This is a genomic window from Saccharothrix sp. ALI-22-I (assembly GCF_001984175.1).
GTDB lineage: Bacteria > Actinomycetota > Actinomycetes > Mycobacteriales > Pseudonocardiaceae > Actinosynnema.
The window spans coordinates 1-57,671 of record NZ_MTQP01000042.1; the positions used below are offsets into that span (position 1 = coordinate 1).

A 57,671-nucleotide genomic window follows, 5' to 3' on the forward strand; every position below is an offset into this window, starting at 1 on the left:
CAACGCCGGCGGCGACGTCGAGAACGCGGTGGTCGGCGACGGCAACAAGACCACGCAGAACAGCGGTGACAACTCGGCGGTCGGCGGGTTCGGCTCGGGGGACACCACCAACGTCTCGGGCAACACCCAGGGCGACGGCTCGGCGATCGCGGTCGGCGGCAGCAACGCCAGCGGTAGCAACTTCGAGGACAACGACACCACGTTCGAGGACAACGACACGACCTTCGAGGACAACAGCACCAACACCGACTACTACACCCCCGTCGTGGAGGACCCCCACGACGTCGTGGTGACCGACATGACCGACTACAGCCCCGCCTACGTGGACACCGTCGACCACAGCACCACCTTGGAGGACAACGGCACGACTGTCAGCGGCGGCAGCGACACCCCCATCGGCACCCAGTAGTCGCGAGTAGCGGGGCGGGCCGATCGGTCTGGACCGATCGGCCCGCCCGCCGCATGCCTCCCCGCCCGCACTGTCCACACAGGAGCGATCATGACCAAGGCAGGAACCGCCCCCGCTGCGGCCCGCGCGGTGGACGTCGTCAACGTGGGGCTGCGTGCGTGCGCGGCCTTCGACCGGCCGGACCTCGCAGCCCGGCTCACCGAGACCAAACGCCGGCTCGCCGACCCGGTCATCCACGTCGTCGTCGCCGGCGAGTTCAAGCAGGGCAAGAGCTCCCTGGTCAACGCGCTGGTCGGGGCGCAGGTCTGCCCGGTCGACGATGACGCGGCCACGGCGGTGCCGACCTTCGTCCGGCACGGCGAGCAGCCCAGGGCCGAGCTGTGGCGTGGTGACAACGGGACGGGCGACCAGCGGGAGGCGATCGAGCTGGCCGACGTGCGGCGGCACGTCGTGGAGACCCCGATCGGCGACGGCGAGCCGAGGGTCGGCGGGGTCGAGATCCGCATCCCGCGGGCGCTGCTCGCCACCGGGCTGGTCCTGGTCGACACCCCGGGCATCGGTGGGCTCGGCTCCGCGCACGCCGCGGCGAGCCTGGCCGCGATCTCCCTCGCCGATGCCGTGCTGTTCGTGACCAGCGCCGCCCAGGAGCTGACGCGCAGCGAGATGGAGTTCCTGCGCCGCGCCCGCACGATGTGCCCGACGGTCGCGTGCGTGCTCACCAAGACCGACTTCTACCCGGCCTGGCGCCGCATCCGCGATCTCGACGCGGCGCACCTGGCCGCCGAGGGCGACATCCCGCTGCTGACGGTCTCCTCCGCCCTGCGTGCCCGCGCGGTCAAGAACAGCGACGCCGAGCTGAACGCGGAGTCCGGCTTCCCCGACCTGATCACGCTGGTTCGCGAGCAGGTCGGCGGCTCGGCCGAGCAGCGCCTCGCCACCGAGGCCGCCGCCGAGGTCGTCGCGCTGTGCGACCACCTGGAGACCTCGTTCACCGCCGAGCGGGCCGCGCTGGCCGACCCGGCCGCCGCGCAACGCGTGGTCGACGAGCTGACCGCGGCCAAGTCGCACGTCGAGCGGCTGACGACGGCCGCCGCCAAGTGGAGCCAGACGCTCAGCGACGGGATCGGCGACCTCACCTCCGACATCGACTTCGACCTCAGGACCCGGATCAAGGAGGTCACCGCGGAGGCCGACCAGGCCATCGAGGCCGGTGACCCCGCGGACACCTGGGCCGAGCTCGGCCCCTGGCTGCAGGCCAGGACCGCCGAGGCGCTGCTGTCCAACTACGAACTGCTGCGCGAGCGGGCCACCGAGCTGTCCGAAAAGGTCGGCGAGCACTTCCGGGAGGCCACCGGAGCGCTGCTCACCCAGCCGACCGTGCACGACCCGACGCCGCTCGCCGCCGCCGAGGTCGGCGAGGACCTGGACCTGAAGAAGATGCGTGCGGTCAAGCAGGCCGTGGTGGCACTGAAGAGCGCCTACGGCGGCGCGATGATGTTCACCCTGGTCGGCAGCATGGTGGGGGTCGCCCTGGGCCCGATCGGCCTCGGCATCGGCCTGGTGCTCGGACACCGCGGGCTGCGCGAGGAGAAGAAGCGGCAGGTCCAGAAGCGCCGCACCGAGGCCAGGAACGCGGTGCGCCGGTACGGTGACAAGATCACCTTCGTCGCGGGCAAGGACTCCCGCGACACCCTGCGCCGCGTGCAGCGCGAGCTGCGGGACCACTACACCGCGCTCGCCGAGGAGCTGAACCGCTCCAACGCGCGTGCGCTCACCGCGGCGGGCGAGGCCGCCCAGCGCACCAAGGCCGACCGGGAGAAGCGGCTCAAGAACGTGGACGCCGAGCTGGCCAGGATCTCCCAGCTCCGGCAACGGGCCGAGGCGGTGGCCGGCTCATGAGTCCCGCGAGGCTCATCGACCGGACCAGATCGGTGCTCGACCACGCGATCGAGGTCTACCGGTACACGCCGCACGGCACCCGGCTCGCCGCCACCCGCGACCGGCTGGACCAGCCGCTGCGGGTGGCTGTGGCCGGTCGGGTCAAGGCCGGCAAGTCCACCCTGCTCAACGCGCTGGTGGGGGAGCGACTCGCGCCGACGGACGCCGGCGAGTGCACCCGCATCGTCACCTGGTACCAGGACGGGCACACCTACCGGGTACGGGCCAGGGTCGGCAGGGAGGAGCGACAGCTGCGGTTCGACCGGGAGGACGGCCAGCTCAACATCAACCTCGACGGGCTGCGCGCCGAGGACGTCGACGAGCTCCGGGTCACGTGGCCTGCGCAGGCGCTGCGTTCGGTCACGCTGGTGGACACGCCGGGGATCGGGTCGCTGTCGGAGTCGGCGGCGCGACGGACCTGGGACCTGCTGGTACCGGACGAGGAGGAGACCCCGGCCGACGCGGTGCTGTACCTGATGCGCCACCTGCACGTCGGCGATGTCGAGTTCCTCCGCGCGTTCCACGACTCGGAGGTGTCCCAGCCGAGCCCGGTGAACGCGATCGGTGTGCTGTCGCGGGCCGACGAGATCGCCGTCGGCCGGCTGGACTCGATGGCGTCCGCCCGCCGGGTGGCGACCCGGCTCGGCGAGGACCCCGACGTGCGGCGGCTGGTGCAGTCCGTCGTCCCGGTGGCCGGGCTGCTCGCCGAGACGGCGGTGACGCTGACCGAGGAGGAGGTCGGCCAGTTGCGCCGGATCGCCGACCTGCCGCCCCGCGACGCCGAGGAACTGCTGCTGTCGGCCGACCGGTTCGTGGGGACCCGGCCCGAGCTGGGCTTGACCGAGCCGGAGCGGGCGTCGCTGCTGGCCCGGTTCGGCGTGTTCGGCGTGCGGCTGGCGAGCACCGTGCTGCGCCGCAAGGTCGCCGGCACGGCCACCGACCTCGCGCGCGAACTGGCCGAGCGCAGCGGCCTCAACCAGTTGCAGGACCTGCTGTCGTCGTTGTTCTTCGAACGCCGGGACGTGCTGAAGTGCCGCTCGGCGCTGCTGGCTGTCGCGGACGTGGTCCGCGACTTCGCCGGGCCGGGCAGCGAGGCACTGGCCGGCGAGGTCGAGGCGGTCGTGTCCTCGGCCCACCCGTTCAACGAGCTGCGCGTGCTGTCCGGGCTGCGGGCCGGATGGGTGTCCGGCAAGGCCGAGGTGGTCGCGGAGCTGGAGCGGTTGATCGGCGGCGCGGGCGGCGCGACCCACCAGAGGCTGCGGCTGCCCCCGGACGCCGACCGCGGCGAGCTCACCACCGCCGCGGCGGACGCGCTGTCCCGTTGGCAGCGCCGCGCGGAGAACCCACTCACCAGCTACGAGCTGGCGGTCGCCGCCCAGGTGGCCGTCCGGTCGTGCGAAGGCATGTTGGCCGACCTTACGGAGCACCGCGATGTACGCACTCGGCATTGACCTCGGCACCACCTACACCGCCGCGGCGACGTGGCGCGAGGGCCGGGCGCAGATCATCTCGCTGGGCGCGCGCGCGGCCGCGATCCCGTCAGTCGTGCTGCTGCGCGAGGACGAGACGTTCCTGACCGGTGAGGCGGCCAACCGGCGCGGCCTCACCGAACCGAACCGGGTGGCGCGCGAGTTCAAGCGCCGCATCGGTGACACCACGCCGATCATGCTCGGCGGCACCCCGTACTCGGCGGAAGCGCTGACCTCCCAGCTGCTGCGCGCGGTGGTGTCCGAAGTGGGCACCCGGGAGGGCGCGCCGCCATCGTCGGTGTGCGTGTCGCACCCCGCGAACTGGGGGCCGTACAAGATCGACCTGCTGCGGCAGGCGGTGCGGATGGCCGACCTGCCGTCGGTGTCGTTCGTGACGGAGCCCGAGGCGGCGGCGGTGAACTACGCGCAGGAGCAGCGGCTCGGCGTGGGTGCCGTGGTGGCGGTGTACGACCTCGGCGGCGGGACGTTCGACGCGGCCGTGCTGCGGCGGACCACCGGTGGGTTCACGATCCTCGGCCACCCCGAGGGGATCGAGCGGCTCGGCGGGATCGACTTCGACGCCGCGGTGTTCAACCACGTGCGCACGACGTTGGGGTCCAAATTGGACGATCTGGACGAGGACGACCCCGCGGCGCTCACGGCGGTGGCGCGGCTGCGGGAGGAGTGCGTACAGGCGAAGGAGGCCCTGTCCGCCGACACCGACACGGCCATTCCGGTGCTGCTCCCGTCGGTGACCACGGAGGTCCGGCTGACCCGGGGCGAGTTGGAGGCCATGGTGCGTCCCGCCCTGCACGGGTCCATCGAGGCGCTGCGGCGGGCCGTCCTGTCGGCCGGGTTGACGCCGGAGCAGTTGCACTCGGTGCTGCTGGTGGGTGGGTCGTCGCGGATGCCGATCGTGGGACAACTGGTCAGCGCCGAACTGGGGCGGCCGGTCGCGGTGGACACGCATCCGAAGCACGCGGTCGCGCTCGGTGCGGCGCGGCTGGCCGGTGGGGGATTCGGGGCGCCGGCCGGCCGGGCCGACGGACGTGGTGCCGGGCCGGTTGAGCGCGGTACCGCCGCGGCGGCCGGCCTGGGCGCGGCTGGGCTGGGCGCGGCTGCGCTGGGTGCCGGAGGTGGGGCAGGCGGTGGCGCGGCAGCCGGACCGGGCGGGATGAGTGGCGGAGCCGGCGGTGCGGCCGGACCGGCCGGCCGGCTCGGCGGTGCGGCCGCTGGGCAAGGTGGCGGAGCCGGCGGTGGGGCCGGGCTCGGCGCCGGTTCGGACGCGGTCGGTTTGGCCGCCGGACCGGCCGGGACGGGCAACGGAGCCGGCGGTGCGCCTGCCGAACCGGGTATCCCCGGCGGGAGTGCCGCGGCGAGGGCCGGCGGACCGGGTGGCGGGCAGGCCGGTGGCCCTGACGTCGCCCGGGCCGGCCACGGCGGCCCGGCTGGGTCCAGTGCCGCGACGAGCGCCGGGCGTGAGCTTCCGGGCGACCGGTCCCAGGCCGGGATCACCGCGCCCTTGGAGTCTCGGGGTGGGGTTGCCGGGGCCTCGCGGCCGGGGGAGAAGGTCGGGCCGCCACCACTGCCGCGGTCGGCGGGCCGGCGCCGGCGCGCGCCCGTGCTGGCAGCCGGGGGCGTGGTGCTCCTGTTGTTGGCCGGTGTGGGGATCGGGCTCGCCGCGCTCCGTGGGGACGACAAGAACCCGGGCTCGGCCGGTTCGGCGGCGTCGAGCAGCTCCGCCTCGTCGCTGCCGGTCGACGAGCAGTGCACCGAGGCGATCATGAGCAACCCGCGGTGGGTGTGCCTCACCTCCGCGATCATCGCCGACGGCAAGATCACCATCGACTACCGCGGGGACGGTTCCCCGATGAACATCGACGGCGACTACCACCTGCACGTCTACGGTGGTGACGGCACCAACCCGCCCGCCGACGTGATGGGCATGCAGGCGCCGGAAGCCGAGCGGGGCAACTGGTACGTCGAGGACCACCGCCCCGCGGTGCTCGACGTCACCGATGAGCGCTTCGTCACGGCGATCGGCGACGCCCCCAAGGTGTGCGCGCGCATCGCGGACGCCAAGCACCACCTGGTCCCCGACACGAGCGACACCTTCGTGACCGGCAACTGCGTGCCGATCACCCGCACGGAGTCCACTGTGGTTACCACGGATCCGCCGGCGCAGGACAACCCGCAGCCCAACCCACAGCCCAACCCCCAACCCAACCCGCAGCCAAACCCACAGCCCACCAAGAAGACGACGACCACCACCACTACCAAGCCGAGCCCTGGGCCGTCTCCTGGGCCGACCCCCGGGCCGACTCCCGGGCCGACCTCCGCGCCGGAGGAGGAAAGAGGGGAGATCGCTCCGGCTGGGGACACCACGCCCTGAACCCAGAACGGCCCGGCCGCACATGACGTGCGGCCGGGCCGTCCTGTGCGTGGTGCCTGATCGCTGCCCGATGTCGGAACCACCCGCGCGGACCGTCGACCGGCCCCGCGCCGGGTCAGTCCACGGAATCCTCGTTCGGCTCGTCGTTCGGCTCGTCGTCCGGCTCGTCGTCCGCGACGACGTCCTGGTCGGCCACGGCGGCCACGGCGGAGTCGGCGGGGTCGGGCAGGACCTGTTCGTCGGCGTCCGGCCAGCCGGTGGGCGCCGCGTCCACCGCCGGCTCCTCGTCCAGCGCCGCGGTGAGGTCGATCGCGTCGGCGGCGCCCGCGCCGAAGTCCAGGCTCGGCCCGGCGTCCAGACCGGCGTCGTCCCCGGTCCTCGGCGCAGGGGCGCCGTCCAGCGTGTCGGGGTCTTCGGGGAGCCCCGCCAATGCCGAGGTGAGCAGGTCGAACCAGCCTGCGCCGTCCCCCTGACCCGAGGTGTGCGCGGTCACGAACGGTGCCAACTGCTCGGCCACCTCCGGTGGTGCCGTGTCCGCGAAGCTGACCACTGCCTCCGCCACCAGCTCCGCCGGCAGATCGGGGTGGCCGTGCTCGGCGAGGTAAGCCTTTGGCCCGCCGGAACGCGCGCCGGCGTCGCCGACCAGGTCGGCGAGCAGTTCGCGAAGGGAACGCACGGAAGCCATGTCCGTCACTGTAGGGAACCCGCCTCCGGTCGGCCTCGGGGAAACCCCCCACCGAACCCCGCAACAGGGTGCGGCTGACGGCGACGTCGATGAACTGGATGCCCGGGCAGATCCTTGTCCACCAGGAACATGGTCGGAGCGCCGTGTGGCTGGACGATCGCCAACAGGACGAAGTAGTCGGCGATGTCCCCCAGGGTCATGAACCACTTCTCCCCGTTGATCCGGTAGTCGGTCTTCGTGGGTTCGGTCTGTTCAGGTGGTTCCGCCCGCGATCAGCTGGAAGTGCACCTCGGTGCGGGTTCCTCGACGTCCGATTTGTCCAGGTGGCGGAGGATTGCTTGGACGTTTTCCGCGGTGACCGGGGAGGTGTCGTACTCCATCGTCGTGAGCGGTGGGGTGGTGAGGCGGGACAAGGGGGTGCGGTCCATGCCGATCAGTGCCAGGTCGTGCGGCACCCGCCATTGCCGCAGCGATGCCGCGTGAAGCAGGGCGGTCGCCACGTCGTCGTTGTAACAGCCGACGGCGAAACCCGGTTCGCCGAGCTGGTCCGGGCGGCCGTCGCGTCCTCGGCGTTGATCCCGAGCGCGAGGATCCGGGGTTCGTCGACCCGTGGGCGCGGCATAGTGCTGGCCGGGCACGGCGATCAGTACCGCCATGAGGACCATCACCAGCCTCGTCGAAGCTTGAGAGGACCGTCTCCGATGACGGCCCAGCGGGGCGCTCAGTGCTCCTGTGCCTTGCGAACCAGCAGGTGGGCCTGTTGGAACCGCTCGCCCTCGTGAGGCTCGCGCAGCAAGCGGGCGACCTCGACGAACCCGGCCTGGCGCAACAGTTCCGCGAGACTGCCGGGCGACCAGCGATAGGCGAGCGTGACCTTGTGGTCGAATTCCTGCGGCAGCGGATCGTCACCAGCGAAGAATCCGAGCAGCAGGTGGCCGCCCGGCGCCAGCACTCTCCGGAACTCGGTGAACACGACCGGCAGTTGCCGCGGTTGTGTGTGGATGATGGAGTAGGAAGCCAGAATGCCGCCGAGAACTCCGTCGGCGAGGTCCAGAGCGGTCATCGACCCCTCCTCGAACCGCAGGTCCGGATGCGCTCGACGGGCCAGGGCGACCATCGCGGAGGACAGGTCGATGCCGAAGGTGGTCAGCCCGAGCCCGTGCAAATGTGCCGTCACGTGGCCGGGGCCGCATCCGATGTCGGCAACCGGCCCGGCGTCGTGGGCCTGCACGATTTCGGCGAACGCGGCCAGCAGCGCACGTTCCACCGGTAAGGGCTCAAGCACATTGCTGAAAAGCTCGGCGTAGAGGGACGCAACGGCGTCGTAGGCAGCTCTGGTGCCGTGCAAGGCGGACGGTTCGATCACGGCGGAAACCATACCGTTGTCGGTGCTCCATGACCTGGCGCTGCACTGGTTGGGCTGGTCCATCAGTCGCTGCTTCTCTGAACTCAATTCCAGGCCACGTCGGCGAAGAGGTTCTCGCTCGCCGCCTTCATCACCGCTCGTCCGACCGCGGTGCTTCCGGTGAAGACGAGGTGGTCGAAGGGCAAGGAGGAGAACGCGGAACCGTCGCCGCTGACGATCGTGACCTGCTCTTGCGGGAAGATCTCGCTCAGCTTGCGGAGCTGCGCGCCGTTGGCCCGCATGAAGAAGAAGGAGTAGCGCACCCCGAGCTTTTCGCCTTCCTGCGGACCTTGCTGCTCAACATCGCCATGACCGGCCGCAGGATCGGCTTGCCCATCTGCTGGGCGAACGCGGCGTCGGGCGGGCCGACTACGCTGATGGCCAGGCCGCCGGGGCTTGAGGACGGTCAGCGACTTCTCGAGGTTGGTGCCGCCGAGGGAGTCGAGTACGAAGTCGTAGCCGGAGAGCACGTCGGCGAAGTCGGTCGTGGTGAAGTCGATGACCTCGTCGGCGCCGAGTCCGCATCTTTGGTGTGCGCCGTCGTTGCGACGTAGGCACCCAGGTGCTTGGCGAGCTGGACCACCGTCGAGCCCAGGCCGCCGGCAGCGGCGTGGACGAGCACTTTCTGGCCGGGCTTGGCCTTCGCCATGTCGACGAGCGTCTGCCACGCGGCGGGGGCGACCAGAGGAAGCACGTACAGGAAAGCGCTTGCCTCGGGCTAGAGGCCGACCTTGATCGTGTCAATCCGTGGCGACTCATTCACAAGCAGCCTCGGAGGTCGGTGGGCAGGTTCCCCTTGACGGGTAGTTCGTCAGCGGACGTCGGCCGGCCGATCGCGGTGGACGCGAGTGATGTGACCGGTGTGGGTTCCCTGGTCCTGGTCGACACGATGGTGCCTCCGGCCGGTGCTGAACCGCGAAAGCACAACGGTATTATGGATAATGTAACGGTGTTATGTAACCTTGTCGAGGTGAGCCCACGCCGTTCGGATCCGAGAGCACGCACCGCACTCATCGACATCGCCGCTCGACTGTTGGCCGCTGAAGGGCCACAAGCGCTGTCGACGAGGCGGATCGCCGCCGACGCCGGGAGTTCGACGATGGCGGTCTACACCCACACTTCGGCGGGATGTCCGGACTCGTGCGGGAGATGGTGCACGAGGGCTTCTTCCGGCTCCAGCGCTACCTGACCGCGGTCCGGGAGACCACCGACCCGGTGTCGGACATGGCGCTGCTCGGTCGGGCGTACCGGATCAACGCGCTGGAGAACTCCCACCTGTACGGGGTGATGTTCGGCGGCGCGTCGCTCGCGGGGTTCTCCATCACGGAGGACGGCCGCCAACACGGTCGGTACACGCTGTCGAACGTCGTCGCCTGCGCGGCCAGGTGCGTCGACGCCGGCCGGTTCGGCACCGCCGACGCCGAACTGGTCGCCCACCAGATGTGGATCGCCACGCACGGTCTGGTCACGCTCGAACTCGGCGACTACTTCACCGCGGCCCATGACGGCCCGCGCCTGTTCGAGTCGCAGCTCGTCGCGCTGATGGTCGGCGCGGGCGACGCGCCGGACGCGGCGGCGAGATCCGTGCGGTCGTCGGGACAGCGCGTCGAGAGGGAGCTCGGCGGCCTGGCCGGCGGCGAAGCCCCCGGTGCCCCGACGGAGACCAGTCCGGGAGCGTCGGCGGGGAGAACGGTTCCCATCTGAACGCGGGCAGCTCGCTCACGCCCACGCCATCCGAGGGGCGAACCCGTGAACCGCGAGGTTCCGCCCAGCCGGGCCGCGACCTCCGCCCGGATGTGCGCCAGTTGCGCGACCAGGTCTCGAACCGACCAACTCAGGACACGCGGGCGCCATCCTGGCCGCCACGTCGCTCTCGTGGTCCGCCGGCAGTTCGCCGATGGTGAGCCGGACGTGGCGGTACAGGTCGTGACCGGGGCTCATGGCATCGGCCCCCGGTCGGCTACAGCGGTACGTTGCCGTGCTTGCGCGAGGGCGACGCCCGCCGCTTCGTTGCCATCATCCGCAGCCCGCGGGCGACGGCGGCCCTGGTCTGGACGGGGTCGATCACGTCGTCGACCAGTCCGCGTTCCGCGGCGTAGCGAGGGTGCATGAGTTGTTCGGTGTACTCGGCGATGAGTTCGGCCCGCAGTGCGGCCGGGGCCGCCGCGGCGGCCAGTTCCCTGCGGAACAGGACGTTCACCGCGCCCTCCGCACCCATGACCGCGATCTCGTTGGTGGGCCAGGCCAGGGAGAGGTCGGTCCCGATGGAACGCGAGTCCATCACGATGTAGGCGCCGCCGTAGGCCTTGCGGATGATCACCTGGATGCGCGGCACAGTCGCCTCGCAGTACGCGTAGAGCAGTTTCGCCCCGTGTCGAATCGCGCCGCCGTGCTCCTGCTCGCTGCCCGGCAGGAACCCGGGAACGTCGACCAGGGTCACGAGCGGAATGCTGAACGCGTCGCAGAACCGCACGAAGCGGGCGGCCTTCTGCGCCGCCGCGGAGTCCAGCACGCCCGCGAAAGCCATCGGCTGGTTGCCGACCACGCCGACCACCTGGCCGTCGATCCTGGCAAGCGCGCAGATGATGTTGCGCGCCCAGTTCTCGTGCACTTCGAGGAATTCCTCGTCGTCGACGAGCTCGCCGACGACCGCGCGCATGTCGTAGGGCTTGTTCGGCTCGGTGGGTACGATCTCGGCCAGCTTGGGCCGCACGTCGGTCGTCGCGCCAACGGGCTCGCTCCCCGGCGGTCCGTCCAGGTTGTTGCTCGGCAGCAAGGAGACGAGGAAGCGCACGTCCTCCAAGCAGGACTCCTCGTCGTCGCGGACGAACGTCGCCACCCCCGAACGGCTGCCGTGGACCTCGGCGCCACCGAGCTCGTCGTGCGTCACCCTCTCGCCGTTGACCGCTTCGACCACGTCCGGACCGGTCAGGTACATCTTGGCCGTGTCGCGCACCATGAACGTGAAATCGGTGAGCGCGGGGGAGTACGCCGCCCCGCCCGCGCACGGGCCGATCACGACGCTGATCTGCGGCACGACCCCCGACGCCTCGACGTTGCGCCGGAAGATCCCCCCGTAGCCGTCGAGCGCCATGACGCCCTCCTGGATCCGAGCGCCGCCGCTGTCGTTGAGCCCGATGATCGGGCACCCCGTCGCGATCGCCATGTCCATCACCTTGTGGATCTTCGACGCGTGCGCCGTGCCGAGGGAGCCGCCGAAGACCGAGAAGTCCTGCGAGTAGACGAAGACCCGACGGCCGTGGATCGTGCCGGAGCCCGCCACGACGCCGTCGGAGTACGGCCGGTTCTCCGAGATCTTCATGCCCCTGGCCTGGTGCTGCCGGTACAGGTCGATCTCGACGAAGGAGTCCTCGTCCAGCAGCATGTCCAGCCGCTCGCGCGCGGTGTTCTTGCCGAGCGCGTGCTGCCGTTCGACCCCGGCGGGGTCTCCGGCGAGCACGCGCTCCCGCAACTCGCCCAGCCGTTCCCGAACCGACGCCATCGTCTGCGGGACGGACCTCTTCGGCGCCGCAGGGGGGTGAGGGCGTCGCGGCACCGGCTCGGGCACGAAGTCGAGCGACTCCCCGTCGTTCGAGGTGTTCGGCCGCCAGGTCCTGACATCCGACAGGTCAGTCATCCGAGTCTCCCAGGAGGTGCGCGTCGCCGAGGGAACCCGCTTGCCGCCTCGTCAGCCGCCCTGCGCGGTGTAGCCGGCGCATGGTGTCGGACATGGTCTCGGCCATCGGGCGAGGGAGGGGACCGAGCCGGCCCGTGTGCTCCGCAACGCGGGTGTCGCAGACGCAGGTGCAGGTCGCGCCGTACTCGGCCGGGATGTGCCACGGCCACACCCGCTGGGCCGGCAAGGCGAGCGCGCCGACCGGCGGCATCGCCGTGGCGGACAGCAGGACTGCGGGCAGCCGACGTCCGGTCACCGCCCGGAGCGTCCGGAGGTACCCGAAGGGCGCCACGTGGTGACCCGCCGCGGACCGGTGTCGTCTCCCGGCGTCGAGGTCCACACCCGGTGGTCGCAGGACTACGTCCACGGCCGACGTGTTCCTGGCGAGGCCGCGGACCCGGTGTCCCGCGGCCGAGAAAGCCGCGATGGAGCGGGAACCGACGAATCCGGTTCCACCGGTCACGCTCACCAGCATCCGACCACATCCCCGATCGCGTCGACCTCCTCCGCGGACGTCGGTTCCGGTCCAGCCTGAACCGACCCCTTCCCGGTGTCTTCTCCGAGAACGCCGTGTCCGCGACCAGCGGTTCCACGCCGTGGAACGGTCGTGATCGAAGCGCACGCCCGGAGAAGTACCGCGTGATCCCCTCGCGCATCCTGTGAAGGACGCGTGGTCGATCTCCTGCCGCAGGTGGGCCGGATCGTTGGCGTACAAGAGGTCCGGAACCGTCAGGCAAGCGAAGGGATCGCCATGCGCAAGGGGAGTACCACGAGTGCCTTGGGCACGTCCGGCGGGTCGGCGACGCCTCTGGCCACGTCCGCGTTCGTCAACGGCCACTTTCCCCGGCGCCGCGGACTGATCGTCGCGCTGAGCGCCCTCGCCGGCTTCCTGCTCACGGTGGTGTGGTCCGCCGAGTTCGTCGACCAGACGATCGGCGACAACGTCGCCAACACCCTGCTCGGGCACGACGCGAAGGAGACTCCGATCGTCGGCGCCTGGGCAGGCATCGTCTTCGCGTTCGTCTCGGGCGTCGCCGGGACGTTCACCGCCTGCAACATCGCCGCTTTCGGTTCCGTGGCGCCGATGTTGGGGGAGTCGGCGACTGGCGCCGACCGGGTCAAGCGCGTGCTGAAGCCGTTGTTGTGGCTCTCGGTCGGCATGCTCGCGGTGTCGGTGGTCTACGGCGCACTGGTGGGTCTGGTCGGGACCGGGATGCCGCAGTTCTCCACCGCGCCGAACGCGCCCGGGCAACTGTCTGCGCGAAGCGTGCAGTCGATGGTCGTGTTCGGGGTGATCGGACTGGCCATGTGCTACATCGGCCTGGCCGCCCTGGGACTCGTCCGCGATCCGTTCGCCCGTGTCGCCCGCCGGTTCCCCAACGCTCCGATGGTGGTCATGGGCGTGCTGATCGGGGCGTTCCTCATCGGACGCCCGTTCGCCCTGTTCCGGCAGATGTTCCGGGACGCAGCGGAGAGCGGGAACCCGTTGTACGGGGCCGTGGCGTTCAGCCTGCAGTCGATCGGCAACATCGTGATCCTCGCGGTGCTGTTCGCGGTCATGGCGCTGTTCCTCGGCGGTCGGCTGCAGCGCTGGTTGACCGAGAAGCCCTCGCGCACGGCCGCGCTGACCGCCGTCGCGCTGATCACCGTGGGCGTCTTCACCTTCCTGTACTGGGACGTGCGGCTGCTCGCCCGCCGTGACCTGATCCCGTGGTACCCCATCGCGCCTTGGGTGTGATCAGAAGCGAACCGGTCTTGCGTGCAGGTGATCTCAGCCAGGCGCCCTAACGAACCACCCAATCGAGTTATGAGACATCGCTTAGCTTCAATACCGGTGACTTAGGGTCGTTTGTGGTGCTTGTTGGCGGAGACGGCGCGGCAGGGCGGTGCGATCCGGACTGCTTCGCCGGGGTCGCGGGTGGGTTGCGGCCATGGTCGGTGCCCGGTGCGTTTGAGGAGACACCCGGCCTGGAGCACCTGCTCGCGCACGCGGTTCGTCGCGCGGACCGGAAGTCGTTGGTCGAGACTGGGGTCATGAGCGAACAGCCTGAGAACCCGCCGGAACCCCCGCCGCCGGAGCACGGGCACGTGCGCACTCAGGGCGAGACCGACGTCGACGACGCCGTCGGGGCGTCCGACGACCCGGACTGACGACGTCGTGTGACCTGTAGTGCGGCTGAGAACCCCGGCGATGCCCTGAACGGGTTGGTTCGCCTATCGCGTTCGGGTGAACGTGTGGTCGGGGTGCTGGGCGTGGCCAGAAATCTCCACCGAACAGCGCTTGTGGCGGCCACGGTGCTCGCCCGTGTTTCCCACACATTGGCCGCGGACCTGCCCGGTCACCGTTGTCGGTGATCTTCGCGGTGGCCGACGGTGGTGCGCGGAGTCAGGCGGCCCTTCTCCGGTTCCCGGGTGATGGCACCGGCCGAGGCTGCTGAGGTCAGGGCACCGATGGCGTCGGCTGGGCGGTAGATCGTCTCGAACAGCGCGTGTTGCTGCAGGTCGGCGACGGTACAGCTGCCCCGCCGTGCCAGCTCCGCCAGCAGCGCCCGGCGCAACGGCCCGAGGTGCGGGGTGAGCGAGATGTCGACCAGCGTGCGTTCGGCATCTCGCGGATCGCGGTAGCGGATCCCCGCGAACTCGTCGGCCGCCCACAGTTCGTCCTTGAAGGTCGCGAGGTGCCTGGTGTCCCCGGTGGCGAACACCAGCAGCTGTGCCCGGCCGTCGTCGGCGACCAATTCGACGGTGACCACGTACGCGAGCCCCACCGCGCCCAGTCGGCTGCGGTGATCCGTCGCCTGTTCCGCCGCAGGCACCGTGAGCAGCACCTCGTGCGCCTTGCCCCGGGCCAGTGAGGCGACCAGCCGCCACACGTCCGGCTCGGTGAGCGCGCTGTCCTCCACGACGTCCAGGTGTGCCAGCATCGGCCCGGCCACCGCGAGGTTCTCGGGATCTGCGACCGATCGCACCGACAGGCCGGCCGGCGGCTCACCCAACTCGCGCAACACCGCCGGATCGACGGCCGCGCCGACGATCACCACGTCCAGGTGATGTCTGTCCAGCCGGTCGGCGAACTCACCGAAGACCCGAAAGGCGTCCACCACGAAGTCGGGGTCGCCGGACTCGACGTACGTGGCACCGCGATGCGACCGCAGCGCGGCCGGAGTCCACACATCGAGATACCGCACCAGCACCTCGCGCTTCACCGCGAGGTGCGGATCACGGCGCCCGGCGTGCTCGGACATGCCTCCGGTTGTACCGCGACCACCCACCGCACGCCAGACGGAGCCGGTGGATCCCGGCATCACCGGGATTCGCAAGAACTCCTCGCCGGGCTGCACGTCGACGGTGTCCGACCACCACGGGCGGCGGCCTGCTCCGTCGAAACGAGTGGCTTGCCGACCGGTCATATCTCTGATAGATATATCTCTCAGAGAGGAGTGGGGATGGCGAGAGCGAGTCAGACCGAGGTCGCGGTGCTGGGTGGGTTGAGCGTCCAGCCGATGACGGGCTACGCGCTGCGCGAAGCGATCCGGGACGTGTTGGGGCATTTCTGGAGCGAGAGCTACGGTCAGATCTATCCCACCCTGGCCAACCTCGAACGGCAGGGGTTTGTGCACCGGCAGGGCGCGGCCCGGGCCGGTGCGTCCACGTTCGCGATCACGCCATCGGGGACCCTGCGCCTGGAAGAGTTGCTGGCGCAGCCGATTCAGGCCACACCACCGCGCAACGGACTGCTGCTGCGACTGTACTTCGGCCGGCATCTCGGTCCCGCCGCGTGCCGGACGCTGGTCCAGGCGGCGTTGGCCGAAGCGCAGGACGCGCTGAAGCGGTACGCGGAGATCCGCGCGGAGATCGAGGGCCAGGACGGCGAGGACCGTGACTACTGGCTGCTCACCGTCTCCGCGGGAGAACATTCCGCCCGTGCCACACAGGCATGGGCTCACGACGCACTGTCCACTCTTGCCGAACTCGACGACCCGGCGAGAACACGACCAGGGAGAACCTCATGACGATGGCTTTCACTCACCGGCTGAGACGGGCCGCTGCCGTTGCCGGCACAGGTTTCGTGGCGGTGTCTGCGTTTCAGGCACTGCTGGCTGCCGGAATCCCGTTGGGCCAAGCGGCATGGGGCGGCGCGGCGGCCGAGCTACCCGCCGCGCTGCGGATAGCCAGCGGGGTCGCCACCGTGTTCTGGCTGGTGGCCGCGGCGGTGGTGCTGCGGCGAGGCGGCTACCGCGTGCGGTGGGTGCCGGAGCGAGTCGCCAAGGTCGGCACGTGGGTGTTGGTCGGGCTGCTCACGGTAGGGATGCTGATGAACCTGGCTTCGCCAAGCCCGTGGGAACGTTACGGCTGGGCACCGGTGATCGCGGTACTGGCCGCGCTGTGCCTGGCCGTGGCACGCGGGCACCGCCGAGCCGCGCACTGACGTCCTCGTTCGCGGCGCTCTCGGGAGTGCTCGACTCAACCCGCTCCGAGCCCCCTCGTCACACCGTGATCATGCCCGATTTGCGGCAAATGCGGATGTTCGGTGTGTCGACTGGCAGGATCGCGTCGAAGTGCCCCGCGGGTGCATGTTGAGCAGGCGGGCGATGGCGGTGATGGTGACCGGGGACGTGCCCAGCGCCCGGGTGAGGAGCAGCCGCACCGCGTCGGCGATCGTCCGGCCGGGATACGTCTCGACAAGCTCCTCTTTGCTGGGAAAGTGCGCGTAGAGGGTCCGTTTCGACACCTCGGCGGTGGTCGACAGCTGGTCTCGCGCCACTGATGCGCGACAGCGCGACTCCGGTCATCGTCAACCTGGCCGTCATCGGCGCCGGTGCCAAGGCGATGAACTGGGACGACATGCAGTTCACGCCAAGCACCAGGGCGGCGAGGTGTGGGCGCAGACCCGTCGCGCCAACGAGCTGCTCGGCGTCGGGTTCGCCGCCCAGCACGGCCTCGGCCAGATCAAGTACGTGCTGTTCAACCCGGTCTACGTGCGGACCAGCTTTGCGGGCGAGTTCCCCGCGTCGGTGCGGTTCTTCATCACGCTGTTCGGCAAGCTGTTCGCCAAGCCGGCGGAAAGGGCATCCTGCCCATCGTCGACATCATCGAGCGCCCCCCGGCCGAGGAATTCTCGGTCTACAAGGCCGCCAAGAAGTTGGACCACAGCCCCGACCGGCGGCGACCGCGAGGACGCGGAGCGGATCTTCCGGGAAACCAAGCGGCTGCTCAACGGGTGACAAAGCGGTAGGCCGGTCGGAATCCGCTGCGCGGGTGCCCGACCGGCCTTCCTGGGGTGACTACGGGCGTTACCGGTGAATGTGGGGCCGATAGGGGGCTTGGTGCGGATGCGCGGCCCACCAAGCGTCGAATTCCGTCGACCCCCGCTTTCCGAGAGGCGAACCGGTCCGTGCTCGGCCGATGCCACCGGCGTGGCCCGATGATCTCAGTGGCTTGTTCCCCTTCGGTGTCAACGCTTTCGCGTCTGCTGTCCGGGTCACACGGTGACGATCTGCCACTGCTGGTTGGTCCCGGTGTTGACGGGCCACTGGATGACGCGGGCGCCGTCGGCGGTCGAACCGCCATCCACGTCCACACAGAGGCCGTTGCGGACGTTGACGATGCGGTGGTGGCCGCCACCCGCGTCGACGAGCCGCCACCACTGGTGGTCGCTGTTGGTGTCCTGCCACTGGTCGAGTTGGGTGCCCTGCCCCGACCCGCCCGGGCTGTTGAGCAGGCGTCCGCTGTGCCGGGCGACGAGGCGGAACGAGCCGTCGGGGTTCGGCAGGAACTGCCACTGCTGGTTGGGGCTGCCCGACGAGCTCCACTGGATGACCTTGCCGCCGTCGGCGGCGCTCGCGCCGTTGACGTCCAGGGCCTTGCCGCTGGCCCTGTTGACCAGCCGGCACCAGCCGGTCGGCAGGGACGCGGTCGGCAGGGACACGGTGATGTCCGTGCGTTGCCCGGCGGTCAGCGTGACCTTCCGGGCGTGGCTGCCCAGGGGCGACGCGGCCACCGGCGCCGAAGTGGTCACCGACGCCATCCCCGGCCGGCTGATCAGGGTGACCTCCTGGTTGACGTCCGAGGTGATCGACAACATGGCCGTGCGCGCGGGCAGGTCCCAGCTGAGGCTGTGGACGCGGATCCGGCCGCGGGCGCGCACACCGGTGATCGTGCCCTTGGCCAGCTGAGCGGGCAGTGCCGGGAGGATCTCCAGCACCCCGGGGCGCGAGTAGACCAGCGCTTCGGCCAGCACGCCGGGGATCGCGTTGGCGGCGTCGGCGTTGTAGATGTCCAGGTTGGGGTTGTGCGAGGTCATCAGCGACTTGAAGACCATGTTGTTGCCGATGATCTTCCGCAGGTTGGCGTAGACCTTGCCGCCGTCTTTGAGCCGCGCGCCGGCCAGGGCCCGGTGCAGGCTGCCGTGGGCGGAGATGTTCTGGTCGCCTCGCAGTTCCAACGCGCGCAACGCCGGGCGGATGAGCTCGGGCTTCTCCTCGGGGTTGATCTCGTGCAGCGGCCACGCGCCGTAGAGCTGCTGGACGTGCCGGTGGTCGTACCGGTCGGTCAGGCTCGGCCAGGACCACTCGGCGAGCGCGTTGTCGCTGTTGATGCGGTAGGCGGGGATCTTGTTCAGCAGCGCCGTCCAGCGTGCGACGCCCTGGCCCGCACCTTGTTCGACACCGAGGGCGTTGGCCGCGAAGATCGCGGCCTGGAGGGCGTGCTTGCCGGCCATGACGTCGCCGGTCGCGTTGACCGACAGGAAGACACCGGTGTTGCCGGGGCTGTTCTCCATCGAGAACGACGGCACGAAGACGACCTTGCCGTTCGAGTCCGTCCGGGTCAGGAAATCCTCGTAGAACGACGCGAGTTCCATCAGCGCGGGACCGAGCTTGTCCCGCAGGAACGCGTGGTCACCGGTGACCTCGTAGTACTCGATCAACGGGTAGAGCAGCCAGTCGGCGCCGCCGGTCCAGGTGTGGCCCGGGAAGCCGGCGTCGAAGTGGAGCATGTGCCCGTACTCGCCGTCGGTGCGGGACGGGGCGAGGAAGCCGCGGGCTCCGTAGAGGTTGCGCGCGTTGGTGCGCCAGTGGCCGAGTTGGCCGAGGACCAGGGTGAAGTACCCCTGCATGGCCTCGGTGGTGTCGAGGATGTTGCCGCCGGCGACCTGGAGGTTGACGTTGGCGTCGGTGGTGAAGTCGTCGGCCCACGCGCCGGACCACGTGCCGGTCCAGATGCCGGTCAGCCGCGGCGGCAGGATGCCGCTGGAGCTGATGAAGAAGTACCGGCCGGAGTCGTAGAGGCGCTCCAGCAAGGCGATGTCGATGACGTTCTTGTCGGCGTTCTGGCGGGCGATCAGCTCGCTGGTGGACAGCCGCCGGTCGGCGTCCGACACCTTGAGGTCCAGCTGCGAGCGGTCGTACAGCTCGGTGTGGATCGCGGTGTGCCGGGAGCGCAGCGCCGAGTAGTCGGCGCCGAGCGCCGCCAGCTGGGCGTGCAGCGGCCGGGAGTCCCACGCGGTCGACGATTCGTACCGGTCGAGCTTGGTGAGCAGCAGCAGCCTGGTCGCTCCGGCCACGACGATGGTCGACCCGCTCGCGCTGACGGTGCCGCCGGTCGGGACGACCCGGGTGACGCCCTCGTAGCCGAAGGCGCCCTGCCCCGCCGGGTACGTGCCGCGCAGGTTCAGGTAGCCCGAGCCGCCGCTGACCGTGGCCAGGGTGGTGTAGCCCAGGCTGCTGGGCAGCCCGTCCAGCGCGGTGTTGACGCTGAGCGTGACGTCGATGGTCCGACCGGAAGCCGGCAGCAGCTCGTGGACGATCACCCGGTCGGCGCGGGAGACGAACGCACGGCGGGTCCAGGTGCCGTAGTTGTCGGTCCAGGTGGAGGTGACCTCGCCGGTGCGGAAATCGGTGATGCGGGCGTAGTTGTTGACCGTCGTCGTGCCGGGAGTGGAGATCCGGAGTTCGTAGGCCGGGTGGTAGGTCTGCGTCCAGCGCAGCGACCACCCGGCCGAGAAGTCCCGGTTCGCCCCGGCGTAGTCACCGGCGAGGGCCTTGTCGCGCACCGCTCCCAGCCGTCCGGAGATCACCGGCGGGGTGACGGAGCGGGTGCCGTTCGGCAGCACCAGCCGGTGGTAGTTGAAGATCACCTTCTCCAGTGCGGGCGCGCCGTACAGCAGTGCGCCGTACTCGCCGTTCCCGGTGAGGAAGCCGTCGGTCCAGGACGTCGCCTGACCGGTGTCGTAGATGCCGCGCTCGGGCAGGGTGACCTGAGGGGGCACGGCGGCGTCGGCCCGTCCGGCCGACAGGGCGCCGGGGAGGACAGCGGCTCCGGTCGTCAACGCGGTCAGGGCGAGGAAGCGCCTTCGGCCCACGGGAACGTCCATCACGCAAACTCCTTTGTCCGGTGAGAGGCGGGGAGGGAGGCGGGGGAGGGGGAGGCCTTTCGAGCCGGGACATGTGAGCGGTCGCGGCACCGCGAAATCCACTGTGGACGATGCAGTCGCCGGATACCCGGAACGGCTCCTCGGTCGAGGTGGGCATGGCCGACCGCTCCGGCCGCACAGCCCGCGCCCCTCCCCGTCCGCGTCGTACGCGGGACCGACCCGTCAGGCCCGGTCGCCCGCCTTCGCCAGCACCTGCATGAACGCGCGGGACCACAGGGGCAGGTCGGGCCAGCCCCGGCAGGACACCATCGCGCCGTCCACGACGTCAGGCTCGTCCACGAACGTGGCGCCGGCCAGTTCCATGTCGAACTTCAGGGCGGGTACGCGGCCGTGGTGCGACCGCGCAGCAGCCCCAGCGCGGCCGGCACCTGCGGACCGTGGCAGATCGTGCCGACCGGGAGCCCGCTGTCGAAGAAGTGCCCGACGACGCGGGCCACGTCCGGGTCGGTTCGGATGTACTCCGGCGCCCGGCCGTCCGGGATCACCAGCGCGTCGTAGTCCGCGGGGTCCACCTCGCCGAACGCCAGGTCCACCGGCAGCAGGTGGCCGGGTTTCTCGGTGTAGGCGTCCCAGCCGGGCTCGAAGTCGTGGACCACGAGCTTCACCGCACGCGTCGTGGGGGCCGTCACGATCGCCTCGTGGCCGCCCTCGCGCAGGCGGAAGACCGGGTACATCGAGTCGAGTTCCTCGGCGGCGTCGGCGGTCAGGATCAGCACTCGCGCCATGGTCACTCCATTCTTCCGCTCGATGCCCCCACTGGGCACCGCGGCGGACCGGATGGTTGATCGCGTGGAGCCGGGCGGCTGTCACCGATTGCTCCACATTGGACAGTCGTTGGTACTTGTGGCTCCAAGGGTTCCGACCCCGGCTCGACGAATCCGGTGCCCGGTGTTGATCCCCGACTCAGCGTGGCACGGGATCGTTCCCGATCACAAGACCTCCACGCCGGGAGCTGGCGGCTAAACTTGTCGCCGACATTTTTAGCTCCTCCCAGCCGTTGCACACGGAAGTGCCGTCCGGTTGTGGTGGACACCTATTCCTGTGCCTTGCCCCCGGTGACGCGGGACAGTGCGAGGGCGATGAGGATGATCGTGCCGTTGAGGGCGCCGATCCACTGCGCGGGGACGCCGCCGAGGGTGAGCACGTTCTGGATCATGAACAGCAGCAGGATGCCGGTGAAGGCGCCGAACATGGTGCCCTTGCCGCCGTTGAGGCTGATGCCGCCGATGACGGCCGCGGCGAACACGGTGAAGATGTAGCCGTTGCCCTGGGCCGAGGCGACCGAGGCCAACCGGCCGGACAGCAGCAGGCCGCTGAGGGCGGCCAGCAGGCTCGCGGTCACGATGACGATCCAGAGCACCCGGTCGGTGCGGATGCCGGCCGCCTTCGACGCGTCGACGTTGCCGCCGATCGCGTAGAGGGAACGACCGAAGCTGGTGAAGCCGAGCACCACGATGCCGGCGGCGAACAGGACCAGGCACAGCCACACCGACACGGGCACGCCGAACCACTGCGTGGTGCCGAGGTAGAGCATCGACTCCGGGAGCCGGAAGAACGTCTGGCCACCGGAGATGCCGGTGAGGATGCCGCGCAGCACGATCAGCATGCCGAGCGTCACGATGAAGCCGTTGAGCCCGAACCGGATGATGAACAGCGCGTTGACGACGCCGATCAGCACACCGACCGCCAGCGTGACGGGCACCGACCAGCCGCCCGGCAGCAGGCCCAGTCCGTGGCCGGCGCCGACGGGCACCGTGAGCCACGCGGCGACTCCGGGTGCGAGGCCGACGGTGGACTCCAGGGAGAGGTCCATCTTCTTGACGATCAGCACCAGTGTCTGGGCCAGGACCAGGACGGCGATCTCCGACATGGTCTGCAGGATGTTGATCAGGTTGTCGGCTTGCATGAACACCGGGCTGACCAGTTGGCCGACGACGGCTATCACGATGATCGCGGGGATGAGCGCCAGGTCGCGCAGCCGGGCGAAGGCGATCCGCCGTCCACCGGCGGGCCTGGTGGACGGGCGCTTCCCGGCGGGATCCCCCGTCGAGCCGTCCGCGGTGACCGCGGTCGTGGTCTCAGGCATCGAGGTCCACTCCTTCCATCGCGGCTACGAGCTGGTGGTCGTGCCAGCCTCGGGGGATCTCGGTGACGACACGGCCCTGGAACACCACCAGGACCCGGTCGCACAGGCGCAGGTCGTCGAGTTCGTCGGAGGCGATGAGCACGCCGGTGCCGGACTCGGCGATCTCCTCGACCTTGCCGAGGAGGAATTCCTTCGACCGCACGTCGACGCCCGCGGTCGGGTTGATCAGCACCAGCAGCTTCGGGTCGTTGGCCAGGGCGCGTGCCATGACGACCTTCTGCTGGTTGCCGCCGGAGAGGCCGGAGACCGGCAGCTCCGGTCCCGGTGTCTTGATCGCCAGTTTCCCGATCATGGACCGGGCGAAGTCGTCCCGGCGGCGGCCGTCGATGAACCCCGTGGGGCCGAGCCGTTCCGGGATGGTCAAGGTCCCGTTGTCCGCGATGGACATGTCCGGCACGAGGCCCTGGTGGTGCCGGTCCTGCGGCACGAAGCCCGCGCCCGCCTTCAGCGCGGCGGGCACACTGCCCGGCCGGGGCCGGGAACCCGCGATCTCCACGGTGCCATCGGCAGCCGTCCGCAACCCGACGACGGTTTCCGCGATCTCGATGCGGCCGCTGCTCGCCGCTCCGGCGAGACCGACGATCTCGCCGGAGCGGACGCGGAACGACACGTCGTCGTACGCGCCGGGCAGGGACGCGCCGTCCACCCTGAGCACGTCCGCGGCGTCCGCCGACGGGCCGCGGCGCTCACCGCCGGCCTCCGCCGCGGCCTCGCCGGTCATGGCCGCGACCAGCTCCGCCCGAGGCAGCTCGTCGACTGCGGCGGTCAGGATGTGCCGGGCGTCGCGGAACACCGTCACCGTGTCGCAGATCTCGTAGATCTCCTGGATGTGGTGGCTGATGAACAAGAAGGTGACGCCCTGCCGCTGGAGGTCGTTGATCCGGGCGAACAGCCGGTTGATGGCGGCCGCGTCCAGTTGGGCGGTGGGCTCGTCCAGGATGATGAACCGCGCTCCGAACGACAGCGCCCTGGCGATTTCCACGAACTGCCGCCGTTCGACGTCCAGCTCCTTAGCGGGGGTGCGCACGTCCACGTCGACCGACCAGGTGTCCAGCAGTTCCCGTGCCCTGTCGTGCACGGTCTTCCAGCTGATCAGCCCGCCGCGGCCGTGGTCGTGCCGGTTGAGGAAGAGGTTCTCGGCGACGGTCAGCTCGGGGATGATCGTGGACTTCTGGTAGACGCACGCCACCCGCTGCCGCCAGGCGTCGCGGTCGGCGAGCCGCGGGGCGGGCTCGCCGCCGAACGTCACCGCGCCCTCGTCCGGTGCCTGGAGTCCGGTGAGGATGGACACCAGGGTCGACTTGCCCGCTCCGTTGCGCCCTACCAGTGCGTGGGTCTGTCCGGGTTCGATCCTGATGGCGGCTTCGTGCAGGGCCACTGTGGACCCGAACCGCTTCGTAATTCCCGTCGCCTCGACGACGGGCGCAGCCGTGGCCATCTCGTCTGTCGCCTTCCGGTCAGCTGAGTTCGTTGCCCCACAAGGACTGGTCGTCGTGCTTGAGGCTGGGGACGCCGTCGTACGTGCCGCCGTCCGAGGTCACGAGGGGAGCGGAGAGCTGGTCCTCGAGCACACCGTCGCGGACCTGGATGATGGTGCTGTCGTGGTCGGTCTTGCCCGTTGTGAACGTCTTGCCGTCGATCGCGGCCTTGAGGTAGTACAGGGCGTACTTGGCGTAGAGGTCGGCCGGCTGGGAGACGGTGGCGTCGATCTGGCCCCCGGCGATGTTCCGGAGTTCCTCGGGGATTCCGTCGTTGGAGACCACGAACACGTGCTTGGGGTCGCTCGGCGGGACCAGCAGGTCCTTCTGCTTGAGCACCTGGAGCGTCCCGGCGAGCGCGAAGCTGGACTGCATGTAGACGCCCTTGATGTCCGGGTTGGCGGTGAGGTCGGTCTGGAGCTTCTGCGCCGCGACCGCGCCGTCCCAGTTGGTGGCCTCCCCGAACACCGTGATGCCGGGGTAGTTGGCCTTCATGCACTCGTTGAACGCCTCGGTGCGGTCGCGGCCGTTGATCGAGGCGAGGTCGCCTTGCAGCATCACGACCTTGCCCTTGCCGCCCAGCTTGACGCCGAGGAACCGGCAGGCCTTCTCGCCGTAGGCCCGGTTGTCGGCTCGGACCACCATGTAGACGTTGCCGCTGTCGGGTCGCGTGTCCACGGTGACCACCGGGATCTTCTTCGCCGCCAGCTGCTCCAGCGTGGGCGCGATGGCCGCGGTGTCCTGCGGGGCCATCGCGACACCCTTGACGCCCTGGCTGATGAACGTCTGGGCGTTGGCGGTCAGCTTGGCGACGTCGTTCTGCGAGTTGGTGGTCTTGAGGTCGAGGCCGTACTCCGTCGCGAACTCGGGGCTGTACTTGATGTAGGAGTTCCAGAAGTCGGTGTCGGACCGGGGGTAGTCGACGCCGACCACCGGGGCGCCGTCGGCGCCCTGTCCGGACTCCGGGGTGCCGCAGGCGCTGAGCGCGGCGGTGAGGGCAGCGACGGCGCCGAGGCAGGCGTAGGTGCGGGATCGGATCTTCACGGCGGGTTCTCCTAGCGGGGAGGTGTGGTGCGGGGGAGCCGGAGGGGCGGTCAGGTGCGGGGGCGGATGCGCAGGCCGCTCATCCCGCCGTCGACGGCGAGGTCGGTGCCGGTGGTGGAACCGGAGAGCGGGCTTGCCAGGTGGGCGATGGCAGCGGCGACCTCGTCGGCCGTGACCAGCCGCCCCATGGGCTGGCGGGCGTTCAGCGCGGCCCGCTCCGCCTCGGGGTCGTCGGCGCGGTCCAGCAGGCGGGCGATCCAGGGCGTGTCGGCGGTGCCGGGGTTGACGCAGTTGACGCGGATTCCGCTGTGCATGAGGTCCGCGGCGGTCGCGCGGGTGAGTGCCAGCACCGCGCCCTTGGTGGAGGAGTACAGGGCGCGGTCGGGCAGGCCGGCGGTCGCGGCGATGGAGCAGGTGTTGACGATGGCCGCGCTGCGGGACCGGCGCAGGTGCGGCAGCGCCGCACGGGTGGTGCGGACGATGCCGAGGACGTTGACGTCGAAGACCCGTCGCCATTCGTCGTCGGTGTTGTCCTCGATGGTGCCCTGGGCGCCGATTCCGGCGTTGTTGACCAGGATGTCGATGCCGCCGAGCCGCTGTGCGGCCTGTTCGACGGCCGCCCGCACGGTGACGTCGTCGGTCACGTCCGCCCGGATCCCGACGAGCGGGTCCGGCAGGCCGTCCGGTGCGAGGTCGAGGCACGCGACGCGGGCGCCGCGGGAGGCCAGCAGGAGTGCCGTGGCCAGTCCGATGCCGGAGGCGCCGCCGGTGACCACGGCGGTCAGTCCGGCCAGTTCGGGTGCGCTCACGCCGTGGTCTGCCGGTTCCAGACGGGCCCGTCCGGGAAGCGGTGGGCGGTGATGGACGCGGGGTGCAGCTCGGCGCTGATGCCGGGTGCGGTCGGGGCGAGGTAGTGGCCGTCGCGGATCCTCACCGGGTCGGTGAAGTGCTCGTGCAGGTGGTCGACGTACTCGATGACGCGGTCCTCGGTGGTGCCGCTGACGGCCACGTAGTCGAACATCGCCAGGTGTTGGACCATTTCGCACAGTCCGACCCCGCCCGCGTGCGGGCAGACGGGCACCCCGAACTTGGCGGCCAGCAGCAGGATGGCGACGTTCTCGGTGACGCCCGCGGTGCGGCTGGCGTCGAGTTGCAGGATGTCGAGGGCGCCTGCCTGGAGCAGTTGCTTGAACATCACCTGGTTGTGGGTGTGTTCCCCGGTGGCGACCTTGACCGGCGCCACGGCCTTGCGGATGGCGGCGTGGCCGAGGATGTCGTCGGGTGAGGTGGGCTCCTCGATCCAGTACGGGTTGTAGGGCAGGAGCGGGGTCATCCAGTCGATCGCCTGCCGCACGCCCCACGCCTGGTTGGCGTCCACGGCGATCCTGATGTCCGGTCCGACCGCCTCGCGGGCCAGCCGCAGGCGTCGGAGGTCGTCGGCGGGATCGGCGCCGACCTTCAGCTTGATCTGGGTGAACCCGTCGGTGACGGCTGTCTTCGACAGGCGCACGAGCTTCTCGTCGTCGTAGCCGAGCCAGCCGGGTGTCGTCGTGTACGCCGGGTAGCCGTGCCGCAGGAGGTGGGCGGCGCGTTCGGCGCGGCCGGGTTCGGCCCGGCGGAGGATGTCGAGTGCCTCGTCGCGGGTGAGGGCGTCCTCGAGGTAGCGGAAGTCGACGAGATCGACCAGCTGTTCGGGCGACAGCTCCGAGAGCAGCTGCCACACGGGTTTTCCCTCACGACGCCCGTAGAGGTCCCAGACGGCGTTGACGATCGCGGCGGCGGCCATGTGGATGGCGCCCTTCTCCGGACCGAGCCAGCGCAGTTGGCTGTCGCCGGTCAGCCGCCGCGAGAACGCGCCGAGGTCGCCCAGGACCTCGTTCACGGGCAGGCCGGTCACCAGTGGCGCCAGGGCTCGCACGGCGGCGACCTCGACGTCGTTGCCGCGTCCCACGGTGAACGCGAGCCCGTGGCCGGCGGCGCCGCTGCTCGTGCGGATGACCACGTAGGCGGCCGAGTAGTCGGGTTCGGGGTTCATCGCGTCGGAGCCGTCGAGTTCGCGCGAGGTCGGGAACCGCACGTCGACCGCCTCGACGGCGGTGATCAGCTCAGTCATCGTGCAGGGCACCTTCGCCCCGAACGCCCCGGTGTTGGGTCGACGGCATGGCAACCACCCCTCGTCGTGTGTGTCAACGGCATGTCCGCCGTGCAACAACCGGAGTCGGACATGGGATGGATTTATAGGTTATCGGTGGCCTGGTGTCCATAGCGAGGCGTCAAATGAGTCCGGAACTTCGCAACTTGCCTGGTGTACATCAACGGGCGGCCATTTGGCCCAAAGATCAATACATCCCACCTCTTCCGTGGAGATGGGATGTATTGCTAGCCTGCCGCCGCGAACACACCACGTTCCGGGGGAGAGCCACCGATGTCACTGACCGACAAGGCCATCGACCGCATCCGGGACATGATCCACTCGGGCGCGCTGCCGCCGGGGGCCAAACTCCCCCCCGAGCAGCAGCTGGCCGCCGAGCTGGGCCTGTCCCGGAACCTGATGCGCGAGGCGGTCAAGGCGCTGGTGGTCGCGCGGGTGCTGGAGATCCGACGCGGCGACGGCACCTACGTGACCAGCCTGGAGCCGGAGGTGCTGCTCGGGAGCATCGCCTCCGCGGTGGAGTTGCTCCACGGTGACACCCTGCTGGAACTCACGGAGGTGCGCAGGCTGTTCGAGCCGGTCGCCACCGGGCTCGCCGCCACCCGCATCTCCGCGGCGGAGCTGGCCGAGGTCGAGAGGCACCTGCACGCGATGCGCGTGGCCCGCGACGACGTGGAACTGCTCAACAAGCACGACGCCGCGTTCCACCGGGCGGTCGTGGCCGCCACCGGCAACGCCACGCTGACCACGCTGCTGGAAGGCATCTCCGGCCCCACGGTGCGCGCCAGGGTCTGGCGCGGACTGGTCGACGACAACGCGGCGAGCCGCACCCTGGCCGAGCACGAGGCGATCTACAACGCCCTGGTCGACCGCGACGCCGCCCTCGCGCAGGCCGCCGCCCTCATGCACATCAACACCACCGAGCGCTGGCTGCGCGAGCACGTGGACCGGGACGGCGACGTCCTGCACGCCGCCGGCTAGCCGCTCCCACTGTTCCCGCACCGAGGAGAAACCCGATGAGACTGCTGCGCGTGGGCCCGGCGGGCCACGAACGGCCCGCCGTCCTGGACCCCCACGGCACCGCCCACGACCTGACCCCGCTGACCGCCGACATCGACGGCGCCTTCCTGGCCGGCGGCGGTGTGGACCGGGTCCGCGTGGCGCTGGCCGGCGGCCTGCTGTCCGTCGTCGACATCACCGGGCAGCGCATCGGCGCCCCCGTCGCCCGCCCCGGGAAAGTCGTCTGCATCGGGCTCAACTACGCCGACCACGCCGCCGAGACCGCGACGCCGCCGCCCGCGGAACCGGTCGTCTTCATGAAGGCCGCGAACACGGTGGTCGGTCCCGACGACGCGGTGCTCATCCCGCGCGACAGCGTCAAGACCGACTACGAGATCGAACTCGCGATCGTCATCGGCCGCACCGCGCGCTACCTGGACTCGCCCGACGACGCCGACGGCGTCATCGCGGGCTACGCCATCGCCGACGACGTCACCGAACGGGCGTTCCAGCACGAGCGCGGCGGGCAGTGGGACAAGGGCAAGTCGTGCGAGACGTTCAACCCGCTCGGCCCCTGGCTGGTGACGCCCGACGAAGCGGGAGACCCGCAGGGACTGGCGATGCGGTTGCGGGTCAACGGCGAGCTGCGCCAGGACGGCCACACCAAGAACATGATCTTCGGCGTCCGCCACGTCGTCTGGTACCTCAGCCGGTTCATGGTGCTGGAGCCGGGCGACGTGATCAACACCGGCACCCCCGCCGGCGTCGCCTTCGGCGCGAACGACTTCCCCTACCTGCGCGCGGGTGACGTGGTCGAGGTCGAGATCGACGGGCTCGGCCGGCAGCGCCACGTCCTCGGGCAGGCGTGATGGCCTCCCCGGTGCCGCAGTGGTTCGCCGAACGGGTGCCGCTCGGCCGTTCCGACGTGACGGTGACCCGCCTCGGCCTGGGCACCGCGCCGCTGGCCGGGCTGTTCTCGGCGGTCGCGGAGGACCAGGCGGCCACCGCGCTGGAGGCGGCGTGGGCGGCGGGGATCCGCTACTTCGACACCGCGCCCCACTACGGTGCCGGGCTGGCCGAACGGCGTCTCGGGACGTTCTTCGCCACCCGCCCGCGTGCGGAGTTCACGGTGTCCACCAAGGTCGGCCGGCTGTTGGTGCCGGGTGAGAGCGCACGCGGCAGCGAGGGCTTCTACGACGAACAGGGTGTGGTCCGGGTGCGCGACTACAGCGCCGAGGGCGTCTACCGGTCGCTCGCGGAGAGCCTGGAACGGTCCGGCCTCGACTCGTTCGAGATCGTGTTGATCCACGACCCCGACCACCACTGGGAGGAGTCGGTCACCGGGGCGTACCCGGCGCTGGCCCGGTTGCGCGCCGAGGGCGCGGTCCGGGCGATCGGGGCGGGCATGAACCAGACGGCCATGCTCAGCCGCTTCGTCGCGGAAACCGACATCGACTGCGTCCTGCTCGCCGGCCGGTACTCCCTGCTGGACCGCAGCGCCGCCGACGACCTGCTGCCGCTGTGCGCCGAGCGCGAGGTGGGCGTGCTGGTCGGCGGCGTCTTCAACAGCGGCATCCTCGCGGATCCGGCCCCCGGCGCGACCTACGACTACTTCCCCGCCTCGGACGACGTGTGGCGACGCGTCCGAGCCCTGGCCGCGCGGTGCGCCGAGCACGGCGTGCCACTTGCCGCCGCCGCGCTGCAGTTCCCGCTGCGCCACCCGGCGGTGACCGGCGTCGTCGTCGGCGCCCGAAGCGCGCGGGAAGTCACCGAGAACACCGTGCACGCCACCACGGCGATCCCCGAGGAGCTGTGGGCGGAACTCGACGGACTGGACGAGGCGGCGGCGTCGTGATCCGCGTCTACAGGTTGGGGGACAGCTGATGGACACCGTGCGGTTGGCTTACGGGGAGACGGGTCTGGATCTGCGGGTCGATCCGGCGGTGACGACCGTGGTGGCGCCCCGGCACCACCAGGCCACCGAACCGCCGGGTGAGGTCCTGCGCCGGGCGCTGCGTGCGCCGGTTGCCGGTCCACCGTTGCGGGAACGCGTGCGCCGGGGCCAGACCGTGGCGATCTCCGCGTGTGACGGGACGCGCCCGCAGCCGCGGGAGTTGATGATCCCGGCGATCCTGGAGGAACTGGACGGCCTGGTCGACCTCGACGATGTCGTGGTGCTGGTCGCGACCGGAACGCACCGGGGCAACTCCGAGGCCGAGCTGCGTCGGATGTTCGGCGACGAGGTGGTCGACTCGGTGCGGATCGTCAACCACGACGCCCGCGACCTGAGCAGCCTGACGTGGATGGGCGAGTTCGGCGCGGGCGTGCCGGTGTGGCTCAACAGCGAATGGGTCGCCGCGGACGTGCGCATCACCACCGGTTTCGTCGAGCCGCACTTCTTCGCCGGGTTCTCGGGTGGCCCGAAGCTGGTCGCGCCCGGTCTCGCCGCCCTGGAAACGGTGCTCGTGCTGCACGACGCGCGCCGGATCGGCCACCCGCGGGCGGCGTGGGGAATCATCGAGGGCAACCCCGTGCACGACGACGTGCGCGCCATCGCGGACGCCACCGGCGTGACGTTCGGGTTCGACGTAGTCCTGAACCAGGACAAGGAGGTCGTCGCCGCGTTCGGCGGGAACCTGCTCGCCATGCACGCCGAGGCGGTGCGCACCGCCCGCGAGGTCGCCATGCGGCCGGTGCCGCAGCTGTTCGACGTCGTGGTGACCACCAACTCCGGCTACCCGCTCGACCAGAACCTCTACCAAGCGGTAAAAGGGATGTCGGCCGCCTACCAGGTGGTCAAGCCGGGCGGCACGATCGTGTGCGCGGCCGAGTGCCGGGACGGCTTCCCCGACCACGGGTCCTACCGCGAGGTGCTCGCCTCCGCCGACTCGCCGGCGGCGTTGCTCGCGGAGATCTCCGCGCGGCCGGTCACCGTGCCCGACCAGTGGCAGGTCCAGATCCAGGCGCGTATCCAGGCGGACTGCCGGGTCGTCATGCACACCTCGTACCTCAGCGACGCCGAGCTGGCGACCGCGCACCTGCGGCAGACCGCGGACGTCTCCGCGACCGTCGCCGAGGCTCTCGCGGCGGCCGGGCCCGACGCCCGGCTGTGCGTGCTGCCCGAAGGCCCCCAGACGATCCCCTACGTCGACGGAGGATGAACGTGGCCGGATCGGATGTGGTCGATTTCGGGTTCGCCAGGGTGGATGTCGGTCGTGAGGCGCGTCAGAGGTTGCCGGAGGTGGTCTACGGCAGTGGGAAGACGCCGGCGCAGGTGATCGGGATCGTGCGGATCTTGTTGGGGCACAACAACGGCCCGGTGTTGGTCACGCGCGTGGAGGCTGAGCCTGAGCCATGGCCGGCGGCCGGCTGCACCGTGCCTGTCAAGGCTGGGCAGGCCGCTCGGTCCGCGTTCGCTTGGGGCTGTCGGAGAGCTTGAGCCAGACGACGCCGACGATGATCACAGTGAGCCAGAAGGCCTTGACCGGGGTCAGGTTCTCGCCGAAGAAGATGGGGCCGAGTAGTGCGGCTCCGACGGCGCCGATGCCGGCCCAGACGGCGTAGCCGATGCCTACGTCGATGGTGCGTAGGGCGAGGCTGAGGGCGAAGAGCGTCAAAAGGAAGAAGACGACCGCGACGAGCGACCAGGAGAGCACGGTGAAGCCTTGGCTGCCTCCGACGGAGAGGGCGTAGCCGACCTCGAAGGCTCCGGCGAGGAGGAGTACGAACCATGCTCGTGCTCGGTCGCTGCGGGCGGTGGCGGTTTCGCTGGTCATGTGAGTTCCTTCTTCATGATCGATCTCGGCAAGGTGGCGCGGTGCGGGGTCGGTGTCCTGAGTCATCACGCTGCTCCGCTGAGTTGGAGGCCGACGACTCCGGCGATGACGGCGGCGATGCCGAGGAGCTTGCGCCAGTCGAGACGTTGCCCGAAGAAGAGGGCGCCCAGGACGACGATCCCGACGCCGGCGACGGAGGTCCAGATTGCGTAGCCGACACCGACGTCGAAGGTCAGCAGCGCCAGGCTGAGGAGGTAGGTGGCGATGCCACCGCTGACCAGTGTGGCGGTGGTCCAGGCAGGTCGGGTGAAGCCCTGGGCCTTGCCGGCGGAGATGGCGACGGTGATCTCGAAGACGACGGCGATGCCGAGGTAGAACCAGTGCATGGCGGGTGTCCTTCGTTGAGGTGGGTTACGAGCGGGTGGTGAAGTCGGAGCGGTGCAGGTCGCGGTACCGGGTGAAAGGGACCAGGCCTCGCTCCACGGCGAGGTGCTGGGCCGTCGCCGCGAGGGGCAGTCGGTCGGTTTCGTCGGCGTCGTAGCCGGCCCGGTAGTCGAAGCCCCATTCAGCGGCGGTATCGCGGTCCACGGCGAAGCGGACGACGGCGATGCCGTGAGAGGCGGCGACGCGGTAGCACAGGGCACATGGCTCTCCCGTCGCAAGCAGCGTGACGCCCTCCAGACTGGAGCGGTCGCGGGCCTGGACGGCCTTGCGTATGGCAATGATCTCTGCGTGGGCGGTGGGGTCGCCGGTCTCGCGGACGAGGTTCACGCCAGGGTCGGAAACCCAGCCGTCGTCGGCGACGAGCAGTCCGACGAAGGGAACCCCGCCAGACTCGACATGGCGGACGCTGACCTCCACGGCGTCGGCCATCAGGGTCTCGAGTCGGGTCGGGTCCGCGGTCATGCGGCGGACACTTCGTGCAGGGCTCGGCGGATCACGCCTTCGGTGGCGACGCCTTCGATACGCCGGGCGCCGATGATGATCGTGGGAACGACGGTGATGTCCATCCGCGCCGACTCGGCCAGCGCCTGCCGGTGTCGATCGGCGTACCCCTGATCGTCGAGGGCTGCGGCGTAGGCGGCCGGGTCGAGTCCGGCCTCTTCAGCCAGACGGGTCAGGATCACGCGGTCCCCGATGTCGAGGTTCTCGCGGAAGAACGCAGTCATGACGCGACGGTGGTAGACGTCGGCTCGACCCTGGTCCAGGGCGTACTGGGCGCCACGGAAGGCCAACTCGGTGTATGGCTGCGGCGAGACTGTCGGCAACCGCATCGGCACCTCGTGGCGGCGTGCCATCGGGTACACGGCACGCTGCCAGATGTCAGGTAGGTACGAGTCCTCCGGTCGAAGGGTGGGCACCGGTTGGGGACGAAGCTCGTGAGCGTGGTGGACGACCTCGACACCGGGCCGGTCGGTGATCGCGCGCTCGATCACCTCGTCGGCGATCAGGCAGAACGGACAGACGTAGTCCGACCACACATGGATCTGAGCAGTCATGGCGACCTCCGGTTCCACAAGGCACCCCTGATGGGTGCGGCCCCTGGATCGTGGAACTTCACACCGGTGTCAATTGCAAGAATGGGAGCCGGCGGACAGCATCAGGAGGTCTCATGCGCATCGGTGAGCTAGCGGATGCGAGCGGCGTCAGCACCCGGTCCCTGCGGTACTACGAGGAGCACGGGCTCATCCGCTCCGAGCGCACCCCCGGCGGGTGGCGCGACTTCGACAGCTCCATGGTCGAGCGGGTCGTCATGATCCAGCACCTGTTCGCTGCCGGCCTGTGCAGCGCCACCATCAACGAACTGCTCCCCTGTCTGGAGGCCCCACCCGAAGAGCGCACAGGCGTCATGGAGCAGTTGCTCGCCCAGGAAGTCGAGCGTCTTGAGGCCAAGCGGCGCGACATCGATCGCGAGCTCGACACCCTGCAGGCGCTCCGCAGCGAAACGGCCTTGTCCGGCGAAGTCAGGACGCCAAGTCGGCGTTCACCGCCATGGGACACCACTGAATAGGGCCAAGCGCTCAGTTGTCTGCTGCGGGTATCGAGGTTGTGCACCGCGGTGGGGCGCTCCCGGGCCTCGGGTGGTAGCTGGTCGCGGGCTTGGTGGGTCGGTGCCGGTTGTAGTGGCATCGAGGTGGAGGAAGGAAGTTCGGCGTCCTTCGCCGCCTCGCTGCGCAGCAGCACCGACGGGACGGACAGCAACTTCCGGGTCACCTTGTACAACAGGGACACGATCACCCGAGCATGTTCTCAAGCCGGCGACCCCGCTGCTCTGCCAGCGGCGATGACTTTTCGAGCGGCGCAGTCATCGAGGGTTGACCCACCCCTGGGTCAGGCATTCGAGCCGGCCGGGGTGGTGTGGGCCGGCCAGGTCGCTCGGCAGCCGGGGAGGCAGTGGTCGCGATGCGCCGGAACTCGCTTGGGTTGACGCCTCGGACCCGTTTGAACGCTGCGCTGAACCCGAATGGGTTGGAGTAACCCACGGTGCGGGCAATGTCCGCGATGGTTGCGGCCTCCTGCTCGACCAGCAGGTCTGCCGCGAGCGTCATCCGCCAGCGGGTGAGGTAGGTCAGCGGCGGTTCGCCGACCAGGTCGGCGAACCGCTTGGCCAGCGCCGAACGCGACACCCCCGGTGCGGTCCGCCAGCACCGCGACCGTCCATGGTGCCGCCGGTTCGGCGTGCAGCAGGCGCAGCGCGTCGCCGACCACCGGGTCCTGCTGGGCGGCCCACCAGGCCGGGGGCTCGCCGCCGGGTCGGTCGAACCACTCGCGCAGCGTGCAGACCAGCATCCAGTCCAGCAGCCGGTCGAGCACTACCTGCTGGCCCGGCGTGTCGACAGCGACCTCGGCGGGATCCTGGCCGCGGACCAGGTTCGTCTCGTCATCCACCCGGAGACCGTGAGTCGCTACATGTACTGACCTTCGCGACAACCTATTCAAGTGCGCCGCCCGCCCCGGGGAATTACAGAGCTGGTTGATCATTGGTCATAGCGTGCCGGAGGGGCGATGACGATCTCGGTACCGGGGTCGTGGTGGAGTTCGGTCGTGCCGGCCACGACGATCGTCGCCTTCTGCCACGGCTGTTCGCGGAGCGTGAGCGGCAGTTCCTCGGCCAGCCACTCGGCGATGTGCCGTTGCTGGGCGACGGAGTCACCGTCGCGTGCCACCAGCCGGCGTTCCTGCTCGTCCAGGTCGCCCTGCACCCAGATCGAGGCGTCGATCCACGGGGCGAACTCCTCGCGGATGATCCCGGTGCCCTCGACCCACACGACGTCCGCCCCGGCCGGGACGCGGATCGCGCCGGGTCGGTGGTGCTCGATCCAGGCCGACGGTCGGAACTCCACCGCCTCACCCCGGTGCAGGGGCCGCAGCACGTTCTCGACCATCAGGTCTCCCCAGTCGAAGAACGCGTGGTTCCAGGCGACGTCGTCGGTGTGCACGACCCCGGACGCGGGGACGATCGTTCGCAACCGTTCGACAAGGGTGGACTTCCCGGCGCCGCCGCGCCCGTCGATCGCGATGAGAAGAGGACGTCCGGTGACGCCGGGTGCTGCCTCGCGCAGTCGCCGCACGACATCGGACAGCTTCTCGACCCGCCAACCCGTGGCCTGGACCTCACCCGGGTGCAGACGCATCCACGACCTCCTCGGTTGCACGATCAGCCAACTCGGGAACAGACCCACCACCCTGACGGCCCTACCGCCCGCCCAGCAACACCGGCTCTACGCGTTGGCCTTCCTCGAACACGGGACCCGACACCTGCACATTGCCGGCATCACCGCCCATCCGACCCAGACCTCGACACCCTCAGACTGCTGCGCACCCGGATGATGGGCGGACTCCTCAACGAATACAGACACGCCGCATTGAGCTGGGCCTTTTTCCCTGCTCGCCGGGTTCGGCGTCGCGTCGATCGTGTTGTACCAGCGGCTGGGCAGCCCGTCGGTGTCCCAGGCGTAGAAGTTCAGCAGTCGCCGCATGCCTTCCGGGCCGGCGTCACAACCTGTCGTTTCGTACTAAGTCACCGGTACCGGGCCTTAACCAGCATTCTTCATCCGGTAGGTCTCGAACCGCTCCCCGATCTCGACCGCGCGGCCTTCCGCTTCGGCCAACGGCATCGACCGGCACTCATAGCCCAGTTCCGCCGTCAGCACGGCCATCGCGGACGGCTCGAAGTGGACCGTGCCGTCGGGTTGGATGGATGTGATGCCGTCCTGCACCTGTCCGCTGAGATTGATCGCCGCAGCGTCGTCCGGGGAGATGCTCTCCGGCAGTGCGGTACGGATGCGGCCGTCCACGATGGCGACGGGGTAGCCGCCGGCGAGGCCGCCCGGTCCCGGCGCGTGGACCAGCGCGTCCCTGCCGTCCGCCAGTGGTTCCAGCAGGCTCAGGGCGGACGCGGCGGTCATGGCCTGGCCGGGCATCCCACCGGTCCGGCGGTACTCCAGCGGCAGGCTCTTGAGCAGCGACGCGACGTCGAGGCGATCGGCGACGTCCGTGCCGTCGTGGGCGACCGTCAGGCCCATCCGGGCGGGGCCGGAATCGCCGGCACGGGACAGCCGGTGCGAGACGTAGTGGTGCGCCACCAGTCGGACGTCGACCTCGTGCACCGGCACGCCCAGCCGGTCCGCGGCGGCGACGCGGATGCCGGGGACGTTGTTGGCGACGTTGCCGATCCCGACGTGCGGTGATAAGCCGACCGCGTGCAGGATCGGGTGCACGGCATCCGGGTACGCGGCGTTGACCACGACGGCTCGGCTGCCGGACAGCCGCACGGCCCGCATCGCCTTGTGCACCGGGACGAGGTGCATCGGCAGCCAGGGGCCGTAGTTGGCCGCGTACAGCCGCTGGAACGCGTCCCGGGGCAACGTCGTGATCACCCACCACGACTGGAAGCTGGCCGCCAGGAACAGCACGTCCGGGTCGAACGCGGCGATGCACTCGGCGGTGCGCTCGATGTCGTGCAAGTCCGTGGTGGCGTAGTCGACCGACGCGCCATACCCGCGTTGCAGGCTGCTGAACCGGGTCAGGTTCGCCGCCCGCAGCGTCGCGTCCTCGTCCCGGCCCACCAACCGGACGTGCCGGTCGGACGGACCGTGCGCCAACTCGTGGAACACCCGGCGGCCGAGGTCCCCGGCGCCCAGCACCATCACCTTGCTCATGACAGATTCCCCCCGTGCACCAGCGCGGGCAGGACGTGCATGGACGAGAACGTCGGCACTCCCTCCCGGTGCGGCGCTTCCACCGGAACGACGTTGAACTGCAACACCCGCATACCCGCCGACAGGGCGGCGTCCACTCCGACCAGGCTGTCCTCCACCACCACGCACCGGGCGGCGGCCACGCCCCGGTCCCGCGCCGCCCACAGGAATAGCTCCGGGTCCGGCTTCCACGCGTTGACCTCGTAGGCGGAGTAGAGCCGGTCACCGAAGAAGTCCAGGATGCCGCAGTCGGCCAGCCGCTTCTCGATGATCTCGCGCGGGCTGTTGGACGCCACGCACAGCTCCACGCCCACCCGCCGCAAGGCGTCCTCCACCCCCGGCACGGGTTCCAGCGTGGCCCCGATCAGCTCCTGGCACTTGGCCCGCACGATCTGCACCGCGTCGGACGGCGGCGGGCGGTGTGCCATGTCCGCCAACAGGTCCAGGCACTCCTGAACGCGTTTGCCGGAGAACAGCGCCGTGGCCTGCTCGTGCGTCAGGTGAACGCCCATCAGCGTGCCGACGTACGCCAGAGCGCCATCCTCCGCGTCCTGGGTGTCCACCAGCACGCCGTCCAGGTCAAGGATCAGCAGGTCCACTTCGGACGTGCGCTCACTCGTAGCCAATCCAGTCCACCTCCTCGATGGCGGCGACCGCCTCCGCCAGCTGATCGTGACTGTCCACGTGCCCGGTGACGGCCGCCGCGTGGGTTCGGGTGCCCAGTCGCCAGTCGACCGGTGTGCCGGGCGGTGCCAGCACCACGACCCGGTTGACGTCACGACTGCGACGCAGCCGGGCCACGCCGTGCAGGGACCGCACCCGCTTGGCCCACAACGGCGGGATGACGAGGTAGTGGAACGCGATCGGCCCGTCGTAGCGCGGCTCCAGGTCGAAGTCGGCGCCCACGGCCGCACGGACCGCGACCGCGGCCGGGTCCGAGGTGGCCGAGCGCACCGCGAGGTCGTCCACCCACGCGCCGAGCCGGCCGTTGACCTCGATCACCCGCGGCCCGGACGTCGTGAGCTTGATCTCCACGTCCGCGATGCCGCGCCGGATGCCCAGCGCGTGCACGGCCCGGCACGCCAGGTCCTCGATGGCGCGGATCTCGTCGGGTGGCACGACGGACCGGCCGCCGTACCCGCCGCGTTCCCGGAACGGCTCGGCCACCGCGAACTTGCTCGTCACGAACACCGGTCGGACCAGGTCGCCGGTGGCCACGCAGTCCACCGCGATGTAGTCGCCCCACGGCGCGTCGGTCGGCCGGCCGACCAAGAACTCCTCCAGCAGCACGGAACCCTCGGTCACCAACGCCTCGGTCGCCCACTCCCGGCACTCGGCCGGGGTGTGCACGACGGTGGTGTTGCGACTCCCGGCCCCGAGCACCGGTTTGATGATCGCGGGCAGACCCACGTGCGCCACCGCCTCGTCGACCTGGTCGACGGAGGTCAGCGTGCGGAACCGGATGGCTTCCAGGCCCGCCTCGGCGAACCTGGCCCGCTGCCGGTCCTTGCGGGTGATGGCCTCGATGTCGGCGGCCGAGTGGTAGGGCAGGTCCAGTGCCTGCGCCAACGCGACCGTGGGCACGAGCTGCTGTTCGCTGAACGTGACGATCCCGTCCGGTCGGTGCGCCTTCAGCTCGGTGACCGCGTCGGCGGGCACCACCGGGCCGAGCAGTTCCAGCACGGGCCGCATGTCCCGGCCGTGGTCGGAGTCGGCGACGGCGAACACCGGCTCGCAGCCGATCTCCCCGGCGGCCTCGGCGATCCGGGACGGCGCCAGGCTGCCGGTGTCGTAGACCACGACGAGCTTCACCGCAGCACCTCCGTGAGCTTGGCCCGGTCGGTCTTGCCGTTGTCGTTGAGCGGCAAGACGTCCAGGTGGCTGACCCGTTCGGGCATCATGTGCAGCGGCACCTGATCGCGCAGCCACCGGTCCAGATCCGGTCCGGGGACGGGTCGGCCGGTGTACCCGGCCCACAGCCTGGTCTCGCCGGCCACGGTCACCGCGACCACACCGGCGGACACGATGTCCGGGTGCCGGAACAACGCCGCTTCGACCTCGCCCAGCTCCACCCGGTGACCCATGATCTTGACCTGGTGGTCCATCCGGCCCCGGTGCACCAGGTCCCGGCCCTCGACCCGGACCCGGTCGCCGGTCCGGTACCAGTGGTCCCGGGTCAACGGCGTGCTGCCGTCGTAGACGGCGGCGGGCGAACCTTCCTCGTAGCGCACGAACCGGCCGACGTTCTCGCGCGGGTCGAGGTAGCCGTCGAACCGCTGCGGTCCGCGCAGGCACAGTTCACCATCGTCGGCGGGAAGGCCGTCCGCACCGAGGATGACGCCCTCCGTGTTCGGGTACACCCGTCCGATGGGGACGGTCGCGCCACCGGCCCAGGCGTCGCGGTCGGCGAACGGGACCCGGTACTCGGTGCAGGTGATCGTGCACTCGGTCGGCCCGTAGACGTTGTGGAACGCGCTGTCCGGCGCGACCTCGTGCCACATGTCCGCGTCCTGCACGGTCACCGGTTCCGCGCCGAACACTCCGTGCCGCACGGTGGTCACCCGGCCGCGCGGGAGGTTGCCCACCTGCTCGGCCACCCGGATCACCGACGGCACCGAGAACCAGTGCGTGAGCCGGTTGCGGACGATGAAGTCCACCGGCCGGTACAGGTCTTCCCGGTCCGGCACCACGAGCGTCGCGCCCGCGCCCCAGCTGACGAACATGTCGAACGTGGAGGCGTCGAACGTCAGCCCGAACACCTGCGACAGCCGGGAACCGGAGTCCACCTCGTAGCGCTCGATGTTGTAGCCGATGTACGGCGCGATGCCGCGTTGCAGGATCGGCACACCTTTGGGTTGCCCGGTCGAACCGGACGTGAACAGGACGTACGCCTCACGTTCCGGGTCGTCGGGGATGTCGGGGAGCGCACCGTCGCCGACTGCGTCCAGCGGGATCACGGTGGGCCGGAACCGCTTGGGCAGGGTGGAGAACAGGTCGACCCCGGGTTCCACCAGCGCGACCTTGATCCCGGCACGCTGCGCGATGTCCAGGTTGCGGTCGCGCGGGTACTGCGGGTTCAGCGGCAGCACACCGGCCCCGACGCGCTGGATCGCCAACCATCCCGCGTACGCCCCGAAGTTCTTGGACGTGACCAGGGCGATCCTGGTCGGTGTCCCGCCGGGCAACGCGGTGATCGCGGCGGCCAGCGCGAGCGCGCGTTCCTCCAACTCGGCGTAGGTCTGTTCCTCGTCGCCGATCACCAACGCGGTCCGGTCGGGGAACTTCCGTGCCGCCGCGTCGAACCACTGGTACAGGACCTCGCTCACCGCTTCCCTCCCCCGTGCCGGGCGATCCACGTGCGTTCCAGGTTCGCGACCAGGTCCGGGCTGTGCAGCAGCCGAGCCTGTTCCAGCGCGTACCAGGCCATGTACTCGCGGAACCGCGACTCCGGCTCCTCGTAGCGGCGCAGCATCCGCCGGTTGGCCAGCACAGCGGGATCGGCCAGCGCGATCGCCGCGGCCGTAGTCCTCTCGGACAACTCGCCGGCGTCCACGACCTCGTCGCACAGCGACGCGCCCTCGGGCGTCTCCGCGTCCACCCGCCGGTCACGAAAGATCATCTGCCGGGCGAGCCGGGGGCCGGCCGCGCCGGGCAGCCTCAGGTTGGCCGCGCCCGGGATGATCCCCTCGCGCAACGCGGGCAGCGTGAAGTACGCGCCGCGCTCGGCCACCACGTGGTCGAACACCAGCAGCAGCTGCGCGCCACCGCCGATCGCGAACGTGTCCACCACCGCGATCCACGGCTTCTCCACCGGCTCCGGCAGCCAGTCGTCCCGGTCGGTGACCAGTCCGCGCAGGATCTTGTTGATGTAGCCGAGTTCCCGGCTCAGGAAGAAGTCCAGCAACGAGATCTCGCCCTGGTAGAGCCGGGTCAGGTTGATGCCCGCGCCGAACACGCGCCGCCCGGCGTAACGCGGGTGCGTCATGGCGCCACCGCGCAGCACGCCGACCTCGGTCGCGTCGTCCAGCAGCACCAGGTCGACCGCGACCTCCAGCGCGGCCACCACGATGTCGTCCTCGGCGTTGAGGAACGGCAGGTTCAGCAACGTCACCTCGGACACGCCGGCCACCCGCCGCACGGTGACCACGCCGAGGTCCACGAACCCGGTCGCGCGGAACGCGGGCAGCGCCACCATCGCCTGCGGGGTCGGCCTGCGCATCGACTCGACCAGGTGCTCACCCGCTGTCACGTCACGCAGCAGGCCCCAGAAGAAGATGCCGAGATCGACTTCGCGGCCCTCCTTGTCGGCCTGGGCGAGCACGCGTTCACGTTCCTGCTGCGCCTTGGTCGGCACCAGGCCGGGCCACAGCTCGGTGGCCTGGTCGACCAGGTCGTGCAGGCGCAGCGGCGCCCGGCCTCCGTCGGTCAGCTCGGCGTGCACCTGCCCCGCGTGCCGCTCGATGAACCTCCGGCGCACCAGACGCGCGGCGTTGGTCACGGTGTCCGCCGCGCGCCGCTGGTCCTGGTCACGCTCCGCCTTGGGCGGCAACGCGGCCAGCTCGTCCTCCACCCAGGACAGGAACGCCGTCATGGCGCCGCTGTCCTCTTCGAAGCCACGACCGAGCGCGGGCGTGTCGTCGATTCCCACTGTCGAATCCCCCAAGTGCTCCCGCGTTACCGGTGTTGCCCGGCCTTCCCCCGCGCCCGCAGCGCCTCCTGCCGTGCCCTCCCCCGTTCGGCGGCGTCCGGCGCGGTCTCCAGGGGCGCGCCGGTGATGTGTGCGGCCATCGCGCGCACGGTCGGGTGCCGGAACAGGTCGATCACGCTGATCTGCCGGTCGAACGCCACCCTCAGCTGCTCGCACAGCCGCACGAGCAGCAGCGAGTTACCGCCCGCGTCGAAGAAGTTCTCCTGCGCGCCGACCGTGCGGCCGAGGACGGCGGTCCACGCGCGGGTGATGGTCTGCTCGGCGTCGGTGAGCGGCAGTTCCTCACCGGCCTGGTCCGGTGTCTCCGCCAGCAGGCGCAGGATGCCGGCGCGGTCCGGTCGGCCGCTGGGCAGCACGGGCAGGGTGTCGACGGCCTGCACGCGTGACGGGACCGTGTAGTGCGGCAGCCGTTCGGCCAGCCAGTCACGCAGGCCGGTCGCGGACATCCCTTGTCGCACGACGGCCACCGCGTTCTCGCTGTCGAGCGCACACGCCCGCCGCACGGCCGGGTGGGTGAGCAGGGTCGACTCGACGGCGTCCAGGTCGACCCTGCCGACGCGCCGGAGCACGCGCAGGGTGCCGTCCGGTGAGCGTCGGGCGAGGTCGCCTGTGGCGAAGATCCGCCCGTCCGGGTCGAACGGGTCGGGCCGGAACCGTTCGGCGGTCTCGTCGGGCTGGTCGAGGTAGCCGTGCGCGAGATGGTGTCCGCCGATGTGCAGCTCGCCGACCGCACCGGGCGGGATCGGGCGCAACCGGTCGTCCAGCACGTACGCCCGCACCCCGGGCAGTGGCCGGCCGTTCACGAGGGCGACGGAGGTCTCTGCGGTGGCGTAGAGGTCGATGAACTCGCGGTCCGACAGGGCTTCGCGCAGTGACGCGGGCGGTTCCGCGCCGGTCGTGACGATCGTGCGCACGGAGTCCGGCAGCCGTCCGGCGACGTGCAGTTCGGCGATCGACGCCGGGGTGTCGAACAGGGCGGAGCCGGGGCCGAGCGTGCCGCCGTTGGCCAGGGGCGCCAGGATCTCGAACATCGTCGCCGCCCCGGCGAGCGACCCGGACATCGGCCACGACGTGATGTCTTTCCAGCGCAGGGAGTTCGCGAACGCCCGGTGCCCGATGACGACCGCTTGGGGGTCGTCACCAGCGGTGTGCAGCACGAACGCCGCATCAGCCGGCGCCACGGCGGACGTGACCTCGCGGGCGGGCCACGGCTCCAGCCGCAGCACGGGCATCGGCGACGACGCGAACACCGGCTCGGCCCGTTCGTCGGCCAGCACGACCGCCAGGTCGTACTCCTCCGCCATGGCCCGCAACAGGTGCGCGGGCAACGCCGGGTCCAGCGGCACGCACACCCCACCCGCCGTCAACACACCGAGCACGACGGCGGGCAGCGCGGCGGACTTCGCCACACACACCCCGACCCGCGCCTCCGGCTTCACGCCGAACTCGCTCAGCCGCCCGGCGACACCGGCCACGACCTCGGCCAACTCGCGGTAGGTCCACCGCTGGTCGGCGTCCACCGCTATCGCGTCCGGCCGTTCCGCGACCTGTTGCGCGAACAGCTCGTGCACACATCGCTCCAGCGGCGCGTCCAAGACCGTCCGCTGGTCGACACCGGCCGCCCGCAGCTCCGACACCCGGAGGTCGGGGTTCTCCCCCACGTGCCGGAGCACGACCTCCAGCCGCTCCAGCATCGAGTCGACAGTGGACTCCTCGAACAAGTCCTGCCGGTAGTCGAACACCGCCTCCAACCCCTGTGCGGTCTCGACCAGCCCGATGCTCAGCTCGACCTTCATGCTGTCCAGCCGCATGTCCCGCCGGGTGAACGCGGCCTCGCCGACGACCTGCGGCGCGGCCTCCAGGTCGTGGCTGAACATCACCTGGAACAGCGGGTGGTAGCTGGGGTCGCGCACCACGGCGAGCTTCGCCAGCACGTCCTCCAGCGGCAGGTCCGGGTGCTCGTGCGCGTCCAGCACATCGTTGCGCACGCGGCGCAGCACGTCGGTGAACGTGGGGTCGTCGCCGAGTTCGGTGCGCAGCACCACCGGCTTGACCAGGTACCCGATGAGCCCCGTGTGCGCTGAGCTGTCCCGTCCGGACAACGCCATGCCCATCAGCACGTCGTCGTTGCCGTAGTGGGCCAGCACGACGTCACAGGCGGCCTTGAGCGCCATGTACGTCGTGGCCCGCCCGCGCCGCCCGACCTGCCGGATGCGGTCCAGCACGTCGGCCGGGATCAGCCGGGTGCGGCGGGCCGCCCGGTGGTCGGTGGCCATCGGCCGCGGCCCGGTGGTGGGCAGGTCGATGACGACCGGGGCGCCCGCCAGCCGACGGGTCCAGTAGTCGCGGTCGTCACCGGCGGGCGGCAGTTCGCCGAACCGCACCGGCAGGTCCGGCAGCGCCTCACCGCCGTACAGCGCGACCAGCTCGGCCATGAACACGCCCAGCGACAGGCCGTCGATGGCGATGTGGTGGACGTTCACCACGAGCCGGTGCCGGTTCGGCCCCAGTCGCAGCAACAGGACCCGGAACGGCGGCGCGGCGGCCAGGTCGAACGGCTCCTGCCCGAACCGGTGCCCGGTCTCCTCGTCGCCGTCCACCGCGGACAGCTCGATCGGCACGACCGGTTCGACCACGTGAGCGCCGTCCTCGACGCGGGACCGCAACGGCTCGTGCCGCCGGATGATCCCGGTCAGGCACCGGCCGAGCAGCCCGACGTCCAGCGGGCCGTCGATGTCGACCGCGAACGGGTGGTTGAAGAACGGGTCGCCCGGTCGGATGCGCGACAGCGTCCAGAGCCGCTGCGCGGCGGGCGACAAGGGGAACCGGTCAGAGCTCACTGGTCGCCTCCACGCGGGTCGCTCGGCGGACGGGGATCGCGAACACCAGGGCGCACACCAGCAACGCCAGGCCCGCGTAGACGATGGAGTCGGCGATGCCCGGCCACGACGCGGTCAGCCCGCCCAGGGCCACCCCGACGACCATGCTGGTGATCATCACCGAGTTGAGCAGCCCGACGCCGCGACCGCGCAGCACCTCGGGCAGGTCGCGCAGCACGGTGTTCGCGATCGGCACCTGGAACAGGCTGGACCCGAGCCCGGCCAGCAGGCACCAGACGACCACCGACGTGAACCCGAGCTGGCCGCGCAGCCATTCCGTGGGCGCGAGCGCCGCCAGCGACAGCCCGAACAACGCCACCGTGACCAGCAGCAGCCCGCGCACCGGATATTTGCGGACCATCATCGGTCCCAGCAGCGCGCCGAGCACCGCGCCGCCGCCGAACAACGCGTGCGCGAGCCCGTACTCGGCGGGCGGCAGGCCGAACACGGTCAGCAGCTGGGCGTTGAAGTTGGTGGTGAACAGGCCGAGCACGATCATCATGGGCACCAGGAACGCGAACAGGAACCGCAGCGTCGGCACCCGCAGCACCTCACGCAGCCCTTCGCGCAGCGCGGCCCAGTACCGCTGAGGCTCCCCAGCCGAAACAGGCACCTTCTTCAGCACGCCCATGCTGCCCAGCAGCACCGCCGAGACCGCGAACGTAGCCGCGTTGATCACCAGCACGGCGGGCACGCTGCCCAGCGCGATCAGCAGGCCGCCCAGCGCCGGGCCGACCAGGTTGAGGGTGTGGTTGGTGCTCTGGAACAGCGCCACCGCCGACGGGATGCTGTGGTTGCCCACGATCGCCGGGATGGCGGCGATCCGCGCGGTCTCGAAGAACGTCTTGCCCAGACCTTCCAGGAAGATCAGCGTCAGCAGCAGCCAGGACGAGCCCAGAGCCGGGATCATGGCCAGCACGATCACCACCCGGGCCAGGTCGGACCCCACCAGCAGCACCCGCTTGGGCAGCCGGTCGGTGAGCGGACCGGCGAACACGCCCAGCACGCCGGTCGGCAGCAGCTGCGCGATGATCACCAGCGCGATCAGCGCGGCGGGCGCGTCGGTGAGCGTCGCGGCGACGTAGATCAACGTGATCCGGGCCATCGCGTCACCGAGGAACGACGCCACCACCGCGAACCAGTAGCGGATGTAGGTGCTGTCCTTGAGCAGTTCAAGCATTCGAGGCCACCTCGTGCAGCAGTGCCGTCAACGACTCCACCAGCGGTGGCCGGATCATGGTGTAGTGGTTTCCGGGCGCCTCGCGCACGTCCAGGTGTGTGGCCAGTGAATGCCAGGTGCGGAACGGTTCGCGCGACTCGTCGGCCGCGTGGATCAGGGTCACCTTGCCGCGCAGAGGCCCGGGCCGGTAGGCCCACAGCAGCCGCAGGTTCGCCACCCACAGCTCCAGCACGGTCCGCATCTGCTCGCGGCCCGCGTCCGGCGGCAGGTAGTCGCCCGCGCGGGCCACCGCGAGCAGGTAGTCCAGGTGCTCTTCGTCGCTCATGGCCCGCAGGTCGTCGAGCGTGCGCCTGCCGTCGAGGTAGTCCCATTGCAGGTTGGCCGCCACGGCTTCGACGATCTCCGCGCGGTCGGGTTCGGGGCCGTCCTCCAGGTCGGGCGGGTGCGACTCGATCAGCACGACCGACACCTCTTCGCCCTGTTCCTCCAGCACCCGGCCGATCTCGTAGGCGTTCGAGCCGCCGTAGCACCAGCCGGCCAGCGTGTACGGCCCGGTGGGCTGCACCTCTCGGACCAGGTCGGCGTAGGCGCGGGCACGTTCCTCGAAGGTCGCGAACGGCGACCGGCCGTCCACCGGCGGCGGTGACGCCAGCGCGTACAGCGGCCGCTCGGCCGGCTCCAGAAGCTTGGTGAACGGCATGTAGCAGACCACCTCACTGCCCGCCGGGTGGGCGAAGAACAGCGGCGGCACGTCGGGCTCACCGGCCCGCAACTCGATCAGGTGCGCCCGGACTTCCTCGTGGTAACCCTCGCGCAGCATCCGCGCGAACCGCTCCACGGTGGCGCCCTGGAAGATCGCGGCCATCGGCAGCACCTGCTCGAACCGGCGCTCGATCTCCGCGATCAGCCGTAGCACCAGCAGCGAGTGGCCGCCCAGGTCGAAGAACCGGTCGTGCAGGCCGATCGGCCCGGTGCCCAGCACCTCCTCCCAGACCCGCGTCACCTCCAGCTCCACCGGATCACGCGGCGCCACGTAGTCCTCGCGCCGTTCGGCGGACGGCTTGGGCAACGCACGCCGGTCCACCTTGCCGCTGGTCGTCAGCGGGAACCGCGCCACCGGGACGACGGCGGACGGCACCATGTAGTCCGGCAGCGACTCGCGCACGAGCGCGCGCAACTCCTGCGTCCGCAGCTCCGGGTTGTCCGTCTCCACGTACCCGACCAGCCGCCGGTCACCCGGCCGGTCCTCGCGCACGACGGCGACCGCGCGCCGCACGTCCGGGTGGTCGGCCAGCCGTGCCTCGACCTCGCCCAGCTCGATCCGGTAGCCGCGCAGCTTCACCTGGCCGTCGTCGCGGCCCAGGAACACCAGGCTGCCGTCGGCCCGCTGGCGGACCCGGTCGCCGGTGCGGTAGAGCCGGGCGCCGGGCCGGCCGGACAGGTGGTCGGGCACGAACCGCTCAGCCGTGCCCGCCGGCCGGTTGCGGTAGCCGCGGGCCACGCCCGCGCCGCCCAGGTACAGCTCGCCCGGCACGCCCACCGGCACCGGCGCGAACCGCTCGTCCAGCACGTACGACTGCGTGTTGGCCAGTGGTGTGCCGATCGAGATCACGCCCTCCGCCAACCGCCAGGCGGTGGACCAGATGGTGGTCTCGGTGGGCCCGTAGACGTTCCAGGTGCGTCCGACGGCAAGGTGGTCGGCCAGCGCGCGCGGCAACGCCTCGCCGCCGACGATCGCCCGCAGCGTCTCGTCGTGCCGCCAGCCGGCCTCCACGAGCAGGTGCCAGGTGGCGGGTGTGGCCTGCATGACGGTCGCGCCGACGTCGCTCAGCAGCTCGGCGAGCGCCCGGCCGTCCTGTGCGTGCTCCTTGGTCACCACCGCGCACCGGGCGCCGGTCGCCAGCGGTCCGAACAGCTCCAGACCCGCGATGTCGAACGACACCGACGTGACGGCGGCGAGCACGTCGTCCGGGCCGAACCCGACCTCGTCGGCCATGGCGAGCAGCAGGTTCACCACGCCGCGGTGCGGTACTTCGACGCCCTTGGGCCGCCCGGTGGAGCCGGACGTGTAGATCACGTAGGCCAGCCGCTCGCTGTCGGGGTCCGGTGCCCGGTAGTCGGCGGTCCCGGCGGGCAGTTCGGTGAGCACGAGCAGCGCGCCCGCATCCTCGATCATCTCCGCCCGGCGGCGTTCCGGGTGGTCCGGGTCCAGCGGCAGGTAGGCCGCGCCGGACATCAGCACGCCCAGCAGCACCACCACCAGATCGCACGACCTGGGCAGGCACACCGCCACCACCGCGCCCGGTGCCGCGCCCCGCTGTTGGAGCACGCCCGCGACCCGTTCGGCCTCGACCACCAGTTCCCGGTAGGTCAGGCCGCGGTCACCGCAGGTCAGGGCCACCGCACTGGGGGTGCGGGCGGCCTGCCGGCGCACCAGCGCGTCGACGGTGAGGTCGGGCTCGCGGTCGACGTCGGTCCGGTTCCACTCCACGAGCTGCCGTCGTGCCTGGTCGGCGTCCACCAGGGACAGCTCGCCGATCGGCCGACCGGGTTCGGCCACGGCCTGCTCCAACAGCCGGGTCAGCTGCCCGGCCATCCGCACGATGGTGGCCTCGTCGAACAGGTCGGTGTTGTACTCCAGCAGCCCGAGGAACGCGTCACCGCCCAACGCCTCGTCATCGAAGAAGCCGAGCGTGACGTCGTCCTTGGCGGTGTGGTTGTCCAGCAGCAGCGATTCCTGGGTCAGGCCGGGCAGCTCGCCGCGCTGCTCGTGGTGGAAGTCCACGAAGATGAACGTGGTCTGGTAGATCGGGTTGCGGCTGGGATCGCGGTCCACGTCCAGCTCGTCCAGCAGCACGCCGAACGGGATGTCGTTGTAGTCGAACGCGCCGTACATCGTGGCGCGGGCGGACTTGACCAGCTCGCGGAACCCCTGCTCCGGTTCGACTCGCACGCGCAGCGGCAGCATGGTGAGGAAGTAGCCGATCAGCGGCTCGGTCTCCGGGCGGCTGCGGGTGGAGGACGTGGTGGCCACGATGATGTCGCGCTGCCCGGTGAGCCGGTGCAGCAGCAGCTGCCACGCCGCCAGCAGCGCCACGTTGACCGTGACCGACTCGCGGCGGGCGAAGTCGCGGATGGCGGCGGTGAGCGCGCTGGTGAGCCGGAACTGGTGGCGCGCACCGTTGAACGTCTGCACGGGCGGGCGCGGCCGGTCAGTAGGCAGCTCCAGCACCAGTTCCGCGCCTTCGAGGTGCTCCTTCCAGTACGGCAGGTGACGCTTGGCCACCTCGTCCTCGATCCACCGCGGCTGCCACTCGGCGTAGTCGCCGTAGCTGATGGGCAGTTCGGGCAGCTTCGGGGCACGTCCGGTAGTGAACGCGGTGTAGTACTCGACCAGCTCGTCGGCGAAGATGCCCAGTGACGCCCGGTCCCACACCAGGTGGTCGATCGTGCCGACCATCAAGTGGTCGCGCTCGCCGACGCGGTAGAGCGTGACCCGGAACAACGGTCCGGCCGCGATGTCGAACGGCACCCGGATCTCTTCCTCGGCCAGCCGCAGCGCCTCCCGCTCGTCGGGCACGTGGACGTGGCGGATCGGGACGTCCATGGTGTCGTGCACCACGGCGACCGGCCGGTTGTCCGCCAGCTCGTAGGTGGTGCGCAACGACTCGTGCCGCCGGACGAACGCCGTGATCGACCGCTGCAACGCGGGCGCGTCCAGCTCGCCGCGCAGGCGGGTGGCGAAAAAAATGTTGTACGCCGGGTCGGTCGGGTCGAACTGGTGGATCAGCCAGATCCGTTCCTGGTCCAGCGTGAGGCGGTGGGTCCGGCCCGGGGCACGCCGGGCAATCCCTTGTGGCACGGCCGGTGCACGGCGCATGCGTTGGTCGAGCAACGCGCGCTGCGCCGGGGTGAGCTTGGCCAGCCGGTCCGACAGCTCGGTCACGGTCGGGCTCCTCGGTAGCGGTCCTTGAGCTCGGTCAGCTGCCGCAGCCCGGCGAGCACGGTCTCCGGTTCGAGGCCGAAGTCGACCAGGCACGCGGCCTCGTCCACGCCCAGGTCGACCAGGTCCTCCACCAGTGACTCGCCTTTGTCCGGCGTGCCCAGCAGCGCCAGGCTCTCGAAGTAGCGGTCGAAGGTCGCGGCCAGCATCGCCTCGCGGCCGGCGTCGTCGAGCTCGTTGTACTGGCTGTCGAAATTGCCCTGCTGGGCCAGGAAGGTCCGCAGGTAGCCGATAAGCGGTTCGCGGACCTGCTCGCGCACCTCGTCCTCGTCCGCACCGAGGAACGTGTGCACCATCGCGGTGACCCGGCCGTCGCTGTGCCCGGCCTCCTTCAACGCCTCGCGGTACGCGGTGATCTTGTCCCGCAGGTCGGCGGGGCGTTGTGCGACCAGGCCGGTCAGCACGTTGGCGCCGATCTCACCGGCCCGGACGAAGGTGTCGACGCTGCCCTGCGAGGAGATCCACAGCGGCAGCCGGGACTGGCGCGGCCGGGGCAGAGTGCGCACCGGAACACCGTCCACGTCGACCGTTTCCCCGGCCCACAGCCGTTGCACGAGCTCGATCGCGTCGAACATGTCGTCCTTGCGGGCGGCGTACCGCGCCCTGCCGCCGGGAGCGATCACGAAGTCGTCGGGGTGCCAGCCGGACGCGCATGCGATCGCCACCCGTCCGCCGGACAGGTTGTCCACGACCGACCACTCCTCGGCCAGCCGCACCGGGTGGTGCAGCGGCACGGCGACGCTGCCCGCGCGGATCTGGATGCGCTCGGTGCGCACCGCGATGGCGGCGGCCAGCACGGACGGGTTCGGGTACAGGCCGCCGAAGTCCACGAAGTGCCGTTCGGGCACCCAGATCGCGGAGTAGCCGTTGCGGTCGGCGTACTCGGCGCTGTCCAGCAGCAGCCGGTAGTTGTCCGGCCGCTGCACCGACCCGTCACCGGAGAAGAAGAACAGGCTGAAGTCCATGGTGCTGGACCCGCGCCGGGTGCGCCGGGGCGGTTTCGGTGTCGGCCTCGCGGTCGGTGCTTTGACGTCCCGCTCCCGCATCGCGCGTTCCAGCGCCTCGCGCCGGGTCGGGCTCAATGAGGACAGCCGCTGCTGCAACTGCCGGAGGCGTTGTTCGTCAGACATCCCCGTCACCCTTCAGCCGGGCCTCGACCTCGTCCGGGGACAGGTTCTCGATCTCCCGCAGCAGCGCGTCGAACTCGTCAAGGCCGATCGACTCCACCTGGTGCGCCCGGATCGCGGCGGCCAGGCCGGTCACCGTCGGCGCCTCGAAGATCGCGCTCATCGGCAGGTCGCCGTGCAGCGAGCGGAGTCGGGACACGATCTGGATGGCGAACAGCGAGTTGCCGCCCAGCTCGTAGAAATCGTCGTCCGGGTCGATCCGGGCCACGCCGAGCGTCTCCTGCCAGACCGTCGCCACGCCGCGTGCGACCTCGTCGTCCGGCCAGACCTGTGCCGGGTCCCAGTCGGCGTCCGCGCCGGTGCCGTCGTTCAGCGAGGCCATGAAGGCGGACGCGGTCAGCCCGTCCTTGGCCGCCAACGTCTCCTGGAAGTCCACTGTGGACACGATCAGCCGGTGGTGGCCGCCGGCCAGCGCGGCACGGGCGATCGCGACACCTTCGACGGCCGTGATGCCCTCGGCCACGCGCTGTCGGCGGAACCGTTCGCGCACGTCCGGCAGGTCGGCCATGTGCTGTTCGAGCCAGTCGTCCCAGGACCACTGCGCCCAGTCGATCACCAACCGGCCGCGGGCGGGCGCGAAGGCGTCCAGGAAGGCAGCCGACGCGCAGTTCTCCACCTGCCCGAAGCCGCCCAGGACGCCGGTGGTGGAGCCGCACAGCAGCACGAAGTCCACGTCCGGCAGCAGTTCGTCCAGCAGCAACGTGGACGCCACGTGCGCGGACAGCACTTTCTCGGCCTGCTCACGGGTCTTGAGGGCGATGAGTCCCGAGCCCCTGGTGTCCGCAGCGTGCACGACTCCGCGCACGTCGTGCTGCCGGGCCACGTCGGCGATGTGCTCGGGTTCGGCGGTGACCACCTTCGCGCCGGCCTTCGTCATGTCCTCCACGAACGCCCGGCCGAGTTCGCTGTCCGAGCCCGTCACCAGGTAGGTCGCGCCTTCCTGCCACGGTTGGGCCTCCGGCAGCTCGACCGGGGCGTACGACCTGGTCCAGCGCCTGCCGTCGCGATAGGCGACCTGGTCTTCGCTCTGGTCGGCGGAGAGTTCGGTGAGCAGTTGATCGACCAGCCGTCGCCGGTCGTCATCGTCCAGGGGCAGGGTCACGTCCACGCAGTGGCACGACACGTGCGCGTACTCCTGCGCGATCACGGTCGCCGCGCCGAGCGCGGTCGCGCGTTCGGGCAGGACGACCGGGCCGATGTCCTGGAGGTCGTTGGTCAGCACGTCGATCCGGACCGGGTCCGAGCCGAGGCTCCGCACCACGTCCAGCAGGCTGTGGAACCCGTCGTCCTGGCTCGTGCGGTACCGCGTCGCCGCGTCGGCTTGGTGGTCTTGTCGGATGCTGCGCGCGTGCACCACGCGGTCGTGCCGCGCGTCCGGCACGTCACCGCCCGGCGGCACCACCGTCACCTCCCCCGGCAGTTCTGCGGCGAGCGCGTCCGCCACACCGAGATCATCGGCGAGCACGAGCCACTTGGCGGGTTCGAGCGAGGCGCGTTTCGGCGGCGACGGTAGCCACACGGGAGCCGACACCCACCGCTCCGGTGCCCGACGGCTCGCCTTCGCAACCGGCGTGACCAGGTGTTCACGTCGTTCGAAGGGGTAGGTCGGCAGCGGGACGCGCAACCGGCGTTCGCCCGCGTACAGGGCCGCCCAGTCCACTTTGCCGCCGTGCTCCCAGACCGACGCGACGGCCTCCAGCGCCGTCCGCGCCTCCGGCTCGCCGCGCCGCAGCGTGACGGCCGTGGCGGGACGCGCGGCGTTCGCCCGCGCCAGTCCACTGAGGACAGCACCCGGTCCGACCTCGACCAGCACGGCGTCACCGCGGGCCAGGATCGTGCTCAAGCCGTCCGCGAACCTGACCGGCTGCCGGGTGTGCGACACCCAGTACTCCGGGTCGACGGCCTGCTCGTCGGTGATCCAGGTCCCGGTCAAGTTCGACACGAACGGCAGCCGCGGCTTGGCCAGGACGGCTCTGCGCAGCGCACTGGCCAGGTCCGGCAGGACCGGGTCGACCATGGCGGTGTGGAAGGCGTGCGACGTCGGCACGTCCTTGACCACCAAGCCCTTGCCGGTCAACAGCTCGCGTGCCTCGGCGATCGCGTCCTCGGTGCCCGCGACCACGCACGAGCCCGGCGCATTGACCGTCGCGACCGTCACCAGACCGGCCAACTCGGCGTCGGCGGCGGCCTCGTCCAGCGGCACGGCGAGCATCCGGCCGGGCGGCAGCTCCTGCATCAGCACCGCCCGCGTCGCCACCACGCGCAGCGCGTCGGGCAACTCGAACACCCCGGCCAGGCACGCGGCGACGAGTTCGCCCAGGCTGTGCCCGATCATGGCGTCCGGCCGCACGCCCCACGATCCCAGCAGCTTGGCCATCGCGTAGTCGACGCTGAACACGGTGGGCTGAGTGCGCAGCGTGGACCGCAGGTCGTCACCGCGGAACGCGACCTCGCGCACATCCCAGCCCAGGTGCGGGCGCAGCAGCGCGGCACACTCGTCCAGCGCGTCGCGGAACACCGGCTCGTCCCGGTACAGCTCCTCGCCCATGCCGGTGTACTGGCTGCCCTGGCCGGGCAGCAGGAACACGACCGAGGGCTCGCCGGCTTCGGTCCGCAGCGGACGGGTCAGCGCACGCAGGGCGGTGTCCCGACCGTCCGCGACCACCGCGCGCCGATGGCTGAACGCCACTCGCCCCACTTGGAGCGTGTACGCGGCGTCGGCCAGGTTCACGTCACCGGCCAGGTGGTCCGCCAGCCGCCGGGACGCCTCGTCCAGAGCGGTCGTGGTGCGTGCGGAGACCGGCAACACCTGCCACCGCCGCCTGGGCGGGTCGGCTCGCGGCACGGGCGCGGCCTGCACCACCACGTGCGCGTTCGTGCCGCCGATACCGAACGAGCTGATCCCGGCGCACGGCGGGTGCGCGGCCTCGGGCCACGGCACGGGTTCGGCGTTGACCCGGAACGGCACCGCGTCGAGCTCGGGGTTCGGCCGCCGGAAGTGCGCGGTGGGCGGCACAACCCGGTGTTCCAAGGCCAACGCGACCTTGATCAGCCCGGTCACGCCCGCCGCCGCGTCCAGGTGACCGACGTTGCCCTTGACCGAGCCGAGCAGCCCCGGTTCGGCCCGTGATCCGAACACCTCGGCCAGCGCCCGGGCCTCGATCGGGTCACCCAGCGGTGTCGCGGTGCCGTGCGCCTCGATGTACTGGATCATGCCCGGCTCGACGCCCGCCACGGCCAGCGCCTCACCGATCGCGGCCACCTGCCCGGTCGTGGACGGCGCGGTGAAGCCGATCTTGTTCGAGCCGTCGTTGTTCACCGCCGAGCCCAGCACCACGGCGTGGATGTGGTCACCGTCGCGCACCGCGTCGGCCAGCCGCTTGAGCACCACCACACCGACGCCGTCACCGGACGCGGTACCGGTGGCGTCCGCGTCGAACGGGCGGCAGCGGCCGTCCGTGGAGTGGATGCCGCCCTCCTCGTGCAGGTGCCCGCGCGGCCCGAGCAGCCGGATCGCCGCGCCGCCCGCCACCGCCAAGTCGCACTCCAGCGTCAGCAGGCTCTGGCACGCCAGGTGCACCGCGACCAGCGACGACGAGCACGCGGTCTGCACCGTCATGCTGGGCCCGGACAGGTTGAGCTTGTAGGACACCCGGGTCGCGGCCATGCTCGGATCGTTGCCGATCCGGACCTGCATCGGGTGCGCGAAATCGTTGTCCGCCAGGCGTTCCGCCAGGTAGGTGGCGGCGGAGATGCCCGCGAACACGCCGGTGCGGTCCGTCGGTGACGGGTGTCCGGCGCGTTCCAGCGCCTCCCAGGCGCATTCCAGCAGCAGCCGCTGCTGCGGGTCGGTGACGTCGGCCTCGGTCCGGGTGAGGCCGAAGAACTCGGCGTCGAACAGGCCGAAGTCGGCCAGCGTGTGGGCGCTGTGGACGTAGGACGAGTCGTCGACCAGGTCTTGGGGAACGCCGGCGGCGAGCAGTTCCTCAGCGGTGTACCGGCTGACGCCGTCCTCGCCCGCGACCAGCATCGACCAGAACCGGTCGAGGTCCGGCGCTCCGGGGAAGCGCCCGCTCATCCCGATGACGGCGACGCCGTCGAGGTCGTCGTTCATGACCGGCGCTCCAGGGCCTTGGCGCACAACCGGATGGTCGGCTCGTCCAGCAGCAGCCGCAGTGACGCGTCCACCCCGAGCCGTTCCCGCATGGTCGCGGCGACCTGGGTGGCCAGCAGTGACTGGCCGCCCAGGTCGAAGAAATCGTCGTCCAGGCCGATCTCGTCCACCCACAGCGCCTCGGCCCAGATGGCCGCGATCGCCTGCTCCAGCGGGGTGCCGGGCGCGGTGAACGGTTCGGCCAGGTCGGGACGCGCGTTGTCCGGGTCGGGCAGCGCCTGCCGGTCGACCTTTCCGTTGGGCGTCAACGGGAACCGGTCCAGCCGCACGAACGCGGCGGGCACCATGTACTCGGGCAGCGTGTGCTTGAGGTGGTCGCGCAGGTCCGGCGCGGTTTCGCCGACCCAGTAGGCGATCAGCCGCCGGTCGCCGGACGGGTCGGGCGCGGCGGTGACCACCGCGTCCTTCACGCCGGTGTGGCCGCGCAACGCGGCTTCCACCTCCCCGAGCTCGATCCGGTGACCCCGGATCTTGACCTGGTGGTCGAGCCGCCCGGTGTAGCGCAGGTCGTCCCCGACCGCGCGGGCGGTGTCGCCGGAGCGGTAGACCCGCATACCGGGCCGGGCGGGGTCGGGCAGGTAGCGTTCGGCGGTGAGCCTCGGCTGACCGAGGTAACCGCGCGTCACCCCGGAGCCGCCGACGTGGATCTCACCGTCCACCAGGGTGATCGACTGCCCGGGCAGCGCGCCGCCGATCATGCTGCCGGGCGCGGTGTCCACGTCGGCGGCGGTGACCACCCGGAACGTCGAGTGCACCGTCGTCTCGGTGATGCCGTACATGTTGACCAGCAACGGTGTCCGGTCGCCGTGCCGGTCGAACCACGGCCGCAGCGACCCGAACTTCAACTCTTCGCCCGCGAAGACGACCACCCGCAGGTTCAGGCCCGTGGTGTCGAGGTCCACGAGTTGGCCGAACGCCGACGGGGTCTGGTTGAGCACGGTGACCTGGTGTTCCCGCAGCAGGTCGCGGAACTCCTCAGGTGACCGCTTGACCCGGTCCGGGACGACGATCAGCGTGCCGCCGTGCAGGAGCGCACCCCACATTTCCCAGACCGAGACGTCGAACGCGGCGGAGGCGAACATCGTCCAGACGTCGTTCGGCCCGAACTCGAACAGGTCGCGGGTAGCGGTGAGCAGCCCGATCACGTTGCGGTGCTCGACCATCACGCCCTTCGGCCGTCCGGTCGAACCACTGGTGTACATGATGTAGGCGAGGCTGTCCGGCGCTAACCCGTCGACGGCGGGCGGCGTGTCCGGCCCGTCGTGGACATCGGGGTCGACGGTGTGCTCGACATGCAGTTCCACCGTGCCGTCGCTGATCAGCACGGTCGCGCCCGCGTCGGCGATCATCGCGGCGAGCCGCTCGGCCGGGTGCGCGGGGTCCAGCGGCAGGTAGCAGCCGCCCGCCTTGAGGGTCGCGAGCAGGGCCGTCACCAGGTGGGTCGACCGCCGCACACACACCGCGACCGGTGTCTCCGGTCCCACGCCAAGCCCGCGCAGGCGGTGGGCCAGCCGATTCGCGCGCCGGTCCAGTTCCCGATAGGTGAGCCGATCCGTGCCGCAAACCACGGCGACGGCGTGGCCACGCAGTCCCACCTGCCGCTCGAACCACCGGTGGATGCAGTCGCTGTCGACGGACAAGGTGCGTCCTTTCTGCGCCTGAAGCGCCGGGCCGTGGTCGACGCCACGAAAAGATCGGCCGGAGTCCGGGCATCGGTCCGCCACCCGTGCCCGATCCACGCCACGAATTCGAGGTGCGCGCGAAATAGCCCCAGAATGCGCACTGAATAAGTCTCACAACCGGCGGCGGACCGGTCGGAGCGAACGTATTAGCGCTACCCCACCAACCGGGCCCGAACGCCCGCCGGTCGCAGGTCGGTCCACACCTGATCAATGTGGGCGAGGCACTCGTCCTTGGTCCCGGACCGGCCGGCATCGGTCCAGCCGACCGGAACACCCTGGTCATCAGGCCAGATCGAGTACTGCCCGGCGTCGTTGCGCACGACGCGATACCCGCGCTCCCCCATTTCTCCCCCTTCGCGGCCGCTTACCCCGATCGCTCCCGGTCAGGTTCCCGCTCGACGCGACCGGGTGATTTGCCGCGCTTCGGAGGGTGCACCACTCGCACAGCCGGAGTCAACCCGTCGACGAGTGGCAAATGGATGAGGCGGTATTTCGCGTTAACAGAGGAACGCGGTAGCGCATTCCACCCTTCGGGTTACCGAACAAACGTTCCCGAGATGCGCGGCATCGTCACCGGGCGCGAGTCGGACCGCATCCAGCGGCGCGGTTCAGGAACCGCGTCCGGTCTCCAGCGCCAGGATCACCGAACAGGGC

47 protein-coding genes and 3 pseudogenes are annotated in these 57,671 nt (G+C 70.6%); 15 read left to right on the forward strand and 35 right to left on the reverse strand.

Annotation, left to right across the window (positions count from 1 at the left end; genetic code table 11):
* The 4 genes and pseudogenes from ALI22I_RS50465 to ALI22I_RS54490 all read left to right on the forward strand — a co-directional run.
* A pseudogene (locus ALI22I_RS50465) lies at positions 1-409 on the forward strand (hypothetical protein); the annotation flags it as partial.
* 90 nt (positions 410-499) lie between these two features.
* Positions 500-2,308: a dynamin family protein gene (locus ALI22I_RS06010; RefSeq protein ID WP_077004524.1), complete on the forward strand. Its 1,809-nt coding sequence runs from the start codon at positions 500-502 to the stop codon at positions 2,306-2,308.
* The gene (locus ALI22I_RS06015) at positions 2,305-3,798 is read left to right on the forward strand and encodes a dynamin family protein (RefSeq protein WP_077004525.1); all 1,494 of its coding nucleotides are present in this window, start codon (positions 2,305-2,307) and stop codon (positions 3,796-3,798) included. The genes ALI22I_RS06010 and ALI22I_RS06015 overlap by 4 nt, the downstream gene beginning before the upstream one ends.
* Positions 3,779-6,208, forward strand: a complete 2,430-nt coding sequence (locus tag ALI22I_RS54490; protein ID WP_083751467.1) for an Hsp70 family protein — start codon at positions 3,779-3,781, stop codon at positions 6,206-6,208. Before ALI22I_RS06015 ends, ALI22I_RS54490 begins: the two co-directional genes overlap by 20 nt.
* Before the next feature lie 115 nt (positions 6,209-6,323).
* On the opposite strand, the gene ALI22I_RS06025 is transcribed toward ALI22I_RS54490, so the two are convergent.
* From ALI22I_RS06025 to ALI22I_RS06045, 5 genes and pseudogenes are all read right to left on the reverse strand, one after another.
* Positions 6,324-6,893: a hypothetical protein gene (locus ALI22I_RS06025; RefSeq protein ID WP_143531997.1), complete on the reverse strand. Its 570-nt coding sequence runs from the start codon at positions 6,891-6,893 to the stop codon at positions 6,324-6,326.
* A gap of 5 nt (positions 6,894-6,898) precedes the next feature.
* Positions 6,899-7,117, reverse strand: a pseudogene (locus ALI22I_RS53165) (acyl-CoA dehydrogenase family protein); the annotation flags it as partial.
* 48 nt (positions 7,118-7,165) lie between these two features.
* Positions 7,166-7,549 (reverse strand): substrate-binding domain-containing protein, encoded by a 384-nt coding sequence (locus ALI22I_RS06035; protein WP_179118117.1) that lies wholly within the window; start codon positions 7,547-7,549, stop codon positions 7,166-7,168.
* Between the two features lie 65 nt (positions 7,550-7,614).
* On the reverse strand, positions 7,615-8,271 hold the full coding sequence (locus ALI22I_RS06040) for a class I SAM-dependent methyltransferase (RefSeq protein ID WP_077004587.1): 657 nt from the start codon (positions 8,269-8,271) through the stop codon (positions 7,615-7,617).
* 71 nt (positions 8,272-8,342) lie between these two features.
* The gene (locus tag ALI22I_RS06045) at positions 8,343-8,966 is read right to left on the reverse strand and encodes a zinc-binding dehydrogenase (RefSeq protein WP_077004528.1); all 624 of its coding nucleotides are present in this window, start codon (positions 8,964-8,966) and stop codon (positions 8,343-8,345) included.
* A 266-nt stretch (positions 8,967-9,232) separates the two neighbouring features.
* Between ALI22I_RS06045 and ALI22I_RS53170 the strand changes: the two genes are divergently transcribed.
* Together ALI22I_RS53170 and ALI22I_RS06055 are read left to right on the forward strand one after the other, a co-directional pair.
* On the forward strand, positions 9,233-9,487 hold the full coding sequence (locus ALI22I_RS53170) for a TetR/AcrR family transcriptional regulator (protein WP_238598152.1): 255 nt from the start codon (positions 9,233-9,235) through the stop codon (positions 9,485-9,487).
* Positions 9,427-10,002 carry a TetR-like C-terminal domain-containing protein gene (locus ALI22I_RS06055; protein ID WP_238598144.1) on the forward strand — a complete coding sequence of 192 codons (576 nt, stop codon included), beginning with the start codon at positions 9,427-9,429 and terminating at the stop codon, positions 10,000-10,002. Before ALI22I_RS53170 ends, ALI22I_RS06055 begins: the two co-directional genes overlap by 61 nt.
* A gap of 256 nt (positions 10,003-10,258) precedes the next feature.
* Here ALI22I_RS06055 and ALI22I_RS06060 read toward each other — a convergent pair whose 3' ends face one another.
* Both ALI22I_RS06060 and ALI22I_RS06065 read right to left on the reverse strand, forming a co-directional pair.
* The gene (locus ALI22I_RS06060; RefSeq protein WP_077004531.1) at positions 10,259-11,800 is read right to left on the reverse strand and encodes an acyl-CoA carboxylase subunit beta; all 1,542 of its coding nucleotides are present in this window, start codon (positions 11,798-11,800) and stop codon (positions 10,259-10,261) included.
* Between the two features lie 127 nt (positions 11,801-11,927).
* On the reverse strand, positions 11,928-12,437 hold the full coding sequence (locus tag ALI22I_RS06065) for an NAD-dependent epimerase/dehydratase family protein (RefSeq protein ID WP_143531998.1): 510 nt from the start codon (positions 12,435-12,437) through the stop codon (positions 11,928-11,930).
* Positions 12,438-12,725: 288 nt separating this feature from the next.
* On the opposite strand from ALI22I_RS06065, the gene ALI22I_RS06070 reads away from it, so the two are divergent.
* Positions 12,726-13,712: a hypothetical protein gene (locus ALI22I_RS06070; protein ID WP_077004588.1), complete on the forward strand. Its 987-nt coding sequence runs from the start codon at positions 12,726-12,728 to the stop codon at positions 13,710-13,712.
* A 601-nt stretch (positions 13,713-14,313) separates the two neighbouring features.
* On the opposite strand, the gene ALI22I_RS06080 is transcribed toward ALI22I_RS06070, so the two are convergent.
* The gene (locus ALI22I_RS06080; protein WP_077004589.1) at positions 14,314-15,219 is read right to left on the reverse strand and encodes a hypothetical protein; all 906 of its coding nucleotides are present in this window, start codon (positions 15,217-15,219) and stop codon (positions 14,314-14,316) included.
* Positions 15,220-15,420: 201 nt separating this feature from the next.
* Here ALI22I_RS06080 and ALI22I_RS06085 point away from each other — a divergent pair, with 201 nt between their 5' ends.
* Positions 15,421-15,987, forward strand: a complete 567-nt coding sequence (locus tag ALI22I_RS06085; protein ID WP_077004534.1) for a PadR family transcriptional regulator — start codon at positions 15,421-15,423, stop codon at positions 15,985-15,987.
* Between the two features lie 62 nt (positions 15,988-16,049).
* The gene (locus ALI22I_RS47415; protein WP_143531999.1) at positions 16,050-16,403 is read left to right on the forward strand and encodes a hypothetical protein; all 354 of its coding nucleotides are present in this window, start codon (positions 16,050-16,052) and stop codon (positions 16,401-16,403) included.
* 69 nt (positions 16,404-16,472) lie between these two features.
* Here ALI22I_RS47415 and ALI22I_RS06095 read toward each other — a convergent pair whose 3' ends face one another.
* Positions 16,473-16,739: a TetR family transcriptional regulator gene (locus ALI22I_RS06095; RefSeq protein ID WP_077004535.1), complete on the reverse strand. Its 267-nt coding sequence runs from the start codon at positions 16,737-16,739 to the stop codon at positions 16,473-16,475.
* Between the two features lie 112 nt (positions 16,740-16,851).
* Here ALI22I_RS06095 and ALI22I_RS06100 point away from each other — a divergent pair, with 112 nt between their 5' ends.
* Positions 16,852-17,199 (forward strand): hypothetical protein, encoded by a 348-nt coding sequence (locus tag ALI22I_RS06100; protein WP_077004536.1) that lies wholly within the window; start codon positions 16,852-16,854, stop codon positions 17,197-17,199.
* Positions 17,200-17,456: 257 nt separating this feature from the next.
* Here the strand turns inward: ALI22I_RS06100 and ALI22I_RS06105 are convergent, their stop codons facing one another.
* The 8 genes from ALI22I_RS06105 to ALI22I_RS06135 form a co-directional block, all read right to left on the reverse strand.
* Positions 17,457-20,348, reverse strand: coding sequence for a glycosyl hydrolase family 95 catalytic domain-containing protein (locus ALI22I_RS06105; RefSeq protein WP_077004537.1), 2,892 nt, complete (start codon positions 20,346-20,348; stop codon positions 17,457-17,459).
* A 222-nt stretch (positions 20,349-20,570) separates the two neighbouring features.
* The gene (locus ALI22I_RS52110; RefSeq protein ID WP_202970739.1) at positions 20,571-20,711 is read right to left on the reverse strand and encodes a hypothetical protein; all 141 of its coding nucleotides are present in this window, start codon (positions 20,709-20,711) and stop codon (positions 20,571-20,573) included.
* An 8-nt stretch (positions 20,712-20,719) separates the two neighbouring features.
* The gene (locus ALI22I_RS06110; protein WP_202970749.1) at positions 20,720-21,133 is read right to left on the reverse strand and encodes a DJ-1/PfpI family protein; all 414 of its coding nucleotides are present in this window, start codon (positions 21,131-21,133) and stop codon (positions 20,720-20,722) included.
* Between the two features lie 308 nt (positions 21,134-21,441).
* Positions 21,442-22,494, reverse strand: coding sequence for an ABC transporter permease (locus ALI22I_RS06115; RefSeq protein WP_077004538.1), 1,053 nt, complete (start codon positions 22,492-22,494; stop codon positions 21,442-21,444).
* Positions 22,487-23,992, reverse strand: coding sequence for a sugar ABC transporter ATP-binding protein (locus tag ALI22I_RS06120; protein ID WP_077004539.1), 1,506 nt, complete (start codon positions 23,990-23,992; stop codon positions 22,487-22,489). Before ALI22I_RS06120 ends, ALI22I_RS06115 begins: the two co-directional genes overlap by 8 nt.
* Before the next feature lie 19 nt (positions 23,993-24,011).
* A complete protein-coding gene (locus ALI22I_RS06125; protein WP_077004591.1) occupies positions 24,012-25,070 on the reverse strand; it encodes a sugar ABC transporter substrate-binding protein in 1,059 nt (352 codons plus the stop codon).
* A gap of 56 nt (positions 25,071-25,126) precedes the next feature.
* On the reverse strand, positions 25,127-25,885 hold the full coding sequence (locus ALI22I_RS06130) for an SDR family NAD(P)-dependent oxidoreductase (protein ID WP_179118118.1): 759 nt from the start codon (positions 25,883-25,885) through the stop codon (positions 25,127-25,129).
* Entirely contained in the window at positions 25,882-27,189 is a 1,308-nt protein-coding gene (locus ALI22I_RS06135) for an L-fuconate dehydratase (RefSeq protein WP_077004540.1), read from the reverse strand. The genes ALI22I_RS06130 and ALI22I_RS06135 overlap by 4 nt, the downstream gene beginning before the upstream one ends.
* Positions 27,190-27,501: 312 nt before the next feature.
* On the opposite strand from ALI22I_RS06135, the gene ALI22I_RS06140 reads away from it, so the two are divergent.
* The 4 genes from ALI22I_RS06140 to larA are packed head-to-tail and all read left to right on the forward strand — an operon-like array spanning position 27,502 to position 31,388.
* The gene (locus tag ALI22I_RS06140; RefSeq protein ID WP_077004541.1) at positions 27,502-28,209 is read left to right on the forward strand and encodes a FadR/GntR family transcriptional regulator; all 708 of its coding nucleotides are present in this window, start codon (positions 27,502-27,504) and stop codon (positions 28,207-28,209) included.
* A gap of 35 nt (positions 28,210-28,244) precedes the next feature.
* Positions 28,245-29,096 (forward strand): fumarylacetoacetate hydrolase family protein, encoded by an 852-nt coding sequence (locus tag ALI22I_RS06145; RefSeq protein WP_077004542.1) that lies wholly within the window; start codon positions 28,245-28,247, stop codon positions 29,094-29,096.
* Positions 29,096-30,082 carry an aldo/keto reductase gene (locus tag ALI22I_RS06150; RefSeq protein WP_077004543.1) on the forward strand — a complete coding sequence of 329 codons (987 nt, stop codon included), beginning with the start codon at positions 29,096-29,098 and terminating at the stop codon, positions 30,080-30,082. Before ALI22I_RS06145 ends, ALI22I_RS06150 begins: the two co-directional genes overlap by 1 nt.
* Positions 30,083-30,110: 28 nt before the next feature.
* Positions 30,111-31,388, forward strand: coding sequence for a nickel-dependent lactate racemase (larA, locus tag ALI22I_RS06155; protein WP_077004544.1), 1,278 nt, complete (start codon positions 30,111-30,113; stop codon positions 31,386-31,388).
* Between the two features lie 222 nt (positions 31,389-31,610).
* Here the strand turns inward: larA and ALI22I_RS06165 are convergent, their stop codons facing one another.
* The 4 genes from ALI22I_RS06165 to ALI22I_RS06180 are packed head-to-tail and all read right to left on the reverse strand — an operon-like array spanning position 31,611 to position 33,502.
* Entirely contained in the window at positions 31,611-32,069 is a 459-nt protein-coding gene (locus ALI22I_RS06165) for a DMT family transporter (RefSeq protein WP_238598146.1), read from the reverse strand.
* Positions 32,069-32,389 carry a DMT family transporter gene (locus ALI22I_RS06170; protein ID WP_077004545.1) on the reverse strand — a complete coding sequence of 107 codons (321 nt, stop codon included), beginning with the start codon at positions 32,387-32,389 and terminating at the stop codon, positions 32,069-32,071. Before ALI22I_RS06170 ends, ALI22I_RS06165 begins: the two co-directional genes overlap by 1 nt.
* Positions 32,390-32,414: 25 nt before the next feature.
* Positions 32,415-32,909 carry a nucleoside deaminase gene (locus ALI22I_RS06175; protein WP_077004546.1) on the reverse strand — a complete coding sequence of 165 codons (495 nt, stop codon included), beginning with the start codon at positions 32,907-32,909 and terminating at the stop codon, positions 32,415-32,417.
* Positions 32,906-33,502 carry a DsbA family oxidoreductase gene (locus tag ALI22I_RS06180; RefSeq protein ID WP_077004594.1) on the reverse strand — a complete coding sequence of 199 codons (597 nt, stop codon included), beginning with the start codon at positions 33,500-33,502 and terminating at the stop codon, positions 32,906-32,908. Before ALI22I_RS06180 ends, ALI22I_RS06175 begins: the two co-directional genes overlap by 4 nt.
* A gap of 113 nt (positions 33,503-33,615) precedes the next feature.
* Between ALI22I_RS06180 and ALI22I_RS06185 the strand changes: the two genes are divergently transcribed.
* Positions 33,616-34,014: a MerR family transcriptional regulator gene (locus tag ALI22I_RS06185; RefSeq protein ID WP_077004547.1), complete on the forward strand. Its 399-nt coding sequence runs from the start codon at positions 33,616-33,618 to the stop codon at positions 34,012-34,014.
* Between the two features lie 376 nt (positions 34,015-34,390).
* On the opposite strand, the pseudogene ALI22I_RS06195 reads toward ALI22I_RS06185, so the two are convergent.
* From ALI22I_RS06195 to ALI22I_RS06260, 14 genes and pseudogenes are all read right to left on the reverse strand, one after another.
* Positions 34,391-34,853: pseudogene (locus ALI22I_RS06195) on the reverse strand (AraC family transcriptional regulator); the annotation flags it as partial.
* Between the two features lie 128 nt (positions 34,854-34,981).
* Positions 34,982-35,638, reverse strand: a complete 657-nt coding sequence (locus ALI22I_RS06200; RefSeq protein ID WP_077004548.1) for a uridine kinase family protein — start codon at positions 35,636-35,638, stop codon at positions 34,982-34,984.
* A gap of 402 nt (positions 35,639-36,040) precedes the next feature.
* Positions 36,041-37,165, reverse strand: coding sequence for a hypothetical protein (locus tag ALI22I_RS06205; RefSeq protein WP_077004549.1), 1,125 nt, complete (start codon positions 37,163-37,165; stop codon positions 36,041-36,043).
* Positions 37,162-37,830, reverse strand: coding sequence for an HAD family hydrolase (locus tag ALI22I_RS06210; protein ID WP_077004550.1), 669 nt, complete (start codon positions 37,828-37,830; stop codon positions 37,162-37,164). Before ALI22I_RS06210 ends, ALI22I_RS06205 begins: the two co-directional genes overlap by 4 nt.
* Positions 37,817-39,016 carry an ATP-grasp domain-containing protein gene (locus ALI22I_RS06215; RefSeq protein WP_077004551.1) on the reverse strand — a complete coding sequence of 400 codons (1,200 nt, stop codon included), beginning with the start codon at positions 39,014-39,016 and terminating at the stop codon, positions 37,817-37,819. The genes ALI22I_RS06210 and ALI22I_RS06215 overlap by 14 nt, the downstream gene beginning before the upstream one ends.
* Entirely contained in the window at positions 39,013-40,530 is a 1,518-nt protein-coding gene (locus ALI22I_RS06220; RefSeq protein ID WP_274522757.1) for an AMP-binding protein, read from the reverse strand. The genes ALI22I_RS06215 and ALI22I_RS06220 overlap by 4 nt, the downstream gene beginning before the upstream one ends.
* Positions 40,527-41,852, reverse strand: a complete 1,326-nt coding sequence (locus tag ALI22I_RS06225; RefSeq protein ID WP_238598147.1) for an enoyl-CoA hydratase/isomerase family protein — start codon at positions 41,850-41,852, stop codon at positions 40,527-40,529. Before ALI22I_RS06225 ends, ALI22I_RS06220 begins: the two co-directional genes overlap by 4 nt.
* Positions 41,853-41,878: 26 nt before the next feature.
* The gene (locus ALI22I_RS06230) at positions 41,879-44,752 is read right to left on the reverse strand and encodes a non-ribosomal peptide synthetase (protein ID WP_077004553.1); all 2,874 of its coding nucleotides are present in this window, start codon (positions 44,750-44,752) and stop codon (positions 41,879-41,881) included.
* Positions 44,742-45,971 (reverse strand): MFS transporter, encoded by a 1,230-nt coding sequence (locus ALI22I_RS06235; protein WP_077004554.1) that lies wholly within the window; start codon positions 45,969-45,971, stop codon positions 44,742-44,744. The genes ALI22I_RS06230 and ALI22I_RS06235 overlap by 11 nt, the downstream gene beginning before the upstream one ends.
* Positions 45,964-49,917, reverse strand: a complete 3,954-nt coding sequence (locus tag ALI22I_RS06240; protein WP_077004555.1) for a non-ribosomal peptide synthetase — start codon at positions 49,915-49,917, stop codon at positions 45,964-45,966. The genes ALI22I_RS06235 and ALI22I_RS06240 overlap by 8 nt, the downstream gene beginning before the upstream one ends.
* Positions 49,914-51,104: a MupA/Atu3671 family FMN-dependent luciferase-like monooxygenase gene (locus ALI22I_RS06245; RefSeq protein WP_077004556.1), complete on the reverse strand. Its 1,191-nt coding sequence runs from the start codon at positions 51,102-51,104 to the stop codon at positions 49,914-49,916. Before ALI22I_RS06245 ends, ALI22I_RS06240 begins: the two co-directional genes overlap by 4 nt.
* Positions 51,097-55,275, reverse strand: coding sequence for a type I polyketide synthase (locus ALI22I_RS06250; protein ID WP_077004557.1), 4,179 nt, complete (start codon positions 55,273-55,275; stop codon positions 51,097-51,099). Before ALI22I_RS06250 ends, ALI22I_RS06245 begins: the two co-directional genes overlap by 8 nt.
* Complete coding sequence (locus ALI22I_RS06255) at positions 55,272-56,975, reverse strand: amino acid adenylation domain-containing protein (protein WP_077004558.1); 1,704 nt, start codon at positions 56,973-56,975, stop codon at positions 55,272-55,274. Before ALI22I_RS06255 ends, ALI22I_RS06250 begins: the two co-directional genes overlap by 4 nt.
* Before the next feature lie 194 nt (positions 56,976-57,169).
* Positions 57,170-57,361, reverse strand: a complete 192-nt coding sequence (locus ALI22I_RS06260) for an MbtH family protein (RefSeq protein WP_077004559.1) — start codon at positions 57,359-57,361, stop codon at positions 57,170-57,172.
* Positions 57,362-57,671: the final 310 nt, after the last annotated feature.

Coding starts and splice junctions, on each gene's coding strand:
- ALI22I_RS53170 (WP_238598152.1), top strand. CDS start 9,233: ATGGATAATGTAACGGTGTTATGTAACCTTGTCGAGGTGAGCCCACGC.
- ALI22I_RS06025 (WP_143531997.1), bottom strand. CDS start 6,893: ATGGCTTCCGTGCGTTCCCTTCGCGAACTGCTCGCCGACCTGGTCGGC.
- ALI22I_RS06245 (WP_077004556.1), bottom strand. CDS start 51,104: ATGTCTGACGAACAACGCCTCCGGCAGTTGCAGCAGCGGCTGTCCTCA.
- ALI22I_RS06035 (WP_179118117.1), bottom strand. CDS start 7,549: ATGGCGGTACTGATCGCCGTGCCCGGCCAGCACTATGCCGCGCCCACG.
- ALI22I_RS06150 (WP_077004543.1), top strand. CDS start 29,096: ATGGCCTCCCCGGTGCCGCAGTGGTTCGCCGAACGGGTGCCGCTCGGC.
- ALI22I_RS06140 (WP_077004541.1), top strand. CDS start 27,502: ATGTCACTGACCGACAAGGCCATCGACCGCATCCGGGACATGATCCAC.
- ALI22I_RS06085 (WP_077004534.1), top strand. CDS start 15,421: ATGGCGAGAGCGAGTCAGACCGAGGTCGCGGTGCTGGGTGGGTTGAGC.
- ALI22I_RS06205 (WP_077004549.1), bottom strand. CDS start 37,165: ATGAGCAAGGTGATGGTGCTGGGCGCCGGGGACCTCGGCCGCCGGGTG.
- ALI22I_RS06145 (WP_077004542.1), top strand. CDS start 28,245: ATGAGACTGCTGCGCGTGGGCCCGGCGGGCCACGAACGGCCCGCCGTC.
- ALI22I_RS06010 (WP_077004524.1), top strand. CDS start 500: ATGACCAAGGCAGGAACCGCCCCCGCTGCGGCCCGCGCGGTGGACGTC.
- ALI22I_RS06200 (WP_077004548.1), bottom strand. CDS start 35,638: ATGCGTCTGCACCCGGGTGAGGTCCAGGCCACGGGTTGGCGGGTCGAG.
- ALI22I_RS06055 (WP_238598144.1), top strand. CDS start 9,427: ATGTCCGGACTCGTGCGGGAGATGGTGCACGAGGGCTTCTTCCGGCTC.
- ALI22I_RS06260 (WP_077004559.1), bottom strand. CDS start 57,361: ATGGGGGAGCGCGGGTATCGCGTCGTGCGCAACGACGCCGGGCAGTAC.
- larA (WP_077004544.1), top strand. CDS start 30,111: ATGGACACCGTGCGGTTGGCTTACGGGGAGACGGGTCTGGATCTGCGG.
- ALI22I_RS06015 (WP_077004525.1), top strand. CDS start 2,305: ATGAGTCCCGCGAGGCTCATCGACCGGACCAGATCGGTGCTCGACCAC.
- ALI22I_RS06180 (WP_077004594.1), bottom strand. CDS start 33,502: ATGACTGCTCAGATCCATGTGTGGTCGGACTACGTCTGTCCGTTCTGC.
- ALI22I_RS06040 (WP_077004587.1), bottom strand. CDS start 8,271: ATGGTTTCCGCCGTGATCGAACCGTCCGCCTTGCACGGCACCAGAGCT.
- ALI22I_RS06110 (WP_202970749.1), bottom strand. CDS start 21,133: ATGGCGCGAGTGCTGATCCTGACCGCCGACGCCGCCGAGGAACTCGAC.
- ALI22I_RS06175 (WP_077004546.1), bottom strand. CDS start 32,909: ATGACCGCGGACCCGACCCGACTCGAGACCCTGATGGCCGACGCCGTG.
- ALI22I_RS06105 (WP_077004537.1), bottom strand. CDS start 20,348: ATGGACGTTCCCGTGGGCCGAAGGCGCTTCCTCGCCCTGACCGCGTTG.
- ALI22I_RS06165 (WP_238598146.1), bottom strand. CDS start 32,069: ATGACTCAGGACACCGACCCCGCACCGCGCCACCTTGCCGAGATCGAT.
- ALI22I_RS52110 (WP_202970739.1), bottom strand. CDS start 20,711: ATGGAACTGGCCGGCGCCACGTTCGTGGACGAGCCTGACGTCGTGGAC.
- ALI22I_RS06185 (WP_077004547.1), top strand. CDS start 33,616: ATGCGCATCGGTGAGCTAGCGGATGCGAGCGGCGTCAGCACCCGGTCC.
- ALI22I_RS06070 (WP_077004588.1), top strand. CDS start 12,726: ATGCGCAAGGGGAGTACCACGAGTGCCTTGGGCACGTCCGGCGGGTCG.
- ALI22I_RS06235 (WP_077004554.1), bottom strand. CDS start 45,971: ATGCTTGAACTGCTCAAGGACAGCACCTACATCCGCTACTGGTTCGCG.
- ALI22I_RS06135 (WP_077004540.1), bottom strand. CDS start 27,189: ATGACTGAGCTGATCACCGCCGTCGAGGCGGTCGACGTGCGGTTCCCG.
- ALI22I_RS54490 (WP_083751467.1), top strand. CDS start 3,779: ATGTACGCACTCGGCATTGACCTCGGCACCACCTACACCGCCGCGGCG.
- ALI22I_RS06170 (WP_077004545.1), bottom strand. CDS start 32,389: ATGCACTGGTTCTACCTCGGCATCGCCGTCGTCTTCGAGATCACCGTC.
- ALI22I_RS06080 (WP_077004589.1), bottom strand. CDS start 15,219: ATGTCCGAGCACGCCGGGCGCCGTGATCCGCACCTCGCGGTGAAGCGC.
- ALI22I_RS06060 (WP_077004531.1), bottom strand. CDS start 11,800: ATGGCGTCGGTTCGGGAACGGCTGGGCGAGTTGCGGGAGCGCGTGCTC.
- ALI22I_RS06115 (WP_077004538.1), bottom strand. CDS start 22,494: ATGCCTGAGACCACGACCGCGGTCACCGCGGACGGCTCGACGGGGGAT.
- ALI22I_RS06250 (WP_077004557.1), bottom strand. CDS start 55,275: ATGAACGACGACCTCGACGGCGTCGCCGTCATCGGGATGAGCGGGCGC.
- ALI22I_RS06120 (WP_077004539.1), bottom strand. CDS start 23,992: ATGGCCACGGCTGCGCCCGTCGTCGAGGCGACGGGAATTACGAAGCGG.